The organism is Chamaesiphon sp. GL140_3_metabinner_50 (assembly GCF_025361915.1).
GTDB lineage: Bacteria > Cyanobacteriota > Cyanobacteriia > Cyanobacteriales > Chamaesiphonaceae > Chamaesiphon.
This window is the reverse complement of record NZ_JANYJC010000013.1, coordinates 1-44628: the sequence shown is the minus strand read 5'-3', so window position 1 is coordinate 44628 and position 44628 is coordinate 1. Positions and strand designations below refer to the sequence as shown.

The 44628-nt window shown below is 45.8% G+C and carries 41 protein-coding genes and 1 pseudogene; 22 read left to right on the top strand and 20 right to left on the bottom strand.

The genetic code is table 11. From position 1 onward, the window contains the following. Positions 1 to 341: 341 nt before the first annotated feature. From Q0R35_RS00660 to Q0R35_RS00640, 5 genes are read left to right on the top strand one after another with little or no spacing between them, the layout of a single operon-like run. The gene (locus tag Q0R35_RS00660) at positions 342 to 773 is read left to right on the top strand and encodes a hypothetical protein (RefSeq protein WP_295613409.1); all 432 of its coding nucleotides are present in this window, start codon (positions 342 to 344) and stop codon (positions 771 to 773) included. A gap of 6 nt (positions 774 to 779) precedes the next feature. Further along, complete coding sequence (locus Q0R35_RS00655) at positions 780 to 1895, top strand: DegT/DnrJ/EryC1/StrS aminotransferase family protein (RefSeq protein ID WP_295613407.1); 1116 nt, start codon at positions 780 to 782, stop codon at positions 1893 to 1895. Next, the gene (locus Q0R35_RS00650; RefSeq protein WP_295613405.1) at positions 1892 to 2713 is read left to right on the top strand and encodes a methyltransferase, TIGR04325 family; all 822 of its coding nucleotides are present in this window, start codon (positions 1892 to 1894) and stop codon (positions 2711 to 2713) included. Before Q0R35_RS00655 ends, Q0R35_RS00650 begins: the two co-directional genes overlap by 4 nt. A gap of 8 nt (positions 2714 to 2721) precedes the next feature. Further along, positions 2722 to 3513, top strand: a complete 792-nt coding sequence (locus Q0R35_RS00645) for a class I SAM-dependent methyltransferase (protein ID WP_295613402.1) — start codon at positions 2722 to 2724, stop codon at positions 3511 to 3513. Further along, positions 3514 to 4731, top strand: coding sequence for a glycosyltransferase family 1 protein (locus Q0R35_RS00640; protein WP_295613400.1), 1218 nt, complete (start codon positions 3514 to 3516; stop codon positions 4729 to 4731). 117 nt (positions 4732 to 4848) lie between these two features. Here Q0R35_RS00640 and tyrS read toward each other — a convergent pair whose 3' ends face one another. Further along, positions 4849 to 6087, bottom strand: a complete 1239-nt coding sequence (tyrS, locus tag Q0R35_RS00635; protein ID WP_295613397.1) for a tyrosine--tRNA ligase — start codon at positions 6085 to 6087, stop codon at positions 4849 to 4851. Positions 6088 to 6379: 292 nt separating this feature from the next. Between tyrS and Q0R35_RS00630 the strand changes: the two genes are divergently transcribed. Beyond that, positions 6380 to 8227: a transglycosylase domain-containing protein gene (locus Q0R35_RS00630; RefSeq protein ID WP_366944787.1), complete on the top strand. Its 1848-nt coding sequence runs from the start codon at positions 6380 to 6382 to the stop codon at positions 8225 to 8227. Positions 8228 to 8328: 101 nt separating this feature from the next. On the opposite strand, the gene Q0R35_RS00625 is transcribed toward Q0R35_RS00630, so the two are convergent. Next, complete coding sequence (locus Q0R35_RS00625) at positions 8329 to 8646, bottom strand: DUF1825 family protein (protein ID WP_295613394.1); 318 nt, start codon at positions 8644 to 8646, stop codon at positions 8329 to 8331. Between the two features lie 129 nt (positions 8647 to 8775). Here Q0R35_RS00625 and Q0R35_RS00620 point away from each other — a divergent pair, with 129 nt between their 5' ends. The 3 genes from Q0R35_RS00620 to Q0R35_RS00610 all read left to right on the top strand — a co-directional run bounded on the left by Q0R35_RS00620 (position 8776) and on the right by Q0R35_RS00610 (position 10741). Further along, the gene (locus Q0R35_RS00620) at positions 8776 to 9156 is read left to right on the top strand and encodes an NINE protein (protein ID WP_295613391.1); all 381 of its coding nucleotides are present in this window, start codon (positions 8776 to 8778) and stop codon (positions 9154 to 9156) included. A gap of 319 nt (positions 9157 to 9475) precedes the next feature. Further along, positions 9476 to 10021: an NADPH-dependent FMN reductase gene (locus tag Q0R35_RS00615; RefSeq protein ID WP_295613389.1), complete on the top strand. Its 546-nt coding sequence runs from the start codon at positions 9476 to 9478 to the stop codon at positions 10019 to 10021. Between the two features lie 186 nt (positions 10022 to 10207). Continuing rightward, complete coding sequence (locus Q0R35_RS00610; protein ID WP_295613386.1) at positions 10208 to 10741, top strand: ComEA family DNA-binding protein; 534 nt, start codon at positions 10208 to 10210, stop codon at positions 10739 to 10741. 77 nt (positions 10742 to 10818) lie between these two features. On the opposite strand, the gene Q0R35_RS00605 is transcribed toward Q0R35_RS00610, so the two are convergent. From Q0R35_RS00605 to Q0R35_RS00575, 7 genes are all read right to left on the bottom strand, one after another. Next, positions 10819 to 11019 carry a hypothetical protein gene (locus tag Q0R35_RS00605; RefSeq protein ID WP_295613383.1) on the bottom strand — a complete coding sequence of 67 codons (201 nt, stop codon included), beginning with the start codon at positions 11017 to 11019 and terminating at the stop codon, positions 10819 to 10821. 231 nt (positions 11020 to 11250) lie between these two features. Further along, positions 11251 to 11955: an HAD family phosphatase gene (locus Q0R35_RS00600; RefSeq protein WP_295613381.1), complete on the bottom strand. Its 705-nt coding sequence runs from the start codon at positions 11953 to 11955 to the stop codon at positions 11251 to 11253. Positions 11956 to 12064: 109 nt separating this feature from the next. After that, on the bottom strand, positions 12065 to 12859 hold the full coding sequence (locus Q0R35_RS00595; RefSeq protein WP_295613378.1) for a class I SAM-dependent methyltransferase: 795 nt from the start codon (positions 12857 to 12859) through the stop codon (positions 12065 to 12067). Positions 12860 to 12907: 48 nt separating this feature from the next. Continuing rightward, positions 12908 to 13801: a GNAT family N-acetyltransferase gene (locus Q0R35_RS00590; protein WP_295613375.1), complete on the bottom strand. Its 894-nt coding sequence runs from the start codon at positions 13799 to 13801 to the stop codon at positions 12908 to 12910. A gap of 149 nt (positions 13802 to 13950) precedes the next feature. Then, on the bottom strand, positions 13951 to 15765 hold the full coding sequence (gene lepA / locus Q0R35_RS00585) for a translation elongation factor 4 (RefSeq protein WP_295613372.1): 1815 nt from the start codon (positions 15763 to 15765) through the stop codon (positions 13951 to 13953). A 218-nt stretch (positions 15766 to 15983) separates the two neighbouring features. After that, positions 15984 to 16733, bottom strand: a complete 750-nt coding sequence (locus Q0R35_RS00580) for a Uma2 family endonuclease (RefSeq protein ID WP_295613369.1) — start codon at positions 16731 to 16733, stop codon at positions 15984 to 15986. A gap of 106 nt (positions 16734 to 16839) precedes the next feature. Further along, positions 16840 to 18078 carry a DUF790 family protein gene (locus Q0R35_RS00575; RefSeq protein ID WP_295613366.1) on the bottom strand — a complete coding sequence of 413 codons (1239 nt, stop codon included), beginning with the start codon at positions 18076 to 18078 and terminating at the stop codon, positions 16840 to 16842. A gap of 191 nt (positions 18079 to 18269) precedes the next feature. Between Q0R35_RS00575 and Q0R35_RS00570 the strand changes: the two genes are divergently transcribed. Beyond that, positions 18270 to 19325, top strand: a complete 1056-nt coding sequence (locus tag Q0R35_RS00570; protein ID WP_295613364.1) for a DUF3326 domain-containing protein — start codon at positions 18270 to 18272, stop codon at positions 19323 to 19325. Between the two features lie 46 nt (positions 19326 to 19371). Beyond that, entirely contained in the window at positions 19372 to 19959 is a 588-nt protein-coding gene (locus tag Q0R35_RS00565) for a CPBP family intramembrane glutamic endopeptidase (protein WP_295613361.1), read from the top strand. 162 nt (positions 19960 to 20121) lie between these two features. Here the strand turns inward: Q0R35_RS00565 and Q0R35_RS00560 are convergent, their stop codons facing one another. The 3 genes from Q0R35_RS00560 to Q0R35_RS00550 form a co-directional block, all read right to left on the bottom strand. After that, the gene (locus tag Q0R35_RS00560) at positions 20122 to 20850 is read right to left on the bottom strand and encodes an ABC transporter ATP-binding protein (RefSeq protein WP_295613358.1); all 729 of its coding nucleotides are present in this window, start codon (positions 20848 to 20850) and stop codon (positions 20122 to 20124) included. Positions 20851 to 21162: 312 nt separating this feature from the next. Next, the gene (locus Q0R35_RS00555) at positions 21163 to 21903 is read right to left on the bottom strand and encodes an ATP-grasp domain-containing protein (RefSeq protein WP_295613355.1); all 741 of its coding nucleotides are present in this window, start codon (positions 21901 to 21903) and stop codon (positions 21163 to 21165) included. Between the two features lie 33 nt (positions 21904 to 21936). Continuing rightward, positions 21937 to 22398, bottom strand: a complete 462-nt coding sequence (locus tag Q0R35_RS00550) for a hypothetical protein (RefSeq protein WP_295613352.1) — start codon at positions 22396 to 22398, stop codon at positions 21937 to 21939. Positions 22399 to 22447: 49 nt separating this feature from the next. Here Q0R35_RS00550 and Q0R35_RS00545 point away from each other — a divergent pair, with 49 nt between their 5' ends. Continuing rightward, a complete protein-coding gene (locus Q0R35_RS00545; RefSeq protein ID WP_295613349.1) occupies positions 22448 to 22612 on the top strand; it encodes a hypothetical protein in 165 nt (54 codons plus the stop codon). Here the strand turns inward: Q0R35_RS00545 and nagA are convergent. Beyond that, positions 22609 to 23772, bottom strand: a complete 1164-nt coding sequence (gene nagA, locus Q0R35_RS00540; protein ID WP_295613412.1) for an N-acetylglucosamine-6-phosphate deacetylase — start codon at positions 23770 to 23772, stop codon at positions 22609 to 22611. The two genes, Q0R35_RS00545 and nagA, sit on opposite strands and share 4 nt — an antisense overlap. Positions 23773 to 23924: 152 nt before the next feature. Between nagA and purE the strand changes: the two genes are divergently transcribed. The 3 genes from purE to Q0R35_RS00525 all read left to right on the top strand — a co-directional run bounded on the left by purE (position 23925) and on the right by Q0R35_RS00525 (position 28282). After that, positions 23925 to 24443, top strand: a complete 519-nt coding sequence (purE, locus tag Q0R35_RS00535; protein ID WP_295613347.1) for a 5-(carboxyamino)imidazole ribonucleotide mutase — start codon at positions 23925 to 23927, stop codon at positions 24441 to 24443. A 324-nt stretch (positions 24444 to 24767) separates the two neighbouring features. After that, complete coding sequence (locus Q0R35_RS00530) at positions 24768 to 26555, top strand: ammonium transporter (protein WP_295613344.1); 1788 nt, start codon at positions 24768 to 24770, stop codon at positions 26553 to 26555. Between the two features lie 365 nt (positions 26556 to 26920). Further along, complete coding sequence (locus Q0R35_RS00525) at positions 26921 to 28282, top strand: ammonium transporter (RefSeq protein ID WP_366944786.1); 1362 nt, start codon at positions 26921 to 26923, stop codon at positions 28280 to 28282. A gap of 174 nt (positions 28283 to 28456) precedes the next feature. Here the strand turns inward: Q0R35_RS00525 and Q0R35_RS00520 are convergent, their stop codons facing one another. The 3 genes from Q0R35_RS00520 to Q0R35_RS00510 form a co-directional block, all read right to left on the bottom strand. Continuing rightward, positions 28457 to 29095 carry a heme-copper oxidase subunit III gene (locus tag Q0R35_RS00520; protein WP_295613339.1) on the bottom strand — a complete coding sequence of 213 codons (639 nt, stop codon included), beginning with the start codon at positions 29093 to 29095 and terminating at the stop codon, positions 28457 to 28459. Between the two features lie 168 nt (positions 29096 to 29263). Then, positions 29264 to 30913, bottom strand: coding sequence for a cytochrome c oxidase subunit I (gene ctaD, locus Q0R35_RS00515; protein ID WP_295613336.1), 1650 nt, complete (start codon positions 30911 to 30913; stop codon positions 29264 to 29266). Positions 30914 to 31154: 241 nt separating this feature from the next. Beyond that, on the bottom strand, positions 31155 to 32177 hold the full coding sequence (locus Q0R35_RS00510; RefSeq protein WP_295613333.1) for a cytochrome c oxidase subunit II: 1023 nt from the start codon (positions 32175 to 32177) through the stop codon (positions 31155 to 31157). A 398-nt stretch (positions 32178 to 32575) separates the two neighbouring features. Between Q0R35_RS00510 and Q0R35_RS00505 the strand changes: the two genes are divergently transcribed. Beyond that, positions 32576 to 33529, top strand: coding sequence for a heme A synthase (locus Q0R35_RS00505; RefSeq protein WP_295613330.1), 954 nt, complete (start codon positions 32576 to 32578; stop codon positions 33527 to 33529). 58 nt (positions 33530 to 33587) lie between these two features. After that, entirely contained in the window at positions 33588 to 34532 is a 945-nt protein-coding gene (locus Q0R35_RS00500; RefSeq protein WP_295613327.1) for a heme o synthase, read from the top strand. Positions 34533 to 34583: 51 nt separating this feature from the next. On the opposite strand, the gene Q0R35_RS00495 is transcribed toward Q0R35_RS00500, so the two are convergent. From Q0R35_RS00495 to clpB, 3 genes are all read right to left on the bottom strand, one after another. Further along, the gene (locus tag Q0R35_RS00495) at positions 34584 to 34736 is read right to left on the bottom strand and encodes a hypothetical protein (protein WP_295613325.1); all 153 of its coding nucleotides are present in this window, start codon (positions 34734 to 34736) and stop codon (positions 34584 to 34586) included. Between the two features lie 306 nt (positions 34737 to 35042). Then, entirely contained in the window at positions 35043 to 35297 is a 255-nt protein-coding gene (locus Q0R35_RS00490) for a hypothetical protein (protein ID WP_295613322.1), read from the bottom strand. Between the two features lie 79 nt (positions 35298 to 35376). Next, positions 35377 to 38112, bottom strand: coding sequence for an ATP-dependent chaperone ClpB (clpB, locus tag Q0R35_RS00485; RefSeq protein WP_295613319.1), 2736 nt, complete (start codon positions 38110 to 38112; stop codon positions 35377 to 35379). Positions 38113 to 38441: 329 nt separating this feature from the next. Here clpB and Q0R35_RS00480 point away from each other — a divergent pair, with 329 nt between their 5' ends. Beyond that, the gene (locus tag Q0R35_RS00480; protein ID WP_295613316.1) at positions 38442 to 39479 is read left to right on the top strand and encodes a glucokinase; all 1038 of its coding nucleotides are present in this window, start codon (positions 38442 to 38444) and stop codon (positions 39477 to 39479) included. A gap of 335 nt (positions 39480 to 39814) precedes the next feature. Further along, positions 39815 to 40147 (top strand): DUF1815 family protein, encoded by a 333-nt coding sequence (locus Q0R35_RS00475; protein WP_295613313.1) that lies wholly within the window; start codon positions 39815 to 39817, stop codon positions 40145 to 40147. Positions 40148 to 40261: 114 nt separating this feature from the next. On the opposite strand, the gene tsaB is transcribed toward Q0R35_RS00475, so the two are convergent. Next, the gene (gene tsaB / locus Q0R35_RS00470) at positions 40262 to 40921 is read right to left on the bottom strand and encodes a tRNA (adenosine(37)-N6)-threonylcarbamoyltransferase complex dimerization subunit type 1 TsaB (RefSeq protein WP_295613311.1); all 660 of its coding nucleotides are present in this window, start codon (positions 40919 to 40921) and stop codon (positions 40262 to 40264) included. A 440-nt stretch (positions 40922 to 41361) separates the two neighbouring features. Here tsaB and Q0R35_RS00465 point away from each other — a divergent pair, with 440 nt between their 5' ends. The 3 genes and pseudogenes from Q0R35_RS00465 to Q0R35_RS00455 form a co-directional block, all read left to right on the top strand. Further along, a complete protein-coding gene (locus Q0R35_RS00465; protein ID WP_295613308.1) occupies positions 41362 to 43284 on the top strand; it encodes a tetratricopeptide repeat protein in 1923 nt (640 codons plus the stop codon). Positions 43285 to 43421: 137 nt separating this feature from the next. Next, positions 43422 to 43856: pseudogene (locus tag Q0R35_RS00460) on the top strand (Clp protease N-terminal domain-containing protein); the annotation flags it as partial. 589 nt (positions 43857 to 44445) lie between these two features. Further along, the coding region (locus Q0R35_RS00455) for a Clp protease N-terminal domain-containing protein (protein ID WP_295613305.1) at positions 44446 to 44628 on the top strand (183 nt) is incomplete at its 3' end.

Sequence of the window (44628 nt, the reverse complement as noted above, 5' to 3'; positions counted from 1 at the left end):
CTGAAATCTAACTGGTGGTCACTGTTTGGTCTCTATTCTCATTGGATTCAGTTCTCGATCGCGGCATAAATATCGATCGGAATAATTTATGATGGCTGGGCGCATAGTGTCTTTAGCTGCCCACAATATTCAGAAATTTGGCTGATTACAATTAGTTAACGCGTTTGCTAGAATAATCAACGATCTGAGTGCGGATTTATACGTTTTCATTTAAAGTGATGCATTATACTGAAAAATGCTAATCCGAGCGGGTAACGCTTTCATGACAGCATCGTAGCGGATTTTACGATCGAACACAATTAGTATCGGCACTTAAATGCTGTCAGGGGTAAGTACTTAAAATGATAGAACAAATTATCGATCGAAATCAGCTTCTGGCTCTAATCGTTTCTGACAAATTCGACAAACCGGGCACTCATTTCTTTACAGACAATTCGCTATCGCAACAATTAGCTTACATGCGTCATCCCGCCGGGAAAGTGATTCAGCCCCACATTCACAAACCCGTTCTGCGAGAAGTCGAGTACACGCAGGAAGTATTATTTATTAAAAAAGGCAAGCTGCGGGTAGATTTATACGATAGTGTCCAGCAGTATATTGCCAGCCGGATCTTGGTCGCCGGAGATGTAATTTTGTTAGCTACAGGCGGTCATGGTTTTGAAGTCATCGAAGAAGTCGAGATGATTGAGGTCAAGCAAGGCCCCTATGTAGGAGAGCGAGATCGAACTTCTTTTGTGGGCATTTCAGCAGCGCAGTCTAATATTCTAGGCTAGCTAGTCGTGAATTCTATTCCAGTTAACGAACCCCTATTAGATGGTAACGAGCAAAAATATTTAGCCGAGTGTATTGAAACTGGTTGGATTTCGTCGGAAGGGCCATTTGTCAACAGATTTGAATCTCAATTTGCGGCTAGAGTCGATCGTAAATATGGTATTGCTGTTAGTAATGGTTCTGGTGCTCTAGATATTGCGATCGTGGCGTTGGGCATCGGTCGCGGTGACGAGGTGATTTTACCAACCTTCACAATTATCTCATGTGCGGCGGCGATCGTCCGGGCGGGAGCGATTCCGGTCGTGGTAGATGCCGATCCGGTTACCTGGAATATGGATGTCAGCCAGATTGAGGCAAAAATTACTCCTCGGACTAAAGCCATCATGGCGGTGCATATTTATGGATTGCCAGTAGAGATGGATGAGATCTCGCGGTTGGCGGATAAATATGGTTTATTAGTCATTGAAGATGCGGCAGAAATGCTCGGACAGACTTACAAGAGCCGTCCCTGTGGGAGTTTTGGCGATCTGAGTACGTTTAGTTTTTATCCGAACAAACATGTGACGACTGGCGAAGGCGGCATCCTCGTCACTGACGATCCGCACTTAGCCGAACGTTGCAGATCTCTGCGGAATCTTTGTTTTGAGCCACACCAGCGATTCGTCCATCAAGAATTGGGCTGGAATCTCCGCATGAGCAATCTCCATGCAGCCTTGGGGGTAGCTCAACTCGAACGGTTAGACGAGTTCGTCGCGCGCAAACGTAACATGGGTCGGCTTTACACGCAATTATTAGCAGATTTAACCCAAATCGAGCTACCATTATCGACAACTGACTATGCCCAAAATATTTATTGGGTGTATGGCATCGTGCTTAAAGATGAGGTGCCCTTTGATGCCAAAGCAGTCAGCGCGAAATTAGCCGCAGCTAATATCGGTAGCCGTCCCTTCTTTTGGGGGATGCACGAGCAACCTGTCTTGCTCAAAATGGGTTTATTTGAGGGTGTATCCTGCCCTGTCGCTACCCGATTGGCGCGGCGTGGTTTCTATATCCCCAGCGGATTGGCGTTGACTGAAGCTCAAATCGATCGAGTTGGTACGGTACTCAAGGAGATCTTAAAATGAAAGAGCGGCTTAAACAGATCCCGTTGCTAAGGCAGTTATACGATCGATTTGCCGAAAACAGCTATCGTCAAAGGTTTGAAACCGATGGCTACGGTGGGTTTTGGGGCGTATTCGAGACTTTTGAAGCAGCGATTAAAGCAGCACCAGCCACTAAGAAGATCGGCTACGATTGTGCCGAACTAGCTCAAGAATATCAAGCCATGCTCGATCGTGGTGACTGGGAAGGTAGTAAATCGGTGGTAAGATCTTTCGATTATCCGGTTTTATATTGGATGGGGCAGATTCTTCAAACTAACAAATTCGAGCAGCTTAATGTTTTTGACTTTGGGGGCAACTTAGGCATACATTTTTTAGCCTATTCAAAGTATCTCAATTTGCCGAATAATTTAAAATGGGTTGTCTGCGATCTGCCAGAAATAGTTAAAGTTGGCAAGTCGGCAGATCGAGATTCGCGATTGAGTTTTACTACCGATTTAGAATTAGCCAGTGGGAGCGACATTTTCTTGGCATCGGGTTCGATTCAGTACGATCGAGATATCGCTAGTCGGATCGAGGCTTTGGAACGAAAACCGCAACATATTTTAATTAATAGAATCGGATTATATGCAGGTAAGCAGATCGTAACCCTGCAAAATGGGGGTAAAGTTTTTTATGCTCAATATATATTTAATCGTCAAGAATTTATTAGCTCGTTTGAATCAATTGGCTATAAGTTAGTCGATATCTGGGAAGATAATATCGATAGCTGTTATATTCCATTTCACCCCGAAGTAAATGTGCCTTGCTATCATGGGCTGTATTTTAAGTTAACTAATTAAGTGCGATCGTGACCATTTTTAATAATTATGCCCGTTACTACGATCTGTTATATAGAGACAAAGATTATACTGCTGAAGCTGAGTTTATCGATCGACTAATTCAGCAGCAAGCACCAAATACCAGCACAATTCTCGAACTCGGTTGTGGCACTGGCAATCACGCGCTGTTATTAGCAAAAGAGGGCTATTCCGTCCACGGTGTAGATTTGAGTGCCGAGATGCTAAAATGTGCCCAAGAACGATGCGAACGAGCAGAGCCAGAATTAGCAGCAAGATTACAATTTAGTCAAGGAGATCTGCGGCAAGTCAGACTCGTTGGCGAAGCCTCTCAGAATGAGAATCTTAAATTTGATGCGATCGTTTCGCTATTTCATGTAATTAGTTATCAAACCACTAATGAAGATTTACTCGCGGCATTTACAACGGCTAAAACTCACCTCAAACCCGGTGGCATATTGATCTTTGATGTCTGGTATGGGCCTGCGGTATTGAGCGATCCGCCTGTTGTCAGAATCAAGCGGTTGGAAGATAGTTCCATTCAAGTTACCCGCATTGCCGAGCCGATAATGTATCCGAATGAAAACTTGGTGGATGTTAATTATCAAGTATTTATTAAAGATAAAAGTAGTGGTGCGATCGACGAAATAACTGAAACTCATCGAATGCGGTACTTATTTAGAACCGAACTAGAATTGTTGCTAAGTCAACTACAAATGTATATAATTGAAGATGGAGAGTGGCTCACGCATCATCAGCCAGGACTCAATACATGGGGAGTTTATTTTATAGTCGGTAATTAAATGAGAGTAGCTATATTTATTAATAGCCCAACTCCAGAAGGTGGAGGCAGCTATACTTTCGAGAGTCAGCTCATCGATACCTTGTTTGAATTACATGCTGAAAGTAAACATACATTTATTGCTTATACATCCGGTCGAGCGGTATCTAATTATCGATCGGATATTCCCGTACCAATTGTGTGTTTAGATCTGACTTTAATACAGAAAATTACTCGTCAATTATCATTAATAATTAAAGCTTTACTTCGTAAACTTTGGCACCCTAGAAGCCCATTTATAATTGAAAATTGGCGCGATCGACACATCCTAAATTTACTAAGATTGAATCGAATCGATCTAACTTTATCGCTAACACCTAGCTGTCCGACATTAGAATATCCTTATATAACTACAATTTGGGATTTACAACACAAACGCCAATCTTATTTTCCAGAGGTCAGTAAAAATGGAGAATGGGAACGCCGCGAAGAATATCATCTAAAAATGTTGAATCGGGCAGCAGCGATTATTACCGGAACAGAGACTGGCAAAGCAGAAATTGAAAGATTTTATCAGATTCCGGCGGAAAGAATTAAAGTAATTCCGATGTTCGTTCCACAACTAAGATCGAATCTGGATTCGATCGATCGAGATGTGATGACTAAATATCAGCTTCCCGATCTTTACTTATTTTACCCCGCTCAATTTTGGCCGCATAAGAATCATATCGGGCTGTTATTGGCAATTAAATACTTAGAGGAAAAGTATGATTTAGAGGTGCCATTAGTATTAGTCGGTGCTGATAAAGGCAATGGATCGTATATTAAAGCAATGGTTAAACAACTCAATCTGTCAGAACGAGTTTATTTTTTAGGGTTTGTGCCTCAACAAGACATGGCAGCACTATACCGCAATGCGTTTGCGATGACTTTTGTGACGTTTTTTGGCCCTGATAATTTACCACCTCTAGAAGCGATGGCGTTGGGTTGTCCGACGATCGCATCTAATGTATCGGGGGCAAAAGAGCAACTCGGCGATGCGGCTTTACTGGTAGATCCCAAGCAGCCACAAGAAATTGCGGCGGCGATTTATGCGTTATTTACAGATGATACTTTACGTCAAAAAACGATCGAACTTGGCTTAAAAAGAGCGAGTCAGTGGAATGCGAAAGATTATATCAGAGAAATCTTTACCACGATCGATGATTTTGAAGCAATCAGACGTTGTTGGAAGTACTAAGTTTTACATCTTGCCTCAAAATATAGTTAATAGTGTTTTAATGGATAGTGAATAGTGAATAGTGGATAGATCTGTAGGTTGGGTTGAAGAATGAAACCCAACACACTCAACCTCACGTTAATTTATTAACTTCTTAAACCGCTTTTTGCCGACTTGCAATACTTTTCCGACCAGATCCGCAGCATCATCATAAGTGACTTCGATATCGGAAATCGGCGATCCGTCTAATTTGACAGCACCGCCTTGAATTTGACGTTTGGCATCGTTGCTCCCAGAGCATAAACCGCTAGCCGCCAAGAGTTGGAAGATTTTAGTGGGGAAATTTACCGCCGCCAGCGAGAATTCGGGAATACTATCGCCACCGACATTTTGACCCGGTTTGGTAATGAGTGCGATCGCGTCGGCTTGAGCTTGGAGGGCGCGTTCTTGCCCGTGGTACTGGGTAACTACTGTTAGGGCGAGGAGCTTCTGCGCTTCTCTGGGGTGTTCTGGCAGTCGATTTAGTGGTAAGTCAGTAAGAAGTGTAAAGTAATCTTTGATGGTGTTATCGGGCGTTTTCTCTAGCTTAGAGTACATACTGAGCGCGTCTTCCCCCAAGCCCACATAATTATTCAGAGACTTAGACATTTTTTGAACGCCATCGGTACCTAATAAAATTGGCATTAATAAGCCAAATTGCGGCGCGTGTCCGAAATGGCGTTGGAGATCGCGTCCGACGACTAAATTAAACTTTTGATCGGTACCGCCGAGTTCGACATCGGCTTTGACAGCTACCGAGTCGTAACCCTGCATCAGTGGGTAAAGAAATTCGTGTAAGAAGATGGGGGTTTCTTGCTGGTAACGATTGGCAAAGCCTTCTTTAGCGAGCATCTGTCCGACAGTCATCGTCGCCAACAGTGACAGCGTTTCGCCCAAATCGAGCGCGGATAACCATTCGGAATTGTAGCGAACTTCCAGCCGTCCGGGAGTATCAAAATCGAGAATCGGGCGCACCCGATCGAGGTATGCTTGGGCATTATCGGCAACTTGCGCTGGTGTCAATTGTGGGCGAACTTCCGATTTACCAGTCGGATCGCCAATCCGGGCGGTAAAGTCGCCGATAATTAATACAGCAGTGTGTCCGGCATCTTGGAAAGATCTCAGCTTCCGCAGGGGAATACTATGTCCTAGATGGATATCTACACCAGTCGGATCGATTCCTAGTTTGACACGCAATGGTCGATCTGTCTGTGCCAGTCGCTGGGCGAGATTTTCAGTCGGATCGGTAGAATTGGGCTGGTGGGGAAAAATTTCCGTCACTCCCCGAAATAACCAATCTAACGAATCTGAAGCTGGCACGGATATATTCACGCTCATATATACAAATGAAAATCGATCTAGTCAAAATAGTCGCCAGTTAAGCTTAATATAGTTGTTACATTAACTGAGCTGTTTTTACACCGTTATTCATATTTCCAGGCACTAATTTACCTGTACAGACGACTTATCGTTTACAATCGCACTCATATCGATCGCTCCCCATCGTCAACTTTGCCTTGATTATCCCTAATTTGAGAGAAAGATCCTAGTGTCTTCTAGAGCCATAAAGAAACAGAACCCCAAAAAAAGACCCGAACCAACCGAGCATAAACCACCAGATCGGCAGTTTCTGGGTGGTGTCGGTCAAATTGCTGGTGGTACCATTTTAGGTGTCACCATGTTAGCTAGTTCGATCGTCGCGGGTGGATTGGTGGGGCTGGCAATTAGCTTCCGCAACTTGCCAGATGTGCGCGTATTACGCAGCTACGCGCCGACAGAGACGACGTATATTTATGATGTTAAAGGCGTGGAACTCGCCAGTCTGCACGACGAAGCTAACCGCGAAGTCGTCCCGCTCAATCGGATTTCTCCGCACATGAAACGCGCGCTGCTAGCGATCGAAGATGACAGGTTTTATTACCATCAAGGTGTCAACCTGACTGGGGTGGGACGCGCTCTAAGTGCCAACTTTAAGAAGGGCGGAGTCAGCGAAGGTGGTTCGACGATCACCATGCAGTTAATTAAGAACTTGTTCTTATCTCAAAAGCGACAATTCAGTAGAAAGTTAGCCGAAGCAGTGCTGTCGATCCGACTCGAACAAATTTTCCGTAAAGACGAAATTTTGGAAATGTACCTCAATCAAGTTTATTGGGGACATAATAACTACGGGGTCGAAACTGCCGCCCAAAGTTATTTTAATAAACATGCTTCCGAACTCAATTTAGCCGAAGGTGCCATGATGGCAGGTGCGATCGCCGCACCAGAAAGATACAGTCCGTTTATTAACTTTAAAGCTGCTAAAAAGCGTCAAGAACAAGTCTTGACTCGGATGCTAGAACTCAATTGGATTACCCCCGCCGAGGAAAAAAAAGCCAGAGAATACAAACTCAAACTCGGCAAAATCAAAACTTGGCAGAGTAGTAAACTACCCTATATCACCGATGCCGCGATCGAAGAACTCAATCAACGGTTTGGTAAAGAAACAGTCCGTAAAGGTGGAATGCGGATTCAAACGACGATCGATTATAACTTCCAAATTGCCGCCGAAAAAGTCGTCCAGAATGCTTACGAACGTCTGGGACGCAATAAATATCAAATTAGTCTCGTTGCGATCGATCCGCGTACGCATTTTATCAAAGCGATGGTCGGTGGGGTAGACTACAAAAAAAGTAGTTTCAATCGCGCCATGTACGCCAATCGCCAACCGGGTTCGTCATTTAAACCATTTGTCTATTACACCGCTTTTGCAACTGGAAAATTTTCCCCAGAATCATCAGTCTACGATGGCCCAGTTCGCTATCGCGATGGTAGCGGCTACTATTCCCCCCGTAACTATGGCGGCGGCTATTCAGGAGCAATGAGCATTCGGACTGCATTGATGAATTCAACTAACGTCCCCGCAGTCAAACTAGGTAAAGAAGTCGGCTTAGACAAAGTCATCCAAACTTGCCGCACCTTGGGCATTAAAAGTCCGATCGAACCCGTTGTCTCCTTACCATTAGGAGCGATTGGCGTTACCCCCGTCGAGATGGCTGGAGCTTTTGCCACCTTTGCCAGCAACGGTTGGCAATCGGAGACTACTACAATCTTGCGCGTCACCGATAGCGATGGCAATATTTTACTAGATAACACCCCACAACCTAAGCTAATACTCGATTCTTGGGCAACGGCTCAAATTAATAGTGCCCTGCAATCTGTAGTTAGCGGTGGTACTGGTAAAGCGGCCGCATTAGGCCGCCCAGCCGCCGGAAAAACCGGAACCACCTCTTCAGAACGCGATGTCTGGTTCGTGGGCTACGTGCCGCAGCTAGCCGCCTCTGTGTGGATTGGCAAAGATGACTTTACCCCGCTCGGTCAAGGGGTGACGGGCGGTACCTACGCCGCACCAATTTGGCGAAGCTTTATGCAAGAAGCTCTCAAAAACGAACCAGTAGAATCGTTTGCGCCTCCAGCTAAGTTTAAGCGTCCGGGAAGTTAGGAGTTCGGAGATGGGAGATGGGAGTTGGGAGATGGGAGTAAGAAGTAAGAAGTAAGGAGTAAAAAAAGTTCTCGATCTAACTCCCAACTCCCATCTCTGAGCTACTTATCAATTTCTGATTTCATCCGATCGAGGGTGAGATTCATTTGTGCGAACATTTGCATTGGTGTCATGCCAAATTGACTCATCTGGGTATTCATTTGCTCGACAGTCATCTTTGCCATAAAATCATCAGACAGCTCGAATCGCTTCATAAATACTCGATAGCGATCGAGTAAAATTTCCATCCGCTCGATGAACGCCACCTTACCATCGCGATCGAACTTACCATACTTACTGCCAAGCTGTGTCAGTTGTTGATAATCGTCAAACAACTGTTTGGCTTCTTGTTGGATGATATCAGAATCAAAAAATCCCATGACAGATAATTATCGTAATAAGGTTTAAAATTAAGAGCGAGGCCATGACGATCGATGCTCGTTATTTACATCTTACCGTCAGTCTCGAACCACTGAGAACTGCGGTTTCCCGTATTGGAGGATCGGTTAATGTTCGATCGAACTACACCTAAAAATCGTCAACTAGCCATCGTTTTAGCAGTAGCTAGCATGACGATACCTGTAGCTGGATTTCATAAATTTTATCTCGGACAACCCGTTTGGGGTGTTATTTATCTATTACTATCGTGGACACCGATTCCCCATATTGCTGCGGCGATCGAAGCTGTTTGGTATCTTACTCAAGATAGTACCCAGTTTGAGACAAATTTTAACTCACCGATCTCCGGCACGTCATCACCGATGCTCGTCGCACAACCAATGACGACAATATCCGAATCGATCCGTGAATTAGACAAGCTCCGCGCCGATGGTTTGATCTCAGAGTATGAGTTCGAGCAAAAACGCCGTCAATGGCTCGATCGAGTTTAAGAGGTTATTTGAAAAGGATCGGATAGCACTCGTAGTCCCTAGAGGATCCCCCTGTCTTGTCTCGCATAATCCCCCTTCAAAAGCGGATGCGCGCACCGTCCTTTGTTCCCCGACAGTGAAAGCGCAACCTTGCAGGGGGACTTCCGGATCCGGTTCTCCCCTGTCTTGTCTCGCTTTTATGTGCGGGGGAACCCCGCCCATAGCGAGCCGCTTTTGAAGGGGGGTTAGGGGGGATCTCACCAATTACGCATATTAAAAGTAACTTTTCAAACAGCCTCTAAAAGCTAAGGGACAGAGAATAGAAAATAGGGACTTAATTATGGTAAAAATTGTAGGCATTGCAGGTAGTTTGAGAACCGACTCTTACAGCCAAATCGCTCTCAAAATCGCCGCTCAAAAAGTAACAGATCTTGGAGCAGAAGTAGAAATTTTAGACTTGAGAACGATGCAATTACCGTTTTGCGATGGCGGTGATGAATATCCGAATTATCCAGATGTTCGCCGGATGCAAGATGCATTTAGTGGAGCGGATGGGCTAATTTTAGTTTCGCCAGAATATCATGGTAGTATCAGCGGCGTGTTGAAAAATGCCTTAGATTTGATGAGTTTCGACCAGCTTTCTGGTAAAGTTGCGGGGTTCATTAGTATCTTAGGCGGACAGAGTAATAGTAATGCTCTCAACGATTTGCGGATAATTCTGCGGTGGGTTCATGCGTGGTCGATTCCCGAACAAGTCGCGATCGGACAAGCATGGCAATCGTTTACTCCTGACGGTAAAATCTCAGATGAAAAACTTTCAAAACGTCTCGATGAATTTGCATTAAGCCTGGTTGAAAACACCCGCAAATTACGCGGTGTTAATTGATAATTGGGTCTTTACGATCGACAATTCACTATCTAGATTGCAAACACTTCTAGTGGGGTTGGGCGGGTTTGAATTAGATTTTTAGCTACGTTTGAAATATAAGCATAAACCCGCCTCTACAGATTCTAACTATTCACTATCCACAATTCACAATTGCCGATATCTCTTTACCAACAACGGCTATATATGACTCACGATCCTACTAAAACTGTTAGTTTGTTACTCAAAATGTCCATGCGATCGCGTATTCAAGAAGACCCCTATTATCGGTTCAAATCGGCATTCGATATTGCTGTCGCTGCCGATTTAGGCGTACAAATCGATGTCAATCAGGCTAGTATCGATGACTGGCTGCGGTTGCCAGGAATTTCGATCCATCAAGCACGTCAATTAGTTAACTTGAGTAAAGCTGGCGTAGCTTTCTATTCAATTTCCGATCTCGCCGCCGCACTAAATATCCCTAGCTCCAGACTACAATGGTTGGCTCCGGTATTAAGCTTTCAATACTACGATCGATCTTTAGATTTGGCAGCAATTAAAACTAACCAAGCCACCGCAGTCGAGTTAGCCCAAGTCCCCCACATTACACCAGAATTAGCCAATACAATTATCGATTGTCGCGATCGCGATGGCAAGTTTACCGATCTGGTGAATTTTCAGCAACGGTTAGAATTATCTGGCGAACTAATTGGCAAGTTGATGCATTATCTTCAATTTTAATCCACTTACATCTTGTACTAGCGGTTCACAGCCGCTGGTGCAAGACGTGAGTATATATTTTTGATACATATGATATTTTAGACTCGATCGTGTACTAAGTAAGCACTACGACGGGCGACAGATGCATCATTCTCACCACGTTCCATCAGCTCGTCTACATCGATATCGAATATATCCAAGTCTAATAAATCGGATGGATCGAAATCTTGAGTTTGAGTCGTGATGGTGACAACTTCTTCGATTTTATCTTCGCTCTCATCTGGAACCATTAATTCCATGTTAAAGCAGATAAATAGATAAGTACTATTAAAAAATACTAGAACGAGCGAACAGAAAAATGCCTGCATCCCAACCCCCTATTTCTACCGATCGATAGATATTGGTAGAGTTACTCGATAGATTTAGTTAATTATCGAGTATCTAAACATAACTTTATATTTACATTATAACTGTCCTGACATGTTTGTTGTGCTTAAAAGATCGAGCTAAATAGCGTAGATCTTCAATAGTTACTTTCTGGATTCAAAAAATTGAGTGACTCGATCTAATTCCAAATCGGCAAATCGATCGATCGTCCAATTGGCGCGGCGTTGCAGCATGTGGAAGGGGTAAGTGTGCGCGATTGCGACGGCTTGAATACCAGCAGCTTTGACAGCTTCTAATCCGACAAAAGTATCTTCGATCGCCAGACATTCCGATGGTAATAAATTTAACTTTGGGTCTAATTTATTCAATCGCTGTACAGCTAATAAATAACCTTCAGGAGCTGGTTTACTTTGCTCGATCTCATCCCCAGACACGATCGTTTCAAAATAGCGGGCGATTTCACATTGCTTTAATACTAACTCGACTTCCGATCGAATTGCTCCAGTTACTACGGCTAATTTATAACCGCGATCGTACATCGTTTGAATAAACTGGACGACTTCAGTGTAAATCGGTAATGTGGCAACTTGCGACATCCGCTGTTGATACGCGATCGCTTTTTTGGCTATTAGTTTATCTAAATATTCATCCGTAACAAATCGCCCACGCAATTTTAATAGCTCTTTAATACAGGCGCGATCGCTTCTACCTACCGACACTTGCCAGAATTCTTTACCTTGGGGCGGTAAATTCTCGGCTAATAATAACTCGTCAATCAGCTCCCGATGAATTGCTTCATCTTTAATAATTACACCGTTGAAATCGAACAGAACCGCTTTTAAAACCACACTTAATTAGTTGGGAGATGGGAGATGGGAGATGGGAGATGGGAGTAAGAAGTGTGATTATTGAAAACCTGGAGCGTAGTTCCAAAGCCTAAAACCTAATACCTAACACCTAAAGCCTAATCCCGATACTGACTTGATTGAGCCAGAATACATCTTTGGTACGTACCTCGTCAAATCCGGCTTTGCCCAACCAAGCGTCGAGATTACCTGCGGCGTAGGCTTGGATGTAGGGTTCTTCAAAGATATTATTCAACCAATCCAGACTGCGGAGCGTCTGCTGATTGCCATCGAGGATGGCAATTTCGCTGCCTGGAGCTAGTAGGCGATAACTTTCGGCGAGAATAGTTTGAGCCACTGCTGGCGGGGTTTCATGAAATAGTAGCGCAGCCGTAACCAAGTCAAAACTACCAGTTTCAAACTGAGTCAATTCTGCCGTGCCATGTACCCATTCGATCGCGACATTTGCTTGCTTGGCTCGATCCTCCGCTACCGCCAACATATACGGAGACAAGTCTAGACCCGTCACCACCGCACCTGGAAAAGCCTGTTTGAGAGGAATCGTCATCGAACCAGTACCGCAGCCCAGATCGAGGATTTTGCGCGGCTGAGTGCGAATCCCATCGATTAAACCCTGCCGGATCCACGGCTCGTAAGGCGGCAAAACGTACTGAGTAATCGGATCGTAGGTAATCGCGGCTGTCTGAGTGAGATAGCCACCTTCGATTCCGTGATAGTTTTGGGTGTGATAGTAGCTGGGATAGCTAAATTCTGGAGCTTGATATCGATCGATTGTATCTTGCCAGTCAATGCGATCGCGCACCGCCATCATTTGCTCTTTATCTAGTAAACTCTGAATCACAGGCGAGAGAAATTGCTCCCACAATGTATCTTTTCTAATCGCCATAGTGATATTTAGCTAAATTTTACGCTAGCAAGAAACATCTTCTAATTATTACGCAGGATCCTGAGATAAGATCGAGTATTCGTGCCAATCGCAGACTGGAACATAGCCAATCTGTCGATAGATATGGTTAGAGGTAGGATTTGCCAAATCTGTTAACAAGAAACATCGATCGCATCCTTCATCCAGTAGCTGTTGGCTTAATGCTGCGACACAGGCAGTAGCGTAACCTTTGCGACGATATTCTGGTGGCGTATAGACCGAACCAATCCGAGCCGCAGCAGGTGAAAACTGCATACCTGCTGCCAGGGAAACAGGTACATTATTGTCTTCCCATAAATAGGTATCTTGCTTATTTAACCGATTTGTGACTATACGTTCGACATCTTCAATTACCTCCAAACCAGTCTCAGCATCAAAGGCAGGCAACCACTCGATTAACAGGGCGCGATCTTTTTCAGTCACCAGTCTGAGGTGTCCATTGGCAGCTATTGAAGGTTGCAATGCTGTTAACTGGTGGATTCTCATTTCTGTTAATAGTCGATAAGATTGTGCGGTTAATCCTTGCCATTCTTGCAGAAATGTTTCCAATTCAGGAACCAGCCCCATGACTCCAGTTAATGCTTCTCGACACAAATCTTGAGCAACTAAAGTCAAGGATTCCAGATAGCTAGCTTTTGACAGCAATAATTTACGTGGAGGGGTGCGGATGGCAGCTACTACAACTTCACCATCGATCTCAACCATTGCTAAATAAGGCGGATCTAGATAGCGTTCTGGATTGTGCAACAATGTATTGACAACTGCCAACAACAGGTTGTTTTCAGCCTCATTTTGTAGCAAATAAGTCTGAGTTTTATTCCAGAATTTATCGATCGAGTCAAATTTATGTAATTGCATGACTATCTCATCTTCGATTTTCAGCAAACATTGACGCTGCGCCAATTTTGTTATGCAGCGCCATCCCACGATCTATCCTACTTATTAGCCGTAGGGTGGGCACTGCCCACCCTACATTTATCTGGAATTCAGAGTAGGGGCAATTCATGAATTGCCCCTACTCTGAATTTCAGCAATGCCCAACTCTCAACTCATTAAGTATCCTTATTCAACTTTAACACCGCCATAAATGCTTCTTGCGGTACATCTACCGTCCCGACAGCTTTCATCCGTTTTTTACCTTTAGCTTGCTTTTGAAGCAGTTTCTTCTTCCGCGAAATGTCACCGCCATAGCATTTGGCAAGCACGTCTTTACGCAGTGCGGGGATATTTTCACTGGCAATAATTTTACTACCGATCGCGGCTTGAATCGGTACTTTAAACTGGTGACGGGGAATTAATTCTTTTAATTTCTCAGTCATTGCTCGACCGACATTATAAGCTTTATCGCGGTGAACGATCATCGCTAGGGCATCGACAGGATCGCCATTGATCATCAAGTCTAATTTGACGAGATGGTTTTCACGATAACCGATCGGTTGATACTCCATACTTGCATAACCGCGCGTATTTGACTTCATGCGATCGAAGAAATCAGTTACGACTTCCGCTAAAGGCATCTCATAAATTACGGTGGTGCGTCCTTTGGTGAGATACTTCATATCCTTAAATTCACCACGCCGATTTTGGCATAGTTCCATCAATGTCCCCACATATTCTTCAGGAGTAATCATCTCCAATTTGACGTAAGGTTCCTCGATCTTTTGGCGATGATTGGGATCGGGAAGGGTACTGGGATTATCGATATAAGTTTCTGTACCATGATTATCTGTGACTCGATAAACTACCGACGGTGCGGTGGTAATTAAGTCTAAATTATATTCCCGCTCCAGGCGTTCTTGGACGATTTCCATGTGCAGTAAACCGAGGAATCCACACCGGAATCCAAATCCCATCGCGCTGGAAGTTTCTGGTTCGTATTTGAGAGCCGCATCATTGAGCCGCAATTTATCTAGCGCATCGCGCAATTCTGGATATTGATCCGCATCTGTCGGGAATAGTCCACAAAATACCATTGGCTTGGCTTCTGCGTAGCCGTCGAGAGCTGTAGCCGCTGGATTGCTCACCATCGTAATCGTATCGCCTACTCGCGCATCGCCAACCGCTTTAATCGATGCGGCAAAATAACCCACTTCCCCCGCGTGCAGCTCGTCTACTTGTACCTGTGTGGGCGAGAGAATACCGAGTTCGTCGATGACATATTCTTTGCCACTCGCCATCAACCGAACTTTATCGCCACGTTTGACGCTCCCATCCATGACGCGGAAGTAAACGATCACACCCCGATAACTATCGTAATAGCTATCGAAAATCAGGGCGCGTAAGGGTTCATTAACTGTATCTCTAGGCGGTGGTACTAATAAAACCACCGATTCTAAAATTTCCTGAATCCCGATTCCTTGCTTGGCGGAAGTTAAAATTGCCCCACTGCAATCTAAGCCGATAATCTCTTCAATTTCGGCACGTACCCGCTCCGGTTCGGCTCCAGGGAGATCGATTTTATTGAGTACGGGGATAATCTCTAAATTGCTCTCCAATGCCAGGTAGACATTCGCCAGAGTTTGCGCTTCTACACCCTGGGATGCATCGACTACTAATAATGCTCCTTCACAGGCTAGAAGGCTCCTAGACACCTCATAAGAGAAATCCACATGTCCGGGAGTGTCAATGAGGTTCAGAACGTATTCCTGACCGTCTAGGGCGGTATAATTCATCCGTGCGGCTTGGAGCTTAATCGTAATGCCTCGCTCGCGCTCCAGATCCATATTATCGAGAAACTGCTCTTTCATTTCGCGGTTGCTAACCGTACCTGTATCCTGCAATAATCGATCGGCGAGGGTAGATTTACCATGATCGATGTGAGCAATAATCGAAAAGTTGCGAATTCGCGAAACAGGTACATTAGTCATAGCAGTCTAAAAAGTTTGGGGCTGTAGCGAACTAGATCTTAGTGGTATGCACTATATTTTACTCATTTGAGCGATTGGTGTGGTGTTTATCCGGCAATAATCGATCGGCTAATGTTGGAAAGTCCGCCAAAGCTGTACTAGTTTGTTAGTCCGCTTCGGCGGACTTTGCACTATGAGCAGCGGTTTCTAACCGCTGAGGTGGTAGGTAACAACTTGCGCTAACTAGATGGTAAATTATCTGGATCGATACCTTGCGATCGCAGATAAGCTATCAACCGCTCCGCCCGCTGACGCTCTTGCTCGATTTGTTCGACAGCCCAAGGGAGCATAGTTCCCGACTCATCCCACCAGCGCAGCCAATAACCCGATCTGCCTTCTTTATCGCCCCGCCACGTACCCAGAAATAAGTTCATCCCCGCAATCCAATGTCGTCCGTCAGGATCGGGTAAAACTAGCTCGTAGCGTTCGCGTAGCGTCGGCTTTGCCGAATCGTTTTGGAGTTGATAAAATTCTAATAATCCACCCTCTGGCTCAAAAATAACGTAGATGGGTACCTGAAGGATTTGCTCGTAAAAGAACCATTTTCCAGGCGGAAAACTGCGTTTGACGGAATATTCGCCACCCTCGATATGGGACAGAAATTCCATAACGATCTCAGGTACATCGCCCTCTGCGTGGGGTGTATAGCTTCTCCGTGTAAACCCAGTTGGGTTCGCTGAGGGGATATAAAGCCAATCGGGGGCTTTAACGACAATTCGATCGTCGATCGTCGCACATAGCCCAAAGTTAGATACGATGAGCATCTGTGGTTGAATAAAGCCACTTAGTTCCAAACTTTCGCGTAATGCTCCGGCGATTAGAGGTTGTCCATCATTTTCCACAGGTTCATCCTCTAATTGAAAATCCTTGGGTAAAGGTTCCCAAGTAACTATTGGTTCGTGGCTGATGCTAGCTGTAGTGAGTTGCACGATCGTGACCTTTGCCTAGTTAGTCTCAGCCTTATTTTATCGTTTTTGCCGATCGAATTGTAGGTAACTTGAATCTATACTCAGAAAAGAGCGAAATCGATCGATGCTATTGAATCGCAGGTGTTTGAGATTCTAAGCAGTTTAATACTGCTTTAGCTGAAAGTTTATCTTTAAACCAAATTACCTCACATGGTAGATCGTTAGCATTTAGTCCAGCTTTGTCTAAATTCAGTCTTTCTGAGATAGCTAAGATCAGATTCTTACAGCCAGACTTATGAACTTGAGCGAATTTTTTTTGTAAATATTCTGGTCGCCAATAACCGACAATTTCTAAAATATAATCGCGTCCATCAGGGTGTACCAACCGAAAATCGGGAATCATCACGCTCCCAGGAATTGGCAGTAAATTTACTTCTCGCTCTAGTACCCACTCAGTTTTGAGCTTATCCCAGCCATTGGCAAAACTAGCTTCGAGCATACTATCGTAAGATTTTCCGGGCGGATAATGGGTCTCTAAGCCACACTTATCGGTGAGGCTATAACGTCCAGTTTTCAGATTTCCGGTGTAGAAATCTTTGGTTTGTAAGGTTGCACTCAGGCTCCATTTAGTAACGTGCAAAATTGCCGGAATTAGTTTGGCGATCGCGAGTCCATAGCGGGTACTTGCTTTAAACAAACTCGTTGGCCCATCAACTTTTATGGTAAAACCAGTATCGGCATCACCTTCGATATATGTCATTAATTGAAACAATTTTAGATAGCGAAATAATAGCTTGTATTGTCCGGGGACATTCCGATGGGCGTTGATGGTTAGTTCGCTAGCGCGGTAAAATACACCCTGAACTTGAGAGAGATTGTAGCGATGAATTAGGGCGATCGGATCGGGGGCGGTAAATTCAGTTAAAATCCGATTGTCTGGTAAGTCGGCATACAATCCTTGGGTGATTTGAGCGGGAATTATTTCGGTACTAAGTTCTTGAGAAAGGTTGCTGGCGAGTGTTGCTAATGTGGCTTTGCTATGCTCTACGCTAGGGCTGGCTATCGCTGAGAGTGCGTATACACGTTCGCGTAATTCTGAAGGCTGAAGGGGGCTGACAACCTCAAAGTTACTGAAGCTTTGACTTTTAAGCAGATGGGCGAATCCCCGTTTGACACGAAAGTCGGGGCTATCGCCTTCTAGTTGTAATAGCATTTCGTCTAGTTGTCCCTGGGTACCGCCTGTAACGGAGGTAAAGCAGTCAATAATCTCGATCGCCATCTGGATATGATGTGAGTCGATTTCGATGCGTTTGGGGACGATCGATTCGCCGTTATATCGATAAATTAGCAGATCGCCGGGTAACATTTAGGGAGTAAGGAGTAAGGAGTAAGAAGTACCGATCGATTGCTACAGAAAGTTACGCTACTGCGATCTTTGAGGAGAGGATAGCTTTGATTTTAATGGCGATCGCTATCAAAATTTGAGAGGGTTGAATCGATCGTGAATTTACCTGATGATAGACACAGCCGCTATCGATCGCTAGATTTCTTTTATTTATGACTCGTCCTTATACAGTAGTTCTAATCGTCCCCACAGGTATCGGTGCGGCAATGGGAGGCTATGCGGGGGATGCGTTACCCATCGCCAGAGCCGTTGCGGCTAGTTGCGATCGCTTAATTACGCATCCGAATGTGATGAATGGGGCGCAATTGTATTGGAGTATGCCTAATGCATTATATGTCGAAGGTTACGCGATCGATAAATTCGCCGCAGGTAGTTGGGGGTTACAACCAGTACGGCGCAATCGGATCGGCATTGTATTCGATCGATCTATTCCCGAAGATCTCCGGATCAGACATCTCCAAGCCGCAGATGCCGCTAGGGCGACGCTAGGATTAGATTTAACCGATTATGTCGTCACAGATTCTCCGTTAGGGGTAGAACTGCGTACCGCGTCTTCTGGAGCCTCCTGGGGCACGATCGAGCAACCAGATAGTCTGTTGCGTGCGGTGGATAAGTCGATCTCTCAAACTGGAGCAAATGCGATCGCCGTAATTGCCCGATTTCCCGACGATCCGGGGGCGACAATTTTGCACGACTATCGACACGGTACGGGTGTCGATCCCTTAGCTGGAGCCGAAGCCGTCATCAGCCATCTCGTCGTGCGGACGTTTAAAGTACCTTGCGCGCACGCTCCCGCATTAGCCCCACTCCCGATCGATCCAGAAATTTCCCCGCGATCGGCAGCCGAAGAATTAGGCTATACTTTCTTGCCCTGCGTATTAGTCGGATTGAGCCGTGCGCCACAATTTATGACTACCTCCTCACCCTCAAGTTCAGGCATTTGGAATCATGAAGTCGATGCTGTCATTATCCCCGAATCTGCTTGTGGGGGGAGTGGTTTAATTAGTTTTGCCAAATCCGCACGTACTAAAATTATCACCGTAGCTGAAAATCAGACGCGGATGGCAGTATTACCAAAAACACTCGGTATCCAATCGATTGCGGTAAAATCGTATTTAGAGGCGATCGGTGTCATTACAGTCGATCGTGCTGGGATGAGTCTCGATAGTTTTTATCCCCAGATCGATCGACTCAAAGAATGTCAATAAGCAAGTCTACATCTAATTTACGACTCCATCCCCTATTCCCTAAAAGATGAGTAACTCCCAGAATCCAGATATCGAACCCTTGTCGCGAATCCAGATTCTGATTGCGATGGCGGTGACTGCCATAATTTTATTTGGAGTAGCTCGGCTGTGGCTGTATTTAGGCGATTTCCAGTTGCGCCCAATTTCATTGACGCTGGCAGATTTGGGGTTCGGGATTGCGTTAGGATTGGGACTGACAGGGTTGAGTTCGATCGTTTATGCAGCGTGGGGTACTTATCGCGAAAGTGCCGATTTCTATCTATCGTTGGTGTTAAAGCCTTTAGCGATGCCTGATGTCATCTGGCTGGGCATTTTACCTGGCTTGAGTGAAGAATTATTATTTCGGGGTGTAATGTTACCCGCGCTCGGCTTAGATCCGATCGGGATTGTATTATCTGCGCTCTGTTTTGGCGTATTACATATGACCAATGCCCAACAATGGCCGTATGCAGCCTGGGCAACACTTGTCGGCATATTACTCGGATTTACGATGGTCGAAACTGGTAATCTATTTATCCCGATCGTGGCTCACGTTACTAATAATTTTATCGCGGGTTTGACCTGGAAACTAGGGCAATTAAAAGTTAAAAGTTGACACTTCTCCTTACGGAGACACTGCGCTACGGCTTCGCTCGGTGCAAGAAGTTGAAAGCGTAATTAAGAACGAGCTATGAATCGCTCTTTTAGCAGACTATCCACTATTCACTATTCACTATCCACGAGAATATCTATCTAATTTGTCACTGAGCCGGAAATATTAGTGTCCGCCGACACCTAAATAGGTTTCTATTACCTTAGGATCTTTGAGTAAATCGGCACCGATTCCTTCATGCTTGACGATACCAGTATCTAGAACATAACCTCGATCGGACATCGCTAGGGCTTTTTTAGCATTTTGCTCGACGAGTACTATCGCCGTACCATTGTCATTAATCGCCCGAATCTGCTTGAGTACGTCGGTAACCAGCGCGGGAGAGAGTGCGGCGGATGGCTCGTCGAGTACTAACAATTCGGGATCGAGCATTAAAGCTTTACCCATCGCCAGCATTTGGCGTTCGCCGCCAGATAGCGTACCCGCACGCTGTTTGCGTCGCTCGGCGAGGCGGGGAAACATGGTAAATATTTTCTGTTTGAGCTGCTGGAGATCGCCCGAACGAATAAAACCACCCATTTCTAGATTTTCTTCGATCGTCAGCGACTTAAATACATTCGAGATTTGCGGAACGTAACACATCCCTCTTTGCACGATCCGATCGGATTTTAAGCCGCCAATCTCTTCACCTTTAAAAGTAATCGTCCCACTATTGGGTGTCAACAGCCCAAAAATTGTCTTCGCTAGGGTAGATTTTCCCGCACCATTCCCGCCAATTACGGCCACCAGTTCGCCTGGTTGCACGACAAAGTTAATCCCATTGAGAATATCCGAGCCGGGAATATAACCAGCACGGACATCCCGAACGACTAATAGGGGGGCATTTGTGAGCATTTGTGGGATCGATCGATAGTGGTTACTCAATTCTAGTGGAAAGAGTCTCTTCAAATGGTAAATTTACAGACTTTTGGCGATCGAGTCAATTATGCCCGCATCTTGCAGTAGCGACAAAATTCCTATTGAAGCAGTACGATATCTCTGATTCAGATCCCTTCAGATCCCTTCAGATCCCCGACTTCTTGGAGAAGTCGGGGATCTTGTACCTCACAACTTGAAAAGTGCTGTATTTTGCAGCAACGACAAAATCTCTAGTGAAGCCGGGGAAAGAGGGAAAAGGGAAAAGAACAGATCCAAGATGTGAGAATGTTAATAAATAGAGTAATCTCTAGATCCGGTTATTTGTGCCCACCTAGATGCTAATAACCGCGCGTAATCTGGCGGAAATAAGCCGTAAGCCCCGATGGAATAACCATCATTAACTTCGATTAATAAAGTTTCGCCTTTATCCGTTACGCCAAAATCTGCCGCATATCCAGCCGGAGCGGAAGTATAAGCTGCGATCGCATTTTCGATAATTTGCGAATCGAAATGTACCCGCCAATCGCCAGCATAAGATTTCACGCCGAGAATTTCACCATAACGAACGAAACATCGCCATTCAGCTAAAAATCTAACTGGCTCCGAGCACCAGATTTCGGTATCTTCAAATTCATCGCCACAACTAATTAAATCTTTAGCACTCGTGAGTAAGCGTCCGGTAAACTTTTTAGCAACGGTTGTCGGTTTAATAAAAATATTCCATAATTCTGGATGTTTAGCAATATAGTTAATTCGCGATCGCCAAACCTTGCGTCCTAAAAAACTCGTTAATTCATCGGGATAGTTAATTTCTGGCGGCGATTCAATTCCTAATTGTAGTAGTGCTGCATTCACATCTTCAATAAATCCTACCACCACATCTGCTGGTGTTAAATCTGGCAATCGAGGATTATCTAACCGACTGAAAGGCACGATTTCCCAACCCATCTTCCGAAAACCATCATCGGCGACAGCACAATTAACGCTGGCAAAATCGCCATTTTTGTTTTTGAGGATGTAGACTTTCATTTAAATTTTTTAAATCTGCGGCAAGATGTGAGGTTATTCTTTCTTTTTAGGTTCGCCACCAGCTCGATTCCAAGCATCATCAAAGCGATCGTCAGCATTTTTTTGCCTATTTTCTGTTAATGCTTTGATATTTACTTTCGTTTTAGTTGTTTCTACATGCGTGTTAAAACGTACCATCTGTTGAGAGATTTTCGCCATCAAGCTTTTACCAATTTGGGTGTGAGTTAGTCCTTGATGGATAACTAGAGCAACAATACCCACTTTCAGGATCGTGCGGGGAAATGATTTAATTGCAACTGGTTTGATTCGCGCAAATCGAGGATGGCGACTTCGTTGGCGTAGCTTCCCAGTACGCTTATCGAATAATTCTCCACTTTGACAAGATTTTTGTGCCGTTAATTTAGATTTTTTTCGATCGCCCAAATTGAGATCGATCTCACTAGCTTTAGCTCCTTGAGAATTGCCATAAATCGGTTTTTCTTGCTTACGTTTCATCTGTGCGAGTGCGAGGTGTTGCAGAACTCACTGGCATCGCTACAGATCGATGTCAGTAAACAGTAATGTTTGCCCAAAAGTTGATTCTGCAACCACACAGATCGAGCTGTGTGTGGGCGATCGCCAACGTGTAAAGCCTGTATTATGTATTGTATTGTTGGTTTGGCGATCGGTCAATAAACTGGTAGTTTTTGGCTCGATCGAGTGCAACTAGTCTAGGCAAACCCTTTCCCAGTTTAGTCTACGATCGAGATCGCAGTTCCAGCGCAACAGGTTTGCCGATTGTCCTAGATAATTATCGGATAAGCCAATTGCTCGACGCGGTGCAGTGGTGGCTAGATCGATCGCATTATCTACATCGCAAATATCCCATTTTACCAAATTTTGCACGCCGACTAATAGCGATCGAGTCGTCCCCGATAGGGTACCATCTGGTAATCTTGCCGTACCATCGATAACTTCAATTTCACGCTCGTCCCAGGGATATGTGCCATCGGGTAATCCTAACGGCGACAAAGCATCGCTGACTAGAAATAAACCCTCGCCGTACCTACCCGCACGCATCAGAATTTTTAAGATCGCGGGATGAACGTGCTGTCCGTCGGCAATAAACCCGCACTGGACGTGCGATTGAGTCAATGCTGCTCCCAATAGTCCCGGTTCGCGATGGTGCAATCCTGGCATTGCATTAAAAGCATGAGTCACCATCGACGCGCCGCTAGTAAATGCCTGCTGTGCTTGCCCAAAATTTGCCTGTGAGTGTCCCAAGCTGACAATAATGCCTAAAGACCTCAGGTAAGCGATAACTTCGCCTGTCGGGTCTAATTCTGGGGCGAGGGTAATTACTTTAATTATCTCAGCATATTTACTGACAATATTTGTAACGAATTTTAAATCGAGACTCAGTAAATATGCTGAAGGATGGGCACCGCGTTTTTGAGGATTGAGAAATGGCCCTTCGAGGTGAACTCCTAACAGCCGAGCGGTATTAGAAGGCTGATGCGCCATGAATTGGGCGAAGACGGCTAACGATCGATGGATATTCTCGATCGAGGTAGTGACGATCGTCGGTAAAAATCCGTCTACGCCTTGCTCCCAGAGAAAATCGCAGATCTGGGTTAGTTTGTCGAAATCGCCGATTTGCACGTCGGGAAATGCCAGTCCCAAGGCTCCATTAATCTGGAGATCTACCCCACCTAACGAAAGCCAATCTCCACCTACGTCTAAAGTCGGCAAATCCGCCGCCAGCAATCGTTGACCTCTGGTCTGCCGGAGGCAATCGGCAACTGCACTAATTTTGCCATTCTGAATCTCGATCTCCCAGATGCCAGGGAGTTTGGGGATGCGTGCGTTGGTAATTTGGCAATCTTTCATGGTGGTAGCTGCTTGACGATGGGAGCTGTCGATCGTCAATATACCAATTTGGAGCTATTTTTTGAATTTTTCGATCGCGATCTTCTTCATCAATGTAATATGATGCTCGTAGCTTAAAGTTACACTTTGCCCCCTTTCCCCTCATCAAATTTATGACATTTCCCCTGATTAGCATCATTATGGGTAGCGATTCCGACTTACCGACAATGAAAGCCGCGATCGAAATCTGCGAACAATTTGAGATTCCCCATGAAGTCGCGATCGTCTCCGCACATCGCACTCCCGAACGAATGGTGGAATACGCTCAAACCGCCCACCAACGCGGCTTAAAAGTGATTATCGCGGGGGCGGGTGGAGCGGCTCATTTACCCGGCATGGTCGCCTCTTTAACCCCCTTACCCGTTATTGGTGTACCCGTACAAACTAAGACATTACAAGGCGTAGATTCACTCTATTCGATCGTCCAAATGCCCGCAGGTATCCCGGTTGCGACAGTCGCGATCGGGAATGCTACAAATGCTGGACTACTCGCCGTCCAAATCCTGGCAACTCACGATCCAGATCTGTTAGCTCAAGTCATTTCCTATCGACAAAGCCTCAAAGAAATGGTGCTAGATAAACAGGCTAGGTTGGCAGAGATTGGCTATCGCAATTATTTAAACAAAGAGTAACGCGATCTTTGACTTCTCGATCGAAATGTAAGTAATGATACATTTTTTTCAATCTAGCTTGCGTAATCTTAAATTTACATAGCTTTAGCTAGCTTGTAGCAATGGTTTTCAGGTTTACCTGCGCGACTCTAAATCGCAGTTTTACATTGAGCTAGATTTTAAGGTGAGGATCTCAGATCATTACCAAATATCGCTCGACGGGCGTATTGAGAACTTCAACATATATTTACTTGCCAAAAGGTGCATTTTACCAATTTATTTTCCTTGTCCTGCATCTAAATATCTTTACTAATATCTGTTTTCCGCTCTTAGAGGCATAATTTAATGAACGTTAATAAAAGTAGATTTAGCGGTCGAACGGCGCGTCGATTCGGTTCCTCATCCGATTTTGGGGTAGTGAGTAGTAGAATACTCCAGCGGTCGATCGCCAATTGTGCGGGTTTATTGACAAAAGTTCGATCTTTGGCGACAAATTCCCAGCAAAATGTCAATTCGGGATTAGAGCCATTACCGACTCACAGCCGCAGCGGTCGTAGAATCGATAATTGGAGACGATTGGGTCAAAGATTACAAGATCCGGAATGGCGCAGGTATGGCTACCTGTTGCTTTTCTCTAAATTAGTGGCGATCGTGGTGCTGGCTTTCGTGGCAATACCGATCGTCGCACACTTTGTCGGTGCGCCCGTGCTAGCCGCAGATCCGGTCGTCAAGGCAAACGATATTGTCAATCCGATCAATACACTGTGGACGTTGCTCGCGGCATTCTTGGTATTTGGAATGCAGGCGGGATTTACGATGCTGGAGGCCGGATTCTCTCGCGCTCGTGAAACTGTCAACGTGTTGATGGAATGTATCGTTGATACCTGTCTGTGTGGCATTCTGTTTTATGCGATCGGTTTTGCCTTTATGTTTAGTACTGGCAATGGGTTTATCGGTGGTAATTGGTTTTTCTTACAAGGTGCGCCAGCAACTTATGGAACCACAGGTGTTGCCTTTCTGGCTTACTGGCTATTTCAATTCGCCTTTGCCGATACCTGCTCGACGATTACTTCGGGGGCGATGCTCGGTCGGACGGGATTTGTCGGCGATCTGCTTTACAGTACTGGCGTTTCTGGCTTCATTTATCCAATTATCGGACATTGGGTCTGGGGGCCAGATGGATTTCTGGTATCGATGGGTAGTAAGGATAACTTTCTACCCTTTGTGGGTACTGGTTTTCGGGACTTTGCAGGCTCGACAGTGGTTCATACCATCGGCGGTGTCATTGCCCTCACAGGTGCGATCGTGCTGGGGCCTCGCCTCGGTCGGGTGTTCAAGCGCGATGGTGGCGGCCCGATGCTGCCTCACGATTTGACGATCGCGGCAATCGGCGGTCTGATCCTATGGTTTGGCTGGTATGGTTTTAATCCTGGCTCTACGCTGTCGGCGATGGATTTTCAGGGGACGGCCAGAGTCGCAGCTAATACCACCCTTGCCGCTTGTGCGGGTGGGTTATCAGCCATGTTCGTTGGTTTTCCCAAGACTAAAAAATGGGATCTTAGCTACACGGTGAATGGATTTCTGGCTGGATTGGTGTCGATTACCTGTCCCTGTTATTGGGTCAGTCCATCAGGTTCGATTCTGATCGGTGCAATCGGTGGTGCGATCGTGGTTTGGGGCATCGATCTATTAGAATGGCTGCGAATTGACGATCCGATCGGTGCTGTTCCCGTTCATGGCTTCTGTGGGATTTGGGGCACATTGTCGCTCGGACTATTCGCCACAGGTGAATTCGGCGCAACCGGGCCATTTGCCCCCGATACTTCAGCTCCAGCACTAGTAAAAGGGCTACTCTATGGTGGTGGAATGGAGGTATTGACTGCCCAATTTATCGGTAGTGCGATCGTCACCCTTTCGGCTTTTTCGCTCGGAATGGCTCTCATGGCGGCGGTAAATCTGACTGGCACACTCCGAGTTTCCCAAGAGGGAGAACTAGAAGGCCTCGACGTTCACGAACATGGGATGCCAGCTTACCCTGAGTATGTTATCCAACCAACTCCTGCCGCTCACACTTCAACCTATGGATCCGAAGGAGGCGATCGCAAACTTGGGCCAGATCGAAAATTTGAGTAATCTAACTAGACTTTTTTGAATATTCTATCTATCGCTGGTAGCAAGACATCTCTATTTAAGGTAGGGGCGATTAATGAATTGCCCCTACCTTAAATTTTGACCTTGTACCTACATCATAATTCAATATTTAATTTTAAAATTTTGTTGCATTCTATTCTATCCCTCTGCCAGTAATCGATAATGCTGAAGTCTGAATAAATGTATCTAGCTATACAGAATTTTTGTATCTTCAAACACAAAATTGTTCAACACGATACATAATTATCTCTCATTCAAATACTCTGGCGCATACAGGATCGAACAAAGTGTTCAAAAAAATTCTCCTTGGTTGTTTAATGGCTTTATGGGTACTCAGTGGCCCACTAATGGGTGATGCTCTAGCCGATGCTATCAAATCACCCGCAATGGATGTGAATGGCATCAATACTGGCGATACCGCTTGGGTGCTAGTGTCTTCAGCCTTAGTCTTACTCATGACTCCAGGATTGGCATTCTTCTATGGTGGTTTGGTACGTTCTAGAAACGTCCTCAATACCATGATGATGAGCCTAGTCTTAATGGCTGTCGTGGGTGTAACTTGGATCCTGTGGGGCTATAGTCTGGCGTTCTCACCAGATTCGGTAACTACTGTAAAAGATGTAGTAACAGTTAATACCAATCAGTTTATTGGTAACTTAAATTGGTTTGGGCTAAATGGTGTTGCCTTCGATAAACCCGATGGTGTTGGCTATGCACCCACCATCCCGCACCAGTTATACATGGTTTATCAGATGATGTTTGCCATCATCACGCCAGCCTTAATTTCTGGTGCAATTGTCGAAAGAATGAGCTTTAAAGCTTACTTCTGGTTTATCTTAATTTGGTCTACCGTCGTCTATCCTCCCTTGGCTCACATGGTATGGGGTAAAGGGTATCTGGGTTCCCTCGGCGCGATCGATTTTGCTGGTGGTACTGTAGTACATATCAGCTCTGGTGTCTCGGCTGTAGTTGCAGCTTGGATGATCGGCTCTCGTAGAACTTATCCCAATCAACCAGCGGCACCACATAATGTGCCGTATGTCCTCTTAGGGATCGGACTACTATTCTTCGGTTGGTTTGGGTTCAATGGTGGTAGCGCGCTCGGTGCAAACGGGATCGCTGTTGTCGCGTTCGTCGCCACTGCGGTTGCTAGTTGTGCTGGCGGCTTAATGTGGATGATCCTGGAGTGGGTGTTAAGAGCTAAGCCGACAGCAGTAGGTATTGCCAGCGGATTCCTCGCCGGATTAGTGGGGATTACACCTGCGGCTGGTTACGTTACGCCTCTGAGTGCCATTCTCATCGGTTTAATTACATCGACTTGCTGCTTCTTTGCTGTCAGTATTAGAGCCAAATTACAGTTCGATGACTCGCTCGATACCTTCCCCGTGCATGGTGTCGGTGGTACTGTCGGCGCACTCTTGACTGGTGTATTTGCCGAAAAAGCTGTCAATAGTGGTGCTGGTATGGATGGCTTAATCGCATCGAAGGGCGACCCTACTTTGTTAGGCAAACAAATTGCTGCGACGTTAATTACCTATGCAGTGGCAGCAATTGGTACTTTTGTCATCATCAAAGTTCTGAGCTTAGTCATGGATCTTCGGGTTAAACCTGAAGCTGAATATCAAGGCTTAGATATTAACGAACATGGTGAAGAAGGTTACGGCGAAGAATTTGCTGCTGGCTTGAGTTTAGCTGAGAAAGAAGGCTAAATTAGGCTTTAGGTTTTAGGTCTTAGGATATTTCACATTAAAGAGTCGTAGGTCAATCTAAACCTACGACTCTTTAATTTCTAGCAGATGCTAACATTCCCGATGCATTTAGACCCAAATAAAAATCGCGGAGCATCATGCCCCGCGATCTCATGTTCTCAAAGATTGAGAAATTTAAAGTAGATATAAGAGGATAAATAAAATCACCCAAATTACATCGACAAAGTGCCAATAAATCTCGGCAGCTTCAACACCGAAACGATTATTGGTACCGTAATGTTCGCTTTTCATCGATTCTCCTTCAGAGACGCTACGCGAACGCCATAATACCGATAAAATCAATAGTACACCAACAGTAACGTGCAGTCCGTGGAAGCCAGTCAAGACATAGAAAGTACTCGCAAATAAATTTGTCCGCAGTCCAAATTCTAAATGACTGTACTCATACAACTGTCCGCCCAGGAAGATAATTCCCATTAAAGCAGTCAGCCCAAACCACAATTGCAGCCCTTTAACGTCGTTCTTTTTAATCGCTGTGTCAGCTTGATGGATGACTAAGCTACTCGCGAGTAAAATCACCGTATTTATGCCCGGTAGCATTAATTCGAGCTTTGGTGTGCCTGCTGGCGGCCATTCCGGTGCCATCGAACGGAAAGCTAAGTAAGCAATAAACAAGCCGAGGAAAATCATCCCCTCTGCCACGAGAAACACGATTAGCCCAAAAATCCGATGATCTGGATGCGCCTCATGATGGCTACCGTGGGTATCACTTTCAATATTTATCTGAGTCTTGTCAGAAATAGATCCTTGCATAAAAATTTAGGAGTTAGGATTGAAAATCCCCTCCTCGGAGGGGTGCCCGTAGGGCTACTGGTCGGGTCACCCGCCCAGTGGGGTGGGTAGATCTCCGCAGCTAACAGCTTTAATCAGAGCGAATGGTGGGCACAGCCCACCATCTACATGTCAAGCGAATCCAAGCAATTAAACAGCCGTTAATTCTTTCTCTTCTTCCTCAGTATCGCCATAATCGTAAGGCCCTGTAGTCAACACAGGTAAAACCTCAAAATTCTCGATTTCTGGTGGTGAAGTTGTTTGCCAATCTAGCGTTAAAGCATTCCAAGGATTACTCCCGGCTGGCTTACCCTTGTAAGCGCAGTAAATTGCATTTATCAAGAATGGCACTGTCGAAATTGCCAGCACGTAACTACCATAGGTACAAACTTGATTTAAACCTTGGAATTCTGGTGCATACATCGCAATCCGACGCGGCATACCTTGTAATCCCAGGACATGCATGGGAAGAAAGGTAACGTTAAAACCAACATAGGTTAAAGCGAAGTGAATCTTACCCCAAGTTTCGTCGATATGTCTGCCAGTAACTTTAGGGAACCAGTGATAGATCCCGGTGTAGATGCCAAATACGCTGCCACCAAATAACACGTAATGTAAGTGGGCGACGACGAAGTAAGTATCGTGGACGTGAATATCGAACGGTACCGCTGCTAGCATTACGCCAGTAATGCCACCAATTACGAAGGTAGAAATAAAGCCCATCGCAAATAGCATCGGCGTATTGAGATTGATTTTTCCGCCCCACATTGTTGCTAGCCAACCAAAAATTTTAATCCCCGTTGGTACCGCAATCACCATTGTGGTAATCATGAAAAACATCCGCAACCAGGGAGGTGTGCCGCTGGTAAACATGTGGTGCGCCCAGACAATTAAGCCTAAGAAACTAATCACCATACTAGAATAAGCGATCGCACCATACCCAAAAATTGGTTTGCGACAATGGACGGGAATTACTTCAGAAATTACCCCAAAGAAGGGCAAGACCATAATGTATACCGCAGGGTGAGAGTAGAACCAGAACATATGCTGGTACACAACAGGCTCACCACCACCGACTGGATTGAAAAATGCAGTGCCAGCAATTAAGTCAAAGGAGAGTAAAATCAACGCACCAGCCAAAACTGGAGTTGCAATTAACATTAACAATGAAGTTGCTAACATTGCCCAACAAAACAGGGGCATTTGCATCATCGACATACTCGGAATCCGCATCTTGAGAATAGTTGTGAAGAAATTAATTCCTCCCAAAATTGAAGATGTTCCGAGTAATAGTAGCGTCATAATCCAGATCCCTTCACCGACCTTACCCGTGAGTAAACTCAATGGGGGATAAGATGTCCAGCCAGCTTGGGCAGGGCCGAGAAAGAAGCTCAGAATCAGTAATAATCCGGTGGGTGGAATAATCCAAAATGCCACGGCATTCAGTTTAGGAAATGCCATATCTCTCGCCCCAAGCATTAGGGGTAAAAGATAGTTGGCAAATGCTCCGGTACCAGCCGGAACGATCCAAAGGAAGATCATGATCGTACCGTGCATGGTGAACATACTGTTGTATGTACTCGGATCGACAAGATCGGCATCGGGAGTCGCTAATTCTGTCCGAATTCCTTCGGCTAATAATCCACCAATAATGTAAAAAATAAATCCAGTTACAAAGTACTGAATTCCAATCACTTTATGGTCGGTACTAAATGTAAAATAGTCTTTCCAGGTGCGATGGTGGATGACTACATCATCTTCTGGTGCTGTCTGGTTGGGAATTGTTAATTCTGCTGTCATTTTCTAGGGGTTAGGGAATAGGGATTAGGGATTAGGGCATAGATCCAGTATTTTTAACCGCAGAGGCACAGAGGGCGCAAAGAGAATAAAAGAGGTAAGTAGCTGAGTGAAGATCTATGGTGGAAAATCCCCTTCCTGAAGCGAAAAGTGCGTTCTTGGGGTCTCCCCAAGTAGAGCACCTTTTCAAGAGAGGGGTGCCCGAAGGGCGGGGTGGGTAGATCTGTGCCACCCAACTTCCGACTTATTTAATTACCGAAGCGATCGACTTGCTCATGTCATGCTGTTGGTGAAGGTGTCGAACCATTTCTGGTTTTACGCCCATTTCTTTGGCATAGGGAGCGAGATATTTACCTGGAGACAGGTTGGCTGGGTTCATCGCGATCGTTTTTTTGACGATTTCTGCTTGAGCTTGAGCCGATTGCTGCTGACTGGCAATCCAAGTGTCGTATTCTTCAGGAGTATGGACGATCATCTGGGTAACCATCGAGCCATGATAACCGCCACAGAGTTCGGCACACCGGAGGGGATAGCTACCGACTTTATTGGTGGTAAACCGCAATTGAGTTTGCGTACCTGGAATTACGTCTTGCTTGAGTCGCAGTTGCGGAATCCACACGGCATGGATCACATCTTGAGCGTTCATATTGAGCTGAACTTCTTTGCCAACTGGAACGTGGAGTTCGCCAGAAGTGACATTGATTTCTGGGTAGGTGAAAATCCAAGCGTATTGTAATCCCAACACGTTGACGTTGACAGCAGCAGGCTTACCCTGATTTTCAGGGGACGCACCGACACCCAATGCGGCAATCATCGGACTACCCTGGGGCATACCATCCATAGTTGCTGCCATCGCGCTGCCTTTGCCTGCGGGCATACCGTGCATGGCGTGCATGTCATTGGCACTGGGATCGAAACCACCCATTTCGTTATAGATTTCAAAACTGTAAATCGAAATCCAGAGTACGACTGCGGCGGGAATTGCCGTCCAGAGTATCTCTAATGGTACATTTCCTTCGATCGCAGCACCATCGCCGAGTTCGCCCGGTTTGCGCCGAAATTTGATGGCACAGTAGACAATTATGCCTTGAACTAGTAAAAATAGTCCCGTGGAAATGGTCATCATGGCATTGAATAAGCCATCGATGTGTCCGGCTTCCTCGGAGGCGGCAACAGGCATAAGTCCGTGATTTTGTCCATACCAGAGACTAACCAATGTTAATCCTATACCCAGCAGGAGGGTGATGATTGAGCTAGGAATATTCATTTCGAGGTTAAAGATTTAGGAGATAGTTATAAGATAACGGGGATCGATGTGAAGATATATTTACGTTCGCTACTCTTACTAAGGTACCGTAGGCAATTAAAGCGATCGGCACTCGATCGCATTTCTTCAGATTTTCTTCGGGATTGTCAAATGTAGGCTAGCCAGATGACATCTATATTTACATGACATCGATCTTTAACATTTTCTTTGGGATCTAAATTAATTATGGGTGAAAGCTAGACAGGAATGGAGTTACACTCAAGGAGTAGGCGGATTTACCCAATCGAAGTCACGGTTAATACCCTAACAGCCACTAGGTATTAATGCTAGTTTGGAAACAATTGGGTTAGCGTAGCTAAAACAAACAGCTAGGCAAACAAACTCAGCGATTGCTAAATATGTCAGATTCTGCACTTACCCCTCAATATCCTGCCAATAAAGACCAATTGCGAGATTCAGAGCAAACATTGGCGATCCAAACTCGGATCCGCCGCTCGATTTGGAAGATTGCTTTTGCGACACTGCTCCTGATGGCAGTCGGTAGTGCTACTAGAGTGATGAATGCTGGTTTAGCATGTCCCGATTGGCCGTTGTGTTACGGGCAACTAGTCCCCACCCAGCAGATGAACCTTCAAGTGTTCTTAGAGTGGTTTCATCGCCTAGATGCTGCCGCGATTGGATTGAGTACTTTATTCTTGGCTAGCTCTACATGGTGGTTTCGAGCGCAGCTTCCGCGCTGGTTGCCCTCGGCGACTACATTTGCGTTAAGTTTGATTTTAATTCAGGGAGCTTTAGGTGCCTTCACCGTCACCGAATTACTCCGGTTTGATATCGTCACCGCACATCTGGGTACGGCTCTATTATTCTTCATTACCTTACTCTCGATCGGCACATATTTACTGCCAGTCCCCCAGTCCTCCAGCAAGCTTGTCGTCCCATCTCCGGCTCTCCCCCTTACTGCCGCCATTTTCGTCTACATTCAAAGCATCCTCGGTGGATTAGTCGGCTCTAGATGGGCACTGCACCAATGTTTTGGGAACTCCGAACTCTGCACGGTGATGAATAGTCACCTCCTCGGTGTAATTCCGGCGACACTGAGCTGTATTGCTGTAATTGTAGTCATCTGGCTCAATGCCAACCTGCCTAAATATTGCCGCAACTTGGCTACCATAACCGGGGGACTATTAATAGTTCAAATATTACTCGGTGTTGCTACTTTTAAGTTACATTTACAAGTCGAACCATTGACAGTTATACATCAGGCAATCGGGGCACTATTACTCGGTACCTTAGTAGTATTGACTTGCTCTTTGTGGAGACTAAAAAGCTCAAATATCGCTCAACCTGCTTAGCTTCACACTTCAAATTTTAGATCTGTAGTCGTAACAAATAAATCCCCAACTCCCGAACATGCAAGAGCTACTAGATCGATCGATTGTCACCAAACACCAAAATTTCTCCGAAGTTATTCAAAGCTATTATCAACTCACCAAGCCGAGAATTATTCCCCTACTGCTAATCGTTACTGCTGCGGCAATGTGGTTAGCATCTGATGGAGCCACCGATCCGGTTTTATTTCTAGTCACAGTCGTCGGGGGCATGTTTGCCGCCGCTTCCGCTCAAGCCATGAATTGTATTTACGATCGAGATATCGATTATGCAATGGAACGGACACGCAATCGCCCGATCCCTTCTGGGCGGATTAAGCCCCTTCATGCGGGAATTTTTGCCGTAGTATTAGCCGGATTATCTTTTACGATTTTATTTGTGTTTACCAATTTATTAGCCGCGCTGCTCGCGATGGCTGGAATTGGATTCTACATGTGGATCTATACTCACCTACTCAAACGTCATACAACCCAAAACATCGTCATTGGTGGAGCTGCTGGAGCGATTCCCGCGCTCGTTGGTTGGGCGGCTGTAAATAACAGTTTGAGTATCGAAGCATGGGTGTTATTCGCGATCGTCTTTATTTGGACACCTCCACACTTTTGGGCATTATCGTTAATGATTAAAGATGATTATGCCAAGGTCGGAATTCCGATGTTACCTGTAGTTGAAGGTGAAGTTGCTACCGCCCAGCAGATTTGGATTTATACACTGTTGCTCATTCCCACCACGCTGCTGCTAGTCTATCCATTAGGCGCGTCGGGAATTGTCTATGGTATTTGCGCCATCGGATTGGGAGGCATTTTCGTTCGTGAAGCCTGGAAATTATTACAAGCTCCTACCGATAAAGGCGTTGCCAAATCGATGTTTAAATACTCGATTTTGTACATGATGCTGCTCTGTACGGCAGTAGTTGTCGATAGCTTACCGCAGACACAATCCGCGCTCGCGCTGTTGTGGAAATAAGCCAACAGCAGCTCGATTTCTAGCTAGCGTCAATTTAGGTTAAATACTAGCTTACCTAGCCGCCAACCGCTGAAGTTCTGCGGTGAAAATCTCAGACCCAACCATCCGCGATGTTAACAGAGCAGCTTGGGCTTGCTGACCGATAGCTAAGTCTTCTAATCGATCCAGCCTGTCGATTAACCGATCGTATTTTTCAACTGACATAATTACATAACTCAATTGAGATTCTGCCGTTAATAAAACAGGCTCGACAGCAGCCCGATTTAGAGCCTAACTATGACTCGTTTGGATTTCAGTAACAGAAGAATTCTGCATCTTTACGCCTTTCAAAAGCTTGCGGTTTAATTATACTCTAGACTCGATTTGTCAACCGTGTGTAGTTGAAACAGCTAGACAAAGGTTACGGTATAGATGTTTACATATCGTACCCGATTCCTCAATCTGCGATCGCCAATCGAGAATTAATTCCATCAAACTCAATGGAACATTGATTTAAAACATCTCTACCAATTAACACCAGCCACAGATAAATGTGGCTCTTCTAAACAAAACCTGCTTAATTAATAGATCTCGATAACCATATTGTTGATAAACTCGTTCGACTAATTTTCGTTCATCGCAATCGTGGTCTAAAACTCTGCCATCTTCAAAAGCGATAAACTCGCCCAAGTATAGTTTGATTAATTCAGGCTTGGCTGTTTCATACAAGTCTTTCTGGATATCGAAATATTTAAGTCGAGACTGGTCGATGTATTTTGGATTCATGACACCATTAAAAATGGTTTTCTTTATCGATACCACTAAAATCTAGTCGTTGACTGACTGCACCGGATTGCGGCTACTCTTAATTTTCAACAGTAACTGTCGGTAAAATTACTTCGGGAATTATGACCGGAGTTGATTTTTTTGTGGCTTTAAGTGGCTTAGTACCAAACATTAAAGCGCGATTTTCCGCGCCAGATCCGCTATCGACACAATCGACAAAAATTGTATCGCCTTCGCCAAAAGTAGTTTCTAAAATTTTAGTAGCGATCGGGTTTTGTAATTCGCGTTGAATGGCACGTTTTAACGGTCTAGCACCATAAATCGGATCGTAGCCGACATCAGCGAGGTAGTCTTGGGCGGCGGTTGAGAGTTGAATTTTGATTTTTTGATCTGCTAACATCTGCTCGATCCGATGAATTTGAATCGTGACAATTTGCCGGAGTTCGGTTTTTTTAAGCGGTTCAAAAATGGTAAGTTCGTCAATCCGCTGGATAAATTCGGGGCGAAAATGCGTGCGAAGGGTATTGGTAACTTGTTCGCGCAGATCGTTGGTTTGGGTATTGTCGCGATGGGGATTGAGTAATGTCGTAATAATTTGGTCGCTGGCAATATTACTCGTCATTACAATTACGGCATTGCAAAAATTGACGGTTTTACCTTTGGAATCGGTAATCCGGCCATCGTCTAAAACTTGCAGCAGAATATTAAATACATCGGGATGGGCTTTTTCGATTTCATCGAATAATACGACTGAATAGGGGCGACGGCGCACGGCTTCGGTGAGTTGTCCGCCATCTTCATGTCCCACATATCCCGGTGGTGCGCCAATTAGGCGGGAAACGGCATGTTTTTCCATATATTCAGACATATCCAACCGCACCATTGCTTCGTCGCTATCGAATAAAAATTCGGCTAGAGCGCGGGCGAGTTCGGTTTTACCGACACCTGTCGGCCCCATAAATAGGAACGATCCGATCGGGCGATGGGGATCTTGCATCCCGGCACGGGCGCGACGAATTGCGGCTGAGACTGCGCTAACAGCCTCATGCTGCCCGATTACCCGGTTGTGGAGGTGGGATTCGAGTTGGAGTAATTTCTGGCGTTCTGAGGCCAGCAGACGGTTGACTGGGATGCCCGTCCATTTGGCGACGATTTCGGCGATGTCGTTATCGGAGACTTGTTCGCGCAGGAGGGTAGAACCTAGAACTTGGACGGCGGCAAGTTCGGCTTCTTTGACTTCGCGCTCTTGCTGAAGTTTTTCGAGGTTGCCGTATTTGAGTTGAGCGGCGGTATTGAGATCGTAGGCGCGTTCGGCTTGCTCGATTTGCACTCGAATCCGATCTTCTTCTTCTTTGAGGCTTTTAATGCCGTCGAGGAGCTGTTTTTCGCCTTGCCATTGGTTGTTGAGTTCGTCTTGTTTGATTTTGAGGGTAGCGATTTCGGTATCGATTTTTTCGAGCCGTCCCTGAGTGGGGTGATAGCTATCGCTGGTCAGGTTTTCGCCTTGAAGGGACAGTTTTTCCATCTCTAATTGCATCGCCCGTCGATCGATCGATTCTAATTCGGCAGGTTTGGAGGTAATCTCCATTTTCAGTTTAGCAGCGGCTTCATCGACCAGATCGATCGCTTTATCGGGCAAAAATCGATCGGCGATATAGCGGCTGGAAAGTGTCGCCGCTGCAACTAAGGCAGAGTCGCTAATTTTCACGCCGTGGTGGACTTCGTAGCGTTCTTTCAAGCCCCTTAAAATCGAGATCGTATCTTCGACGGTGGGTTCATTGACTTGGACGGGCTGAAATCGCCGTTCGAGGGCGGGATCTTTTTCGATATACTTGCGATATTCGTCGATAGTGGTGGCACCGATACAGCGGAGTTCGCCCCGTGCTAGCATCGGTTTGAGCAGGTTGCTGGCATCCATCGCGCCCTGATTGCCACCCGCACCGACGACGGTATGGAGTTCATCGATAAATAACACGATTTGCCCAGCCGATTCGGTGACTTCTTTGAGTACGGAGCGCAAACGTTCTTCAAATTCGCCTCTGAGTTTGGCACCCGCAATTAAGCTGCCCATATCGAGCGAAATTAAGGTGCGCCCTTTGAGCGATTCGGGCACGTCGCCATTGACGATGCGTTGGGCTAAACCTTCGGCAATGGCGGTTTTACCGACACCCGGTTCGCCAATTAGAATTGGGTTGTTTTTTTGACGGCGGGATAATACCTGTACTACCCGTTTAATTTCTTCATCGCGACCGATCACTGGATCCATTTTGCCCGCTCTGGCGGCTTCGGTCAAATCTTTACCGTATTTGGGCAGTGCTTCGCCACTAGTTTCGGGTGCTGGGCTTGCGGTAGTGGCTTTGGCTGTAGTAGTCGCAGCCGTGCGGAGCTGTTTAATTGCGGCTTCTAGTTGAGCGCGATCGAAATTAAACGGTTTGAGCAATCGTCGCCCGACCCGATCGTCCTCGCTCAGGGCTAAAATTAAGTGATCTACGCCAATTACCCGCTCTTGCCAACTCTCTCTGGCGGCTTCAGCGCGATCGAGTAATAAATCTAGCCCTCGCCCCAGATACAAGTCTACGACTCGATCTAATCTGGGCTGACGCGATGTAAAATCTTGTAATTGCCGCGCCAATTGCTCGACATCCACTCCCACCCGCGCGAGGATTTTTGGAGCCAAATCTTGCTGTTCTAACAGCGAAATTGCCACATGTTCGACTTCTAAGTTTTGATTGGAAGATCTCCTCGCAACGTCCTGTGACTTGATGATTGCATCCCAGGCTCGGTCGGTAAATTTGGTAGGATCTGTAGGCTGCATGTCTGGGGAGATGGGGAGTAGTCCGATCGTGTTTGTTCAGTATATCAAGGAAGTTCGATTTGGTGGCATTGCGATCGCAGTCCCAACATTCGCACATCTAACCGTGTGTTAAGTTTCTGTGCCGAAATCTCGATCTAATCTGGCGACCTATACTAATATATTCACAGATCGCACCTCTGCTTTCAAGGTCTGTATTTTCCACTAGCAGAGACAGTAGGCAGCCGCAATACTGCTGACGATCGGACTTAAATATCGATTAGGCTTTGCCTACGCTACAAAGGACGCGCCTCATATCTATTTTATCGCTGTACCGCTAAGGTTCCGAATACATGACATACTTACTAGCTGGCGATATCGGTGGAACCAAAACGCTACTGCGACTCGATCGAACTAAATTAGCGACCGACCCAACTTTCATCAAATCGTATCACAGCCAAGCATATCCAAATCTGGCGGCGATCGTTACCGAATTTATCGCAGCAGCTCAAACCCAGCTCGGAACAAAAATCGAGATCGAGAGTGCTTGCTTGGGAATTGCTGGCGCGGTGGTTAATGGAGCCTCATACTTACCCAATCTCGATTGGCAGATTAATGCTGAAGGTTTAGCCGCAGCATTAGGCATCCCCACTCTCGAATTGATTAATGACTTTACTGCGATCGGGTATGGCATTACTCAATTACAATCGGCAGATCTGCATACCCTCCAAACTGGGCAGATCCGCGAGCGCGCGCCGATTGCCATTATTGGGGCTGGTACGGGTCTGGGACAGGGCTTGCTAGTACATAACGGTCGGGAGTACCAAGTAGTGGCAACTGAGGGCGGACATGCCGATTTTGCAGCGCGATCGATTCAAGAATTTGATTTAGTTCGATATCTGTGCGATCGAAAACAGCTCGATCGCATTTCTAACGAACGGATTATTTCTGGTTCGGGAATTGTCGCAATTTATCAATTTTTGCGCGATACTAGCAATCTGTCCGAAAATTCCGACATTGCAACTGTAGTTCAACTCTGGGAGTCACAACCCGAAACAGCAGTCGATCCGGCTGGGGCGATTTCGGCAATGGCAATTGCTAAAACCGATCCACTCGCTCAAGCTACAATGCAAATGTTTGTCTCGGCTTACGGTGCAGAAGCGGGCAACCTCGCGCTCAGAACTCTCCCCTACGGCGGATTGTTCGTTGCTGGCGGTATTGCTATCAAAAATATCCCCCTAATTGCAGATGGCACATTTCTCAAAGAATTCAATCATAAAGGTAGGGTTAGTAATTTATTAACTGACATTCCCGTACATGTAATTCTCAATCCTCAAGTTGGTTTGCTCGGTGCGGTTGCCCAAGCAGCCAGGTTGGGAGTCAAACTCTAATACTTAGAACCAATTTATAGAGGCGCGTCCAGATCGACCGATCGGTCTAATTGGGGGATTACCGTACTAATTGCGACAGTTTCCCCAACCTAATTCTGTCAGAATCTAAAATAACTCGCAGGTAGATGCTGCCGATCTCGTGCGAACGATTTCAGATCTGGTGACAGCAAACTCAGTCTCCCAGCCAACACTCGCAATCTTCTCAACTGTAAAGATGTCGGGATATTAGCAGATCGATACTAAAAGCTCTAAAGCATTAAGATTGTCAATGAGAAAAACATTAAAAAATAATAAAGGTTATACTAGAGATCGAGTGGTGCTATTAAAGGAGAGCTATGTTTCTTAGACTAGCAAATCAACATCAAGAATTTGTCAAAGATTTGGTCATGAGCCTTCAGGCTCTGGCTACGGTTTTGGAGCGGCGCGGTTATGAGGCTGCGTGCTATACATGCGGAGATCGCATGAACAGTGCTAACTTTATGGTGAGTTTGGCAGACAACCATTTGATCCGGTTTTTGGTATCCGATTATGGAATTACCTGGACGGAATTACGCGACGATCGCGAATTGATGAAGTTAGAAGGCGCAGAAGCAATCGCGCAACTGCAAGAACTCGCCGATTTACTCAAAGTTAGCAACCTAGCTAACGATCGCATGTTAATTGGCTGATGGACTTAGGTTCGTCTGAGTTGACGATAAGTTGCTTGCATCCGAATTTTAAGCAATTCCTACCAGTAAAGGGGAATTGAAAGTTCGCTTGGATGCAGTTTTACTCGCCAGCGACTATTTAACGATTGCCGCCTCAATAACTGGGTGCTGACCGTAAAAAGGTAATGCAGTAGACCAATGCGGACGTTCGCCGCGATCGAATCCGCTCCGTGCTAGGGCTAGCACACCGACAACCGTATCGGTGAGATTAGCCGATTGCGGCACAACAATGTGCTGTGTGGGTTGGTACCCAGCTAGTTGGGCATCCCAATCGGCAGCTAAAAAGACTGTTTCTGGCAAAATTACCTGCAAGTTTCGATCGTCGTTACTAATATTATAAACTGCGGCAAATACCTCTCCCCGCTGGGCGGGCATCGATACGGCAATTTTCCCCAAGAGATGGCTCTCCGCCACCGAACCGACTTGCGCAGATTGCCACGCGATCGCCGCTAAACTAGAAATTGCAAATACCGGGATATCTAATTGTTGCCCCAAAGTCCGAGCGGTGACTACTCCCAGTCGAGTACCAGTAAAGCCACCTGGGCCATTAGCTACCGCAATCCAGTCCAAATCTTGCCAAGTGCAGGGGCGCAAAAAGTCTCGCAGATAGGGATGGAGATAATTAGATGTATCTCTGCCTAAATCCCATGTTTGGCACCGCACATCTTCGGCATTGCTACCGATTGCTAGACCAAGTGCGGGACTGCTGGTGTGTAGGGCGAGACCATATTTCATGGGCGTGGGGAGTAGGGAGTGAGGAGTAAGGAGTAAGGAGTAATGTAGAACCTATTTAAGATTTCTACGGTTGGTGTGCGAAATGCATCATGCTGTCATTTTCTGGATCTGTAGGGGTGGGTTTATGCAATTTAATGTCGATATTACTGTTCGATATCGCACAAAACCCACCCTCCGCCACCAAGATCTAAAAAGATCTCAAATAGGTTCTATACACAGTAAGGGGCTTGCCATTTAATCAACTACCAGTGGGTTTATGTTTCGACTTCGCTCAACCCTCGGAGGTTGAGCGAAGTCGAAACCCACAAATATCTGGGATGTTATTTCCACGCAAGTCCCTAACTCTCGATCGACCGTAGAATACAGCGAATCGAAGCCATGACAATTGAGAAAGGTTTAGGATAGCAGAAACACATTTGCAAGAGAGCGGATCGACAATTATGACTTCTGCTGATGCTGGATCTTATTCTAACCCCGATCCTGGGGCAAAATCGCTACGCGATCGCTATCTTCAGACGATCGAGGAAATTACGACGCGAATTTTGACAGGCAAACAGGTTATTTCTAAAGAGTATATCTATCAAATCTTGGTCGAGCAAATCGAACTAGGGACGAGCGAACTGTTTGAAGGGTGTCTGAGCGAAACCGTACAAGGTGTCGAGCGCACTATTGCCAGTCAACCCGATGAGGTCAAACAAGCTAAATTAAAGCACAAGCTCAATGCCCTTGCCTGGATTCAGACGGCATTAGGGACGCTCCAAAACGAACGCCAAGCGGTAGCAGTAGTCAATGCCACGATCGATCGAGTTGTCAGTGCCCAAGCTCCCGAACGTTTGAATATTTTACTCCAAGCACTCGATCCCAATCAAGAGCATAAATTAGACCGCGCCCAGATTCAACTGATAATTAAATTGCTGCAATCGGTCGCAAATATCCGACTCGAACCCGCAGACTTCGAGCAATTACGCCAATTATCGCTCGGACTCGATCGGGGTTTAAAATTATTACCAGCTCTAGAACCCCATTTGGTCGGTTGGATTTACGAGAGCGGGCAACAAATTGGTTTTGGTGGAGCCACAGAGAGCGGCCCCTGGTCGCTGTGGGCGCGTCAGATCGATCGACCGTTAATTCAGTCATTATTTAACACGATCGGTCGCCAGCAGTCTGTTTCCGATGTTTCCGCTACAAAATCAAGTGGTGATGAGGGCGAATGGACGGAACTGGCGATCGTGTTGCAAAGCATTCAGCTTGCGCTAGTATCTTGGTTTGACAAACAAATGTACGATCGCGCTTGGGGACAGCGGATGGCGTTTAGCACGTTGATTACGTTTGCGGCGATTTGGTGCGAGTTGGCAAATGGAGTCGGGAGAGCGACGGGAATTAATAGCAGTCATCGGGAAGCGATTGCTAAAGCTTGTTTTCAAGTGACTTTACAAATTCTCAGAAGTGCGGCGCAACGTCCGAATTTTCCTTTATATGGGGGAATTTTTGCCGCATTTACAGGCGAAACCCTCCGCGATACGCTCACCTATTTCGATCTCCCGCTCAAGCAGGTGGCGGGAACTCAGGAGAAGGGGCGACTATTAACTATTTTAGGCTATTCACAGCGATCGCTCGGACAGATCGATCGAGCCGTCGAGCTCCATCAGGAAGCCCTCGAAATTGCCAACCGTGCGGGAGATCGTCCTTGCGAAATTGCCAATCTCAACCATCTGAGCCGGATGAGTATCGGTCAAAAAGATTATCAGCAGGCGATTAGTTTCAGTCAGCGCGCTCTTATTTTAGCCAGACAAACGGGCGATAAATTGGGCGAAGCTAATGCCCTAACTAACGTCGGCTACTCAGAAGTATTAGCCGCCCACGCCCTCGATATTATGGATGAGGATGTTTACGAACAGAACATCAGTTATCTCGATCGGGGCTTAAAACTTGCCGAAACTTTAGACGATACCCAGAGTTTAGCTTTGGGCTATCATAGCCTGGGACTGGCTTACCTGACCATCCAACAGCCCGAACGCGCGATCGAGTACCTCCAATTAGGTACTAAAGCCGCCCAAGCTGTGGGCGACTTATACCTCCAAGGACTGAACTTGACCTACCTCGCTGAGGCGCACCATAGCCTAGCTAAAAATAAAACTGCGGTCTTCTATAGTTGCCTAGCCATGTATCAATTACACCAAATCGGTGCCAAAGAATGGCGACAGAGCGCGAGTTTGGCGACCATTCTGCAAGGACGACTCGGATCGGAAGAGTTTCAAGCCATTTTAGTCCAGTATCGCCCGAATTTAATTCCAGCGATCGGTGTCGATGGCTACGATTATTTACCACAATTGCTCTCCAAGTATTTAGACGGTGGTGAGTAAGGTATCGATCGGGGGATGAAAATTGAGGCGGCTTAGGGCTTTAGGGCATGAAACGTCTCGCGCAGTGGCAGATTGTGCCTCAAATTGGTAACGTTAGGTATCGCCAGCTCTGGAGTTGTCACGGTATAGGAATCGCCATGTTTGAACGCTACACAGAAAAATCTATCAAAGTAATCATGCTGGCTCAGGAAGAATCCCGCCGCATGGGTCACAATTATGTTGGTACAGAACAGCTTCTGTTGGGGACGATCGGCGAAGGTAAGGGGATCGGTGCAAAGGTTTTACATTCGATGGGTGTCAACCTTGAAAACGCCAGAATCGAAGTTGAGAAAATTATCGGACGTGGTTGGGGTTTTGTAGCCGTTGAAATCCCCTTTACGCCGAGAGCAAAGCGCGTGCTAGATTTGTCTCTAGAAGCAGCTCATCAACTCGGACATAACTATATCGGTACCGAACATCTTTTGCTTGGATTGATTAGTGAAGTTGAAGGTGTCGCCGCCAGAGTACTCGAACGACTTGACGTAGACTTATCCCAAGTTCGATCGCAAGTAATTCGGATGTTAGACGAAAGTGTCGGCTCTCATCCTGCTCAGATCGATACTGAAGAAGATACTTGGGACGCAGACGATCGACTGCTTGAAGATGAAGATTTTAGTCTCGATCCACGGAGATCCCGCCGACAGTATCGATTGGAGCGTCAAGATCCGCTAGAAACATCAGAAACTAACATCATGCTCCGATCGATTCTCCACCGCACGATGGCGATCGAACGGAGTGTTAATGAAATGAGAGCGGAGATTGTAGCTCTAGGCGATCGGGTTGCTAGGATCGAAGGTAAGTTATAACCGTGCGTTTGGCGATAAATGACGAAGTGGATGCGACGATCGGATTTCAGTGTCGATGGCTACGATTATTTACCACAATTGCTCGATCGATACTTACACGATGGCGGTTTATAGCCAACACTCCAAATGTCAAAGGTAGAGTTACAAATACCGCAATCTATCCTTAGAAGTATCTTAGTGGCAACCGATCCCCCTCCCACCACAAATAGTCGTTATTACCGAACCCGATCGGTTAAACAACTATTACCAATCGCTAAATTTACTGTGTTAAGATTTAATGACACAGGATATAAGCAGCAGGGGATGGAAAACAGCCATGTTTGAACGCTTTACAGAAAAAGCCATTAAAGTAATCATGCTGGCCCAGGAAGAAGCACGTCGCCTGGGGCACAATTTTGTCGGTACCGAACAAATCCTTTTAGGACTAATTGGTGAAGGTACTGGCGTAGCAGCGAAAGTCTTAAAATCGATGGGGATTAACCTCAAAGATGCACGGATC

What these genes read in the sequence shown, in the direction of transcription:
- Q0R35_RS00660 (WP_295613409.1), top strand. Translation starts at nt 342, where the DNA reads ATGATAGAACAAATTATCGATCGAAATCAGCTTCTGGCTCTAATCGTT.
- Q0R35_RS00650 (WP_295613405.1), top strand. Translation starts at nt 1,892, where the DNA reads ATGAAAGAGCGGCTTAAACAGATCCCGTTGCTAAGGCAGTTATACGAT.
- Q0R35_RS00640 (WP_295613400.1), top strand. Translation starts at nt 3,514, where the DNA reads ATGAGAGTAGCTATATTTATTAATAGCCCAACTCCAGAAGGTGGAGGC.
- tyrS (WP_295613397.1), bottom strand. Translation starts at nt 6,087, where the DNA reads ATGAGCGTGAATATATCCGTGCCAGCTTCAGATTCGTTAGATTGGTTA.
- Q0R35_RS00625 (WP_295613394.1), bottom strand. Translation starts at nt 8,646, where the DNA reads ATGGGATTTTTTGATTCTGATATCATCCAACAAGAAGCCAAACAGTTG.
- Q0R35_RS00620 (WP_295613391.1), top strand. Translation starts at nt 8,776, where the DNA reads ATGTTCGATCGAACTACACCTAAAAATCGTCAACTAGCCATCGTTTTA.
- Q0R35_RS00615 (WP_295613389.1), top strand. Translation starts at nt 9,476, where the DNA reads ATGGTAAAAATTGTAGGCATTGCAGGTAGTTTGAGAACCGACTCTTAC.
- Q0R35_RS00610 (WP_295613386.1), top strand. Translation starts at nt 10,208, where the DNA reads ATGACTCACGATCCTACTAAAACTGTTAGTTTGTTACTCAAAATGTCC.
- Q0R35_RS00605 (WP_295613383.1), bottom strand. Translation starts at nt 11,019, where the DNA reads ATGGAATTAATGGTTCCAGATGAGAGCGAAGATAAAATCGAAGAAGTT.
- Q0R35_RS00595 (WP_295613378.1), bottom strand. Translation starts at nt 12,859, where the DNA reads ATGGCGATTAGAAAAGATACATTGTGGGAGCAATTTCTCTCGCCTGTG.
- lepA (WP_295613372.1), bottom strand. Translation starts at nt 15,765, where the DNA reads ATGACTAATGTACCTGTTTCGCGAATTCGCAACTTTTCGATTATTGCT.
- Q0R35_RS00575 (WP_295613366.1), bottom strand. Translation starts at nt 18,078, where the DNA reads ATGTTACCCGGCGATCTGCTAATTTATCGATATAACGGCGAATCGATC.
- Q0R35_RS00570 (WP_295613364.1), top strand. Translation starts at nt 18,270, where the DNA reads ATGACTCGTCCTTATACAGTAGTTCTAATCGTCCCCACAGGTATCGGT.
- Q0R35_RS00565 (WP_295613361.1), top strand. Translation starts at nt 19,372, where the DNA reads ATGAGTAACTCCCAGAATCCAGATATCGAACCCTTGTCGCGAATCCAG.
- Q0R35_RS00560 (WP_295613358.1), bottom strand. Translation starts at nt 20,850, where the DNA reads ATGCTCACAAATGCCCCCCTATTAGTCGTTCGGGATGTCCGTGCTGGT.
- Q0R35_RS00555 (WP_295613355.1), bottom strand. Translation starts at nt 21,903, where the DNA reads ATGAAAGTCTACATCCTCAAAAACAAAAATGGCGATTTTGCCAGCGTT.
- Q0R35_RS00550 (WP_295613352.1), bottom strand. Translation starts at nt 22,398, where the DNA reads ATGAAACGTAAGCAAGAAAAACCGATTTATGGCAATTCTCAAGGAGCT.
- Q0R35_RS00545 (WP_295613349.1), top strand. Translation starts at nt 22,448, where the DNA reads ATGTCAGTAAACAGTAATGTTTGCCCAAAAGTTGATTCTGCAACCACA.
- nagA (WP_295613412.1), bottom strand. Translation starts at nt 23,772, where the DNA reads ATGAAAGATTGCCAAATTACCAACGCACGCATCCCCAAACTCCCTGGC.
- purE (WP_295613347.1), top strand. Translation starts at nt 23,925, where the DNA reads ATGACATTTCCCCTGATTAGCATCATTATGGGTAGCGATTCCGACTTA.
- Q0R35_RS00530 (WP_295613344.1), top strand. Translation starts at nt 24,768, where the DNA reads ATGAACGTTAATAAAAGTAGATTTAGCGGTCGAACGGCGCGTCGATTC.
- Q0R35_RS00525 (WP_366944786.1), top strand. Translation starts at nt 26,921, where the DNA reads ATGGGTGATGCTCTAGCCGATGCTATCAAATCACCCGCAATGGATGTG.
- Q0R35_RS00520 (WP_295613339.1), bottom strand. Translation starts at nt 29,095, where the DNA reads ATGCAAGGATCTATTTCTGACAAGACTCAGATAAATATTGAAAGTGAT.
- ctaD (WP_295613336.1), bottom strand. Translation starts at nt 30,913, where the DNA reads ATGACAGCAGAATTAACAATTCCCAACCAGACAGCACCAGAAGATGAT.
- Q0R35_RS00510 (WP_295613333.1), bottom strand. Translation starts at nt 32,177, where the DNA reads ATGAATATTCCTAGCTCAATCATCACCCTCCTGCTGGGTATAGGATTA.
- Q0R35_RS00505 (WP_295613330.1), top strand. Translation starts at nt 32,576, where the DNA reads ATGTCAGATTCTGCACTTACCCCTCAATATCCTGCCAATAAAGACCAA.
- Q0R35_RS00500 (WP_295613327.1), top strand. Translation starts at nt 33,588, where the DNA reads ATGCAAGAGCTACTAGATCGATCGATTGTCACCAAACACCAAAATTTC.
- Q0R35_RS00495 (WP_295613325.1), bottom strand. Translation starts at nt 34,736, where the DNA reads ATGTCAGTTGAAAAATACGATCGGTTAATCGACAGGCTGGATCGATTA.
- Q0R35_RS00490 (WP_295613322.1), bottom strand. Translation starts at nt 35,297, where the DNA reads ATGAATCCAAAATACATCGACCAGTCTCGACTTAAATATTTCGATATC.
- clpB (WP_295613319.1), bottom strand. Translation starts at nt 38,112, where the DNA reads ATGCAGCCTACAGATCCTACCAAATTTACCGACCGAGCCTGGGATGCA.
- Q0R35_RS00480 (WP_295613316.1), top strand. Translation starts at nt 38,442, where the DNA reads ATGACATACTTACTAGCTGGCGATATCGGTGGAACCAAAACGCTACTG.
- Q0R35_RS00475 (WP_295613313.1), top strand. Translation starts at nt 39,815, where the DNA reads ATGTTTCTTAGACTAGCAAATCAACATCAAGAATTTGTCAAAGATTTG.
- tsaB (WP_295613311.1), bottom strand. Translation starts at nt 40,921, where the DNA reads ATGAAATATGGTCTCGCCCTACACACCAGCAGTCCCGCACTTGGTCTA.
- Q0R35_RS00465 (WP_295613308.1), top strand. Translation starts at nt 41,362, where the DNA reads ATGACTTCTGCTGATGCTGGATCTTATTCTAACCCCGATCCTGGGGCA.